The sequence below is a fragment of the Orrella sp. 11846 genome, assembly GCF_048820935.1.
Classification (GTDB): domain Bacteria; phylum Pseudomonadota; class Gammaproteobacteria; order Burkholderiales; family Burkholderiaceae_B; genus Algicoccus.
The window spans coordinates 1-40887 of record NZ_JBMERD010000020.1 but is presented as its reverse complement, the minus strand read 5'-3'; the positions used below and the strand labels follow the sequence as shown (position 1 = coordinate 40887).

Genomic DNA, 40887 nt, shown 5'->3' with positions numbered 1-40887 from the left:
CTAGCCATCTCTAAGTTCGCCCATTCCACGTGCTCACGACTATAAGTGTCAGTTTTCCAGCCAATAGATATTACCGATTCACCTGAGTAAAGACATTCAGCGTGGAATCAATTCCTTTTCTTCTCATTTGGCGATCCCTCTTTGCGGTCTATGCCTAGCTTCCATGGATTTTCCAATGTGATCTAAATCGGGATTCGCCAAATCAAATAATTGTCGCTCAAAGCCATAGATGACCATCGCCTCGACAAAGAGCCCTAGAGATACGGTAGGCAGGCCCTGCTCTAGCCTGCGCCATGTGTGTCTAGAAACGCCTACTCTTTGTGCGACAGCTTCTTCTGTGTCACGCCTGCGCAGTCTTGCTGTTCTGATATTATTTCCAATTGCAACCAACGCACGCTCTCCTTGAAAGGAAGTTAAGCCATGCCTTGAGGACGTGATTAGAGGATTGCCATCTGGATTAGTTAGCGGATTGTTAACCAAAGTTTTGCAATTGTCATTCATTATAATTGTCCTATACAGATGACATAACTGCAAATGATGTATCACATACAGGACAAACTGAGCAAAACATCATGATATTTAAATTGTATCCATAACAACGCTAAGCACAACAACCACAAAGCTTGCATCTCTGCCGCACCACTCTGTATGCAGACTCTCTACACCAATAGTCGTTCGATCATACTGGGCACAAAAAAATAAGGCCACAGTCATTGTGGCCTTAGGAAATACAGATAAACTTAATCACTAACTAGTCATAGCTGATTGGCTTGTCGCCAAGCTTCAAAATCCTTCAGCGTTTGTTCATCGGTGGGTGGATACAAACCGAGAATCGACTGACCTTTGGCAACCCGCTCCATCACAAAGTCTTCAAAGATGGTCATTTCAATGGCTTCTTCAGCGACCTCATCTGCGATATGGGCTGGAATCACAATCACACCATCAGCATCACCCACCAAAATGTCGCCTGGGAATACCGGGGCATCACCACAACCCACAGGCACATTGATATCAATCGCTTCGTGCAAGGTTAGATTGGTCGGTGCCGACGGACGTTGCTGATAAGCACCAATCCCAATATTGGCAATCTCAGCGCTGTCTCGAAATCCCCCATCAGTGACGACACCTACCACACCCCGTTGAAACAAGCGGCTAATCAGAATGCCACCAGCCGAGGCGGCTCGAGCGTCCTTACGGCTGTCAATCACCATCACAGCACCCGGCGGGCACATTTCAATGGCTTTGCGTTGTGGGTGCTCTCGATCCCGAAACACCTCCAAACCATTGCGATCTTCACGTGCTGGCATATAACGCAAGGTAAAGGCAGGCCCCACCATATTCTCATCATGTTTTGATAAGCGAGTCACGCCTTGGATGAATTGATTTCGTAAACCACGTCGATATAACAGCGTGGCAAGCGTTGCGGTACTCACCCGCATCAGACGGGCTTTTGTTTCTGCATTCATGGTTGTCATCACAAGGACTCCTCAGAAAATATCGGGTTCATCGACTGGACGGCCAAAGCTAGTCTGCAAGAAGTCGAAATCACAGCCTTCATTGGCTTGCTGAATATGTTTGGAGAACATCCAGCCGTAGCCACGCTCATAGCGCTTTTCTGCAGGTTTCCACTGCGCCTGACGCGCTGCGAGCTCTTCATCACTGAGTTCAACTCGTATCGATCGGTTAGGGACATCGACCGTAATCAGATCCCCTGTTTGAATGAGTGCTAGAGGCCCGCCCACATAGGATTCAGGTGAAATGTGCAACACACAGGCTCCATAGCTGGTGCCGCTCATGCGCGCATCGGACAATCTCAACATATCCCGCACACCCTGTTTTAGCAGCTTTTTGGGCATCGGCAACATCCCCCACTCCGGCATGCCTGGGCCACCCAAAGGACCTGCATTTCGCAACACTAGAATATGGTCCGGCGTCACATCAAGATCATCGCTGTCGATCACAGCTTTCATCGACGGATAGTCATCAAACACCAAGGCGGGACCCGTGTGTTGATGCAGGTGCTCTGGACAGGCACTAGGTTTAATCACACAGCCATCGGGTGCGAGGTTACCCCGCAAAACGGCGAGCGCACCTTCAGCATAAATCGGATTATCAAACGGACGAATCACATCATCATCAAAAACCTCAGCGTGCTCAATGTTCTGCCCCAATGACTGGCCATTGACCGTGATGGCATCTAGATGCAAATGATCCTTCAAACGACTCATCAAGCCAGGTAGGCCACCGGCATAGTAAAAGTCCTCCATGAGGTATTTTTCACCGCTAGGTCGCACATTGGCCAACACAGGAATGGTGCGGCTATACCGATCGAAATCATCCAGAGAAATGTCACGTCCTGCACGACGTGCTTGCGCAATCAAATGGATGATGGCATTGGTGGAACAACCCATTGCCATGGCCACCATAATGGCGTTTTCAAAAGCATCGTGTGTTTGGATCTGAGACGGTGTTAAATCTTCCCAAACCATGTCCACAATGCGACGACCAGTCGCAGAGGCCAAACGCAAATGACCGGAATCTGCTGCAGGAATGGATGAGGCTCCTGGCAGTGTCATCCCCAATGTTTCAGCGATCGCAGTCATTGTCGACGCTGTCCCCATCGTCATACAGGTTCCGTAACTGCGAGCAATACCGCCTTCAATCTCTAACCATTGCTGGTCATTAATGAGGCCTGCACGTCGGTCGTCCCAGTATTTCCAGGCATCTGAACCCGATCCAAGCACTTGGCCACGCCAGTTTCCACGCAGCATGGGACCTGCCGGAAAGAAAATCGTGGGTAAGTTCACACTCGTGGCACCCAATAGCAATGCAGGCGTGGTTTTATCACAACCACCCATCAACACCACACCATCGACTGGATGACAGCGAATGAGTTCTTCTGCATCCATGGCGAGCATGTTTCGATACAGCATCGTGGTTGGCTTTACAAACTGTTCTGCAAGCGACAAAGCTGGCAACTCAATCGGCATCCCACCGGCCTGAAGAATGCCACGTTTAATATCCTCGACTCGGTGCTTAAAGTGCGCATGGCAGGGATTGATATCTGACCAGGTGTTGAGAATCCCGATCACGGGTCTACCTTGCCAGTCCTCAGGGGCATAGCCCATCTGCATCGCACGTGAGCGGTGTCCGAAAGAGCGCAAATCATCTGGCTCAAACCAGCGTGCACTGCGTAGTGTTTTTGGGTCCTTTTTCTGATTCAAAGTTGTCTCCTTTTATTTTCCAGTGGATATCATGAGCACCATTGTGTCCGAAAGTCTTCCTCAACGGGTAATTTCCAGAACAATTGACCATTACGCTTTTTAGCAATCGGCTCCAAGTTTGCCAACCACTCACGTCCATTGACCTCGTGAGGCTCACCGGTCAACCAATAGGTTCGATCTCCGCTCTGGCAAAGCAACGGCAGCAATTGTGCAGGCTCAATCAAGGTGCCGCCACCTAGCATCGGTGAGAACTCAGCCGCCTCATGTAATTCATTACGCCAGGTATCACCTGCAGGCAAATGGGACCATGGGAAGATGACCCAAGCAGGATTAGGGTGGCCGGTATAAAACGCCAAATCAAACGGATAAACATCCAAATAAACGAACTGATCCTCAGCTTGAATCTGTGATTTAAAAACAGCCACAGGCTCTTTACTGCTGTGATTGTTGGCAAACATGAACGCGATCAGTGCGATCAAACACATCGCAAATCCAGCCATCGCCGTGATCGCAAACGCTCTGAGATCCCGCTGCGTTCTGCTGCCATGCAAACATGCCACAATCGCTTCTGCAATCAACACGGACAAAGCCGGCACGACTGGCACAGCATAGCCAATTAGCTTAGACGCGGGTAAAGAGAAAAACAGCACAATGATCACAATCCAGATGAGCATCAATCCATGCCAAGCACGATCAAATTGCATCGGTCCACGCTGCCAGATATAACGAATCAGCCAAAGCGTCCAGGGCATACACAAACCGAGAATGACTGGGAAATAAAACCAAAATGGCTGTTGCTGGTTAAACCCTGTTGTCAGATAACGCTCAAAGTGCTGGTAAATAAAGAAATAATGCAAAAAGCCAGGCACTTCAATGGCCATGACGATGAACCAAGGTAACACAACGATCAAAAACGCCACCCAAACCGGCCAATTCAAGAGCACCCGAAAACCCTGATAACGTCGTGTCCACAGCAACCAAAAGAACAAGATTGCACCCGGGAGCACCACACCGATGAGCCCTTTTGCTAAGACCCCAAGAGCTGCCAGTACTCCTGTCAGAATCGCAAAACCCAGCGCACCTTTTTCTTGTTGCGTCTGACGTGAAACCGCCTCTGCACCTGCCAGAATGGTGAGCGTAATCATCGCAGCGACCAACATATCGAGGTTGGCGTACTCGGCTGCTCCAAAGTAATAAAGCGTACTGCTCATCACGATTAACGTGACCAAGCCCGTCTCGGCACCTCGGTGACGGCGCACAAATAAAAACATGGCCATGGCGGTGAGCCATGCGGACAATAACGACGGGAATCGCGCCGCCCATTCATGCGCACCAAACAGATGAAAGCTCAGGTCAGTTAGCCAGTAAAAAAGTGGCGGCTTATGGAAATAAGGCAATCCATTGAGTAACGGTATCCAAGGACTCTCAAAGCGCATCATGTCCCAAGCCACACCGACATAACGACCTTCATCCGGGATATGTAAAGGCCTCATCCAAGCCAGCGCAGCCAACCAGATAAACAACAAAACGCCAATGGCGTAGACAGACCTCGGCCTCAAAGCCCATTGCCATACACCACACATTCTCGAAACCATTCGATCCATCGCTGTCATCTTGTCTTTAACCTTTCCAACACTGAACGATCACGCACTTTGAACGGTTTGTTCTCTTTGCGTTCTCGTCGATCTCAGTCAATTTGTCTGAAATGCTTCTAATTTACAAATCCTGCTTTTGAATGACCTGCTCGATCGCCCAGCCCGCAGCGGCCAGTCCCATCGCTGCGGTCACCGTCACGAGTGAACCATACCCCGCACATGCCAATGGTGCTCCACCCTGCATACCTTGCGCAGGCGTTAAAGAAGGTTGTGATAACCACAACACAGGCACCCCCATCGGTTTGGGCTTAGATGTTCTCTGTCGAGCACTTGGTTTGTGTGAAACTGAAACGGCAGGCGCATAGCCATGATGTTTTCTGAGCTGCTGTCGTAGTCTAGCGAGTAACTTATCATGTGTCGTAATGTTCAGATCCGACACCTGCAAAGTCGTGGTATCTGTTTTACCACCAGCAGCCCCACAAACTAGCAAAGCTTGTGATCGTTCACGCGCCAAACAAACCATAGCCACTTTAGCCGCCATTTGATCAGTGCAATCCAAAACCACATCGGCATGCGCTGGAATCACTGTAGACACGTTTTCAGGGGTCACAAAATCATCGATCAAATCAACCTGACAATGCGGATTAATCTGAGCAATACGATCTGCCATGGCTTGCACTTTGGCCAGCCCCAGCGTGCCATCTAGTGCATGTACTTGTCGATTGATATTTGATTCTGCCACATGGTCTAGATCAATCAATGTCAAATGACCCACCGCACTTCTGGCTAATGCTTCAGCGGCCCAAGAACCCACCCCACCGATACCAGCCACGACTACATGTGAATTTTCCAGACGCGCGAGCGCCAAGTCACCGAGTGCGCGTGCCAAAGATCCAAACCGTCGCTGCGATTGTGATGCATCAATGGAATCAGAAACCTCGGAAGAAGGCATGATGGACAAATCAGACATTTCAAACGGTACTTTTTAGAAAAAATGAGAATAAAGAGGATTTTGACACGACTGTCACTATTTGACTGCACACGACTCGACAAAGTGTCATCTAATAAGCACAATAGCGCAAGAAACACTGAAACTTATGCGTCGTCTCCCACATTTCTCATTGAAGCCTCGTATTCCTGAGGCCGCGCAGCTTTGCGTACTCATGATGATGGTACACATGTGCCTGACGGGTTCGCGTGTCTCGCTGACGCTGAGCGCCATCAAACAACTCCAGATGAATACGCTGGAGGTAGGGATACTGATCGCCTTTTTTGCGCTACTGCCAATGATGCTATCGGTCAAGGCGGGTCGTCTAATTGACGTCATCGGACCGTATAAACCCATGCGCACAGCCGCATTAAGCGCTGGAATCGGCGCGCTTTTGCCTGTGTTTTGGTTGCATTGGAGCACTTTAGGGTTGGCTGCCATCTGTATCGGCGTGGGTCATATGGCGTTTCAAATCTCCACTCAAGGGCAACTCGGGGCGGGCAATGCAAAACAACGCTTGCGCAACTTCTCTTGGTTATCACTCACACTGGCAGTTTCTGGATTTAGTGGCCCACTCATTGCAGGACTGGCCATCGACAATATTGGGTACACCTGGGCATTTGGGCTGCTGGCCTTGTTTCCGCTCACGTCGGCGATGTTCGTAATTCGTATTCGCCAGCGTTTACTCGATGCGCATATTCCCAAGCCAACTACGCAGCAAAAACACAAGGTTGCCGATCTTTTACGAATCATTCCACTACGAAATGCATTAATGGCCAACCTCATGTTGGCAGGCGCTTGGGATACACACCAGTTTCTGATTCCAATTTATGGTGCACAACGTGCTTTAACGGCGACAACCATCGGCACCATTCTCGCCGCCTTTGCTTTAGCCACATTTTTGATTCGAACGGCCTTGCCTTTGATTCAGAAACATTTCCAGCCTTGGACACTGATTCACTTTGCCATGATTACGGCGGGGTTGAACTTCTTTTTGTACCCACTCTTTACGGATGTCTGGGTGCTTGCTTCCATGTCTTTCGTTCTGGGCTTATCATTGGGCTGTACTCAGCCTAGCATTCTGTCCTTATTGCAACAACACGCACCAGAAGGCAGAAAATCAGAAGTCTTTGGTGTACGCATGGCATTAATTAACGGCAGTCAAGTGTCTTTACCACTGGCGTTTGGTGCGTTAGGCTCTTTATTGGGCGTCACACCACTCTTCTGGGCCACCGCTGTGATGGTCACGAGTGGTGCTTGGTTCACGCGACACGCCGGTCGCCATGAAACCAGTCCACCTCAAAGTGAAGTGATCATGGAAAGTAGCACGCCCGATCTGAAATCTACACCAACCAGCCAAACGGTGGCTCCTGAGAACAAAGCGAAGTCATAAAACGCGCCTTGATCCAATTTAAATGAAATCCTCCAACACGATTGAACACTGTGAAACTGACACAAAACTCACCGCTCAACGCACACACTGACTTACTATCGACTGCGCCTAAAGCACAAGATATCCGTTACTTAAGTGACGCAGAAAAGCAGCAATCGATGCTTACAGCCCTGCAACACCGTCAAGCCCATGAAGACATCTGGATTTATGGCTACGGATCGCTCATTTGGAATCCGGAATTCGAATTTGAGGAGCAACGTTTGGGGACATTACGGGGCTATCACCGTTCTTTGTGTTTATGGTCCCGTGTCAATCGTGGCACGCCAGAGCGCCCCGGTCTGGTCTTTGGTTTAGACCGAGGCGGTTCGTGTAAAGGTATGGCATTTAGAGTCGCCGCTCAAAATGTCCCCGAAATGTTTCCTGCCCTTTGGAAACGCGAAATGTCAACGGGCGCGTATCTGCCACGCTGGTTACGTTGTGACACCGATCAGGGCACCATTCAGGCGCTCGCATTTGTGATTGATCGAAGCAACATTGGCTATTTACGCCAACCCGCTGATGAACAGGCTGTTTCAATTATTGAAGGGGCAGCCGGTCGTTATGGCCACTGCGTCGACTATGTCGTACAAACCTATCAGGCCTTACAAAACGCCGGAATACACGATGCCCGTTTACACAGCTTGACGCGACTTCTTCTTAAGAATGACAAAAACTCTTGATAGACATGGGTGGATCGATCTCATTGGCGCAACACGCACTCTTTGTCAGGCAATGGTCTGCCAAAGCGTTATGATCTGAGGGTTGCGTCACATTTTTCTCACGATCACAGCCGTAGACGTCATCAAATCTAGTTCTCAATTTATTTTTCACATTCAAAATCTGATCACTATGTCCGTTGCCAACATTCGACAGAGCTATGAAAAAGGTGAATTGCTCGAAGCACAAGCAAGCACCAATCCATTGGAACAATTCAATCTCTGGCTCAATGAAGCGCTCGAGCAGTCTGTGCCCGAACCCACCGCCATGACGTTATCAACAGTCGGCGCCGATCACCGACCCTCATCACGCACCGTGCTCCTGAAAGGCGTCGAAGAAGATGGTTTTGTGTTTTTTACGAACTATGCATCTCACAAGGGCCAGGAACTCGCTGTCAATCCATGGGCATGTTTACTGTTTTTCTGGCAACCCTTGGAGCGTCAAATTCGGATTGAAGGACAAGTCACCAAAGTCGCTCCAGCCGTGTCCGATGCGTATTACCAGAGCCGTCCTTTAGGTTCACGCTTGGGTGCTTGGGCTTCGAATCAGAGTCAACCCACGGAACTCGACGCTTTACAAGCCCGCCTCAAAGACGTCACCGAGCAATATGGAGACAATCCACCCCGCCCAGAGCACTGGGGTGGCTATCGTCTTGAGCCTACATTGTTTGAGTTCTGGCAAGGCCGTCCCTCACGTTTGCACGATCGCCTGCAGTACACAAAAAATGAGACTGGCATCTGGACAAGGCAGCGTCTGGCACCATGATGAAGACTCAACCTCAAAACTTGCAGACCCTAATCACTTCACACGGAGTCACCGAACAAGCATTTCGCAAAGCGCTCGGTCGGTTTCCCACAGGGGTCACCATCGTGACGGCCCAGACACCCGGGCAACCTCCAGTGGGTCTGACCGTCAGCTCATTTAACTCCGTGTCGCTTGAGCCTCCTCTCATTCTATGGAGTCTGTCGTGTCGATCCTCAAGTAGTTGCGTTTTTACTGAAAGCGAACATTACGTCATTCATGTCTTGTCGTCCGAACAGTTTGATCTAGCCAAACGCTTTTCTCAAGGCACTCAAAGTAGCCGCTTTGAAGGTTTGCCTGTAACGCAAACACCCTCCGGTGTATTGCGTCTGGATTTGGAGTTTGCCGCTTGGTTCGAATGTCGTAACGTCCAACACTTACAACAAGGCGATCATTTGCTGTTCCTTGGTGAGGTTCAACATTGCGCGCATTCCGACGAGCTGCCTCTGATTTATCATGCAGGCGGCTACGACCTCACACCCGCTGGACAAACCTTTGATTGCGAATAGCTGAGAGGTAGGCGTGTTTTCTCAGCTTTTTTGCTCGAACGGTATGACATCTGAAATGGAATCCTAAAAAATGAACACAGACGTTGATTGCATTGTCATTGGCGCGGGCGTAGTCGGTTTAGCCGTTGCTCGGGCCATTGCCCAAACAGGCTTAGAAGTACTCGTTGCTGAACAAGGTGAAGACATCGGTGTTGGTACGAGCTCACGCAACTCTGAAGTCATTCATGCGGGACTTTATTACCCCACCAATAGCCTGAAATCACGCTTGTGTGTTCAAGGTAAAGAACTTTTATACGAATACTGTCAGACTCGCGGCATTCCTCATCAACGGTTAGGCAAGCTGTTGGTCGCCACAGATCAAGAAGAGCTCGCTCTACTCGAAGGTATTCAAGCACAAGCTGCACGCAACGGCGTGCATGATCTGCAACGTTTAAGCCAATCCGAAACCAATGCCTTAGAACCCGCCCTACACTGCACAGGCGCTTTGCTGTCACCTTCAACAGGGATTGTGGACAGTCATGCCCTGATGCTAGCTTATCAAGGTGATGCTGAACAATCGGGTGCACAGTTCGTGTTTCATTGCCCGTACGAGCAAGCCAAGGTGATGACAACGGACCAAGGAGAGACATTCTTTGAAGTGAGCTTTGGCGGCGAAGAACCCATCACACTGACCAGCCGCTGGTTGATTAATGCAGCAGGACTATCCGCGGTGGCCGTGGCCAATGCGATTGAAGGCCTCAATCAAGTCCATGTGCCCAAAGCCTATTTATGTAAAGGCAACTACTACACACTGACTGGTCGTGCACCCTTTAAACATTTGATTTATCCCATTCCCCGTCAAAGCGCGGGCTTGGGTGTGCACCTAACGCTTGACCTCGGTGGTCAGGCCAAATTCGGTCCGGATACAGAATGGATTACCGAAGAGAACTATGACGTGGACTTCGACCGTTGCCAGAGTTTCTATGCCGCGGTACGCCGCTACTGGCCAGGCCTGCAAGACGACACTTTACAGCCCGGTTATGCCGGCATTCGCCCAAAAATTAGCGGCCCCGATGAGCCGGCAGCTGATTTTGTGATTAGCACGCCCAAAGATCACGCCACGCCAGGGCTGATCAATCTGTTTGGGATTGAATCTCCAGGACTGACCGCCTCACTAGCCATCGCACGTGAAGTCGATCAGGTCGTACGAGCCCATCTCTGACCATCGACTTACCCAATTGACTGAACACATTCAAACCATGACGCATAAAGATTTTATTCTGACTCTATCCTGCCCTGATCGTAAAGGGATTGTTCACGATGTGACTGGCACTTTGCTAGCTCACGATGGCAACATTGTCGATGCTCAACAATTTGGCGATGAACAAACAGGTCGTTTTTTTCTGCGTGTCCATTTTCGGACAGCAGAAAATCAAGATCGCAAAGCACTCGAGCACGACTTTACACAATTGGGTCAAAAATTCCAGATGCACTGGCAATTACACGACGCGGCCAAACCGGCTCGATTGCTTATCATGGTAAGTCGCCAAGGTCATTGTTTAAACGATCTTCTGTTTCGCATCAGTAGCGGACAGCTCAACGCCAAAGCAGTTGCGATCGTCTCCAACCACCGTGATTTTGAGAACCTAGCGCATGCGTATGACATCCCGTTTCATTACCTGCCCGTCACACCCGAGACCAAAGCTACACAAGAAGAAGCTTTGCTGTCATTAGTTCAATCACTGGACATTGATCTGGTTGTACTGGCTCGTTATATGCAAATCCTATCCGCACCCTTATGCGAAGCATTGCAAGGTCGTGCCATCAACATTCACCACAGTTTTTTACCCAGCTTTAAAGGAGCTCGCCCCTACTATCAAGCCCATGCGCGCGGCGTGAAGCTTATTGGTGCCACAGCCCATTACGTCACGGCAGATCTAGACGAAGGTCCCATCATCGAGCAAGACATTGAACGGGTCGATCACGCCATGAGTGCACAGGACCTGACACAAGTTGGAAGTGACATCGAATCACTGGTTTTATCGCGTGCGGTCAGAGCGCACATTGAACATCGTGTTTTACTGAATGACTCGAGAACCGTTGTTTTTCGTTGAAATTGGTTTATTCTGAAACTATCCATTCGAAACGATAGAAGAACATGTCGGAATCCAGCAAACTACCCTATGAAACATGGAGCGAGGCGCTGACGCAAGCACGCGTAGAACAGTCGCTAAGCATTGAGGATCTGTCTCGAGAGCTGTTGCTTTCAATTGCACAGCTTCGTGGGATTGAAGCCGGCAATGGCAACGCGTTTCATGGTGATTATTATTATCTGCGAGGTGTTGCCAAATATGCCGATCGACTCAGCGTTGAGCTTGAGCCGTCGGTGCAATCATTTTTAGATGCCAAAGAAGATCGAATCGGACCCAATACCAGCATGACCCAAATGGCACATGTTGCCAGTGGCTCGTTAAGTGCAGCCACCTCGAATTCACTGGGCGTGGCCAGATCCTCTGGTTTTGCCAAGCTTGGGATTCTCATCCTTTTACTTTTAATTATCTTAGGTGTGGTGTATATCGTTTCAGACAAAGACTGGTTCTCTTCAGAGACTGTCTCCGAACTGGTTCAGGATGCACAAGAACTAACTGATTTTTCACCTGAAGCCCCCTCACCTTCCCCATCACTGTCTGAAGAACAATCTCAAACGCTTGTGACAGACGCTGAACCTTTCGATAATTCGGTCATTGAACCTGTGGATCCCGAGTCCATCGTCTCAAATCCCCGAGAAACTGACCAATCTCTGATAAATCTCAATACGCAACGTGATACTCTGGTATTAACTTTTACGGGTGAGTGTTGGGCTGAGGTTCGTCGTCAAAATGGTGATACCACCCAAAAGATCTATCAGAACGGTGATTCTTTGTCCTTGAAAGTTGATGAAATTGGACAAATTGTTTTAGGGAATCTTACCCATGTTCAAGCTAAACTGGATGACAAACCGCTTGACCTCTCCAAGTACACCAGCGGATCCGGTGGCGTTGCACGTTTATCTGGTCAGGCATTATCTGAACAAATCCGTTAACGCGTCCGACCCTGCATCACAACGCTGCAGCACAGCATGACAACGATTACTGGCGTGATCGCATGCGCGATCGCGCCACATTCTCATTAAACAAGAAGGAGTCGCCAACATGGATATCAAAGACCTCGACATCGCATCCTTGCACCCAGTGCCCGATGCGCATGGCATTAACCTATATGAAGCCGATGCCAGCCGCGATGTACTCTCAGCCTACTTGCCCGAGGCGCTCTATCAGCACTTGCAACCTCATCTAAGTCATTTAGGTCAGATGGCCGGTGGTTATCTCGATGATTTAGCTAGTGTTGCCGATAAAAATCCGCCCACCTTGTCCATCCGCACACGAGCCGGTATCGATGAAAACCGCATCAACAAACACCCTGATTACGTGGAACTTGAGCGCTGGGCTTACAGTAAGCTTGGACTTGCCGCCATGTCTCATCGTGGTGGTGTTCTGGGCTGGCCAGAACCCATGCCACCTGCCGCCAAGTACGCCCTAACTTATTTGTTTGTGCAGGCCGAATTTGGTTTGTGCTGCCCAGTCAGCATGACCGACTCTTTGGCTCGCACATTGAGAAAGTTTGGTGACCCCGCTCTGGTCGAAAAAGTACTCCCCATGGTGACCACGCAAGATTTTGATGAACTGCATCAAGGTGCCATGTTTATGACCGAACAAGGCGCAGGCTCTGATGTGAGCGCCACCGATACAACGGCACAATTGCACCCCGACGGCCACTGGATTTTGCATGGTGATAAGTGGTTCTGCTCAAACCCTGACGCAGGTTTTGCCATGGTCTTGGCACGTTCTGAAGAAACACCCGGACTCAAAGGCATTTCTCTATTCTTGTTGCCGCGCACGCTCGATGATGGTTCGCACAACCACTATCGCATTTTGCGTCTCAAAGACAAACTAGGCACACGTTCCATGGCCAGTGGTGAGATTCGTCTGGAAGGCGCGCAAGCTTGGTTGGTCGGCGAACGTGGCCAAGGCTTCAAACACATGTCAGACATGATCAATAACTCACGTTTGTCTAATGGTGTGCGTGCCGCAGGCTTGATGCGTCGTGCATTAACCGAAGCCCTATACGTCTCTAAAAACCGACTCGCTTTCAATCGACGTTTGATTGATCTACCACTGATGCAGCGTCAATTACTCAAACTAGCTGTTTGGACTGAACAGGCTCGTACAATGGTCTTTCAGACTGCCAGAGCATTGGAAGCCTTTGATCGCGATGAAGCTGGCCGTCCATTAGCCCGCATCATGACCCCTTTAATCAAGTTCCGTGCTTGTCGTGATGCACGTAAGGTCACTGGCGACGCCATGGAAGTCCGAGGCGGTTGTGGTTATATCGAAGAGTGGTCGGATCCAAGAATCTTGCGTGATGCGCACTTGGGCTCTATCTGGGAAGGCACTAGTAATATTGTGGCGCTCGACGTGATTCGTGCCATCCGACGCGAAAAATCCCTACCCGCTCTGCGTCAGTTGGTCGATGATTTATTGCGCGAAGGCACGCCTGTGCGTGCTGAACTGGCTGAACTGCAACAGTCGCGTATTGATGCTGCGTTTGCTGTGGCTGAAAAAGCCGGTGAAGAGAACGATGACATCATGGCTCGCCAAGTCGGTACTGCACTTTACAACGTGGTCACTATGGCCGGTATGCGTTGGGAAGCGGCTAAAACGCAATCTGAAATGCGCACACGTTTGGCAGACTACGTCTTACTGCATCGCTTAAGTGCCCGTGATCCACTCACTGCCCAAGATCAGGCGGATGCAGAACTGTTGAACTGGTTGGCACAAGGCGTATAAATTCAGCCTGAGAAGACCTGAAAACTCAGGTCTTTCTCTGCTGCGTTTTAACGGTTTCAATTAACCAAGCTTCAAACGCCCGCAGTGAATCAGACGGTTCACTGTGGGCCGGATACCCAAAGTAGTAACTCTCTGGCACGGGTAAAGTCACATCAGACGTTAAGACCAACTCCCCCCGATCAAGTGCGTCCTGCGCTAAAAATCGCGGCACTAAGCCAACACCCAAGCCTGCCTTGGCGCCCGCCAAAACCATCGTGAAGACTTCATAACGAGGGCCTGCTTCCACTTGCGGCTGATACTCAAGGCCTGCTTGCGCATACCAATCGCGCCAGGCACTTTGTCTGGAATTCAAATGCAAATGGGTAAGCTTGGCTGGCATCTGTTCTGCCGGCTTTAAAAAAGGCGCGCAGACTGGTAACAGCGCCTCCTCATCAAATAAACAGACCCCGACTGTGCCAGGCCAGAAAGCCCGGCTGTGGTAAATCGCCGCATCAAAAGGATGGTCCCCAAACTGAAAAGGCAAAGTTCTGAGTGACAAACTCACCGAGACTGAGGAATGGTGGCGCTGAAAGTCTGGCAAACGTGGAATTAACCAATGAGCGGCCAGTGTCGGTAAGACAGCCAGATGTAAGCGACTCCCTAGTTCTGCTTCACTCATCAAACTGAACGTGTCTTTACTAATTTGCTCCAGATGCTGGCGAATCCGGGTGGCATATTGTTCGCCTTGCTCAGTCAATGTGATGCGTCGTCTGACTCGGACAAAGAGCGCAACACCTAAGCGCTGCTCTAACGAACTCACTTGTCGGTGCACTGCACTGTGCGTCAACGACAACTCATCGGCAGCACGAGAAAAGCTGCCTAAGCGAGCCGTCGCCTCAAAAGCCTGTAATGCACCAAGATTGGGGATGCCTTTTCTCAATGATCGTCCTTAAAATGACAGCTTGAACCAATATTTTTGAATTATCTTGAATTCATAGCACAACATTGTGCAATTTTATCAATTGCAATGTGCGGTACATGAACATATCCTATGATGTGTCCTATCCACCAAAACAATAGTGAGACAAAAACTATGAATTCAGCAACTACGCAGGCCCGCACTGGCGGACAACTCATCGTTGATCAGCTGGTCGCGCAAGGCGTCGATCATGTGTTCTGTGTACCCGGTGAAAGCTATCTTGCCGTACTTGATGCGCTCGTTGATGTCAATGTTGAAGTAACCGTGTGTCGTCAAGAAGGTGGTGCCGCCATGATGGCAGATGCCTACGGCAAACTCACATCACGCCCAGGCATTTGTATGGTGACTCGCGGCCCAGGTGCTTCAAACGCACTCGCCGGTGTGCACATTGCTCAACAAGATTCCACTCCCATGATTTTGTTGGTCGGTCAAATCGATCGCAGCATGCGTGAGCGTGAAGCGTTCCAAGAAATGGACTACCGTGCAGTGTTTGGTTCTGCCGCGAAATGGGCCACAGAAATCGATGATGTCGCACGCATCCCTGAGATCATGTCGCGTGCATTTTATGTCGCCACATCTGGTCGCCCTGGTCCCGTCGTGATCGCATTGCCTGAAGACATGCTGACTCAGACCGCAGAGGTTATGGATGCACCACGCGTCAACCCCGTTGACACCGCGCCCGCCGTGGGTCAAATGGAAGATCTCGCCAGACGTCTGGCCGATGCTAAATCGCCGATTGCCATACTAGGCGGAACACGCTGGAGCGAGCAGGCTTGCCAGCAATTCGCTGATTTTGCGCAGCGCTTTCAATTGCCAGTAACCGTTGCATTCCGCAATCAGATGCTGTTCCCACACGATCATCCGTGCTACATCGGTGATCTGGGTATCGGTGGCAATCCCGATTTACTCAAAGCGATCGACGATTCCGATCTGATCTTGTTGGTTGGTGATCGCCTGTCTGAAATTCCAAGTCAGTCATACACACTCATTGACATCCCTGTGCCCAAACAAGCGCTGGTGCATGTACATCCAGATTCAAACGAACTCGGTCGTGTCTATGTGCCTTCTCTAGCCATCAACACCTCACCCAGTGCATTTGCAGCTCAACTCAGTTCGCTGGCTGCCCCTTCAAAAATGCCTTGGGCACAAAACACAGAACGTTTGCACGACAGTTATCTGGCTTGGCGCGACACTAGCCGCATCAACCCACCCGGTGCTTTGCAAATGAATCACGTCATGGCGTATTTGAATGACAATCTGGCACCTGAAACCGTGATCACCAATGGTGCGGGTAACTACGCAACGTGGATTCACCGCTTCTACCGATTTAACCGTTACGGCACACAGCTCGCACCCACTTCAGGCTCCATGGGTTATGGCTTGCCTGCGGCTGTCGGTGCCAAGCGCGCATTCCCAGACCGCCCTGTCGTGTGTTTGGCCGGTGACGGTTGCTTCATGATGCATGGCCAGGAATTTGCCACAGCGGTTCAGTACAACCTGCCACTCATTGTGTTAGTGGTCGATAATGGTATGTACGGCACCATTCGTATGCACCAAGAGAAATTCTATCCAGGACGTGTCTCGGCCACGGATCTACAAAACCCCGATTTTGCGGCATATGCGCAAGCATTCGGTGGTTACGGTGAACGCGTCGAACGCACGGAAGACTTTGCGGGTGCTTTTGAGCGTGCACAAGCCAGCGGCAAGCCAGCTATTTTGCATCTCATTGTCGATCCACAGGCTATTACCCCAACTGCGACCATCGAACAACTTCGTGCTGCAGCCCAAAAATCATAAATATCCACCAAGTTTTTACACATTGAAAGAGGAGTTTTAAATATCATGACTCGCGTATCATTCAACTGGGAAGATCCCTTTCTCTTAGAGGCTCAACTGACGGAAGAAGAGCGCATGGTTGCCGATGCGGCACGTGCTTATTGCCAAGAAAAATTGATGCCTCGTGTGCTCGAAGCATTTCGCCACGAAAAAATGGACACTTCAATTTTTCGGGAAATGGGTGAGCTTGGTCTGCTTGGCCCCACTATCTCAACCGAATACGGTGGTTCTGGCCTGAACTCCGTTTGCTATGGTTTGATTGCCCGTGAAGTTGAACGTGTAGACTCTGGTTACCGCTCCATGATGAGTGTGCAATCTTCATTGGTTATGGTTCCTATCGAAGAGTTTGGTAGCGACGCTCAAAAAGAGAAATACCTGCCCAAGCTCGCTAGTGGCGAATGGATTGGTTGTTTTGGTTTGACAGAGCCCAACCATGGTTCTGATCCTGGCGGCATGGAAACTCGTGCCACTAAAACCGCATCTGGCTACACCTTGACCGGTAACAAAATGTGGATTACCAACTCCCCCGTTGCCGACGTCTTTGTCGTGTGGGCCAAATGTGTGGGCGGTGATCACGACGGTGAGATTCGCGGTTTCATCCTAGATAAAGGCATGAAAGGTTTGTCCGCACCTGAAATTCACGGCAAGGTCGGTCTTCGTACATCCGTCACGGGTGAAATCGTCATGGACGAGGTTGAAGTCAGCGACGAACAAATGTTGCCTGGTGTGTCCGGTCTGCGTGGCCCATTCACTTGCTTGAACTCCGCACGTTTTGGGATTGCTTGGGGTGCTTTAGGTGCTGCTGAATTCTGCTGGCACACAGCGCGTCAGTACACACTCGATCGCAAACAGTTTGGTCGCCCATTGGCTGCGAACCAGCTGATCCAGAAAAAACTGGCAGACATGCAAACAGAAATCGCCTTAGGTCTGCAAGGTTGTCTGCGTCTGGGCCGCATGAAAGACGAAGGCATCGCCGCCGTCGAAATCACCTCCATCCTCAAGCGCAACTCTTGCGGTAAATCACTGGACATCGCCCGTTTGGCTCGTGACATGCTGGGTGGTAACGGGATTTCTGATGAGTTCGGTATCGCCCGTCACTTGGTGAACCTTGAAGTCGTCAACACCTATGAAGGCACACACGACGTTCACGCATTGATCTTGGGTCGTGCTCAGACTGGCATTCAGGCTTTCTTCTAAACCTGATTCACTGATTGACCATATCGACCGCAGCACTTCAACATGCTGCGGTCGATTTCTTTTTGTGCACCATACACACCTACAATCTTCTTTATCCAATCCGGATAACAGCCATATCCCCACCTTCTAACTAAATTAAATTTACTGTTTGATTCGTTCTAGTCTCTAAACAATCTTCAAACAAGTAAAGTGTCTGTAGTATCTGGTCATGTGCTGATTTCATTGACAGCCATTTGTATTGCACTCTTCACCACCGCGTCTTCCATCATTCAGCAGATCATTGGCTCATTTAATCGATTTCTGATGTTCTTCTGGCCTGCACTCGGTTATCTGGCAGCAATTGTGACCGTATTCTGGGGTTTTGATCTTCTGAGTGCTTCTAACACGGCCGATCATTTCGTAGCAGGCCATGTGGTCCTTGGCGTAGGCATATGATTTGCTATAGCATCTCATCCAAAGTGTGGCTCTTGGCCATGATCTGGCGCAGGACCTGTACGCTGTCCGATCGCATCCCACTCATTCCAGTTTTCACCTGCTTGTTCTGCCTGTTTACAGCTGGTTTCCTGATGGATATGCTGCTTGAGGATCCGGTCTATTTCATTCCATCCAGAGTGCTGATCGGTTTGGGTGCGGTGTGTTTTACGCTGTTTTCAATTGTATCGATTCTCGAAGCCGGTGCCGCCAAAAGCTAAATACACCAAATAGTGGTCGTGAACAACTCACGGCCACTTAAACTTTAATTCAGATGGTTTAGACTTGATTTGATAACTCAGATTGATTGCTCTGTCTCGAATGCTGCGCCTGCACGTTGCAAACGATCCCGAATCGCCAACCAATCTTCAGTCGCCGGGACATTCGCCCAGTAAATTGTCGTCATCTGTAATGCATCCAGAGCCCGTAATTGCGCATACAACACCTGTGCATAGGCTTGAGGATGGTTAGGCATGGCAAAGCACTGAACTCGGGATTGAGATCCCAGCACAGCCTGTAAATGCTCACACTCGACGGCACTAGCAACCACAGCCAATTGACCGGCACCATATTGTTTTAACCAATCCTCTATCGCTTGGGGCAATGCTTGTGCATCCCACAATCGCATGGGTGTGCGCGGTGCGTAATGCGCTTTAACTGAGCCTGGCACACGGGGGGCCTGCGCATCCTGACCTAAGACAGGTTGACCCAACACTTCTTCAATGACTGCTCTACCTAGACTACCTGGGCGCAACAAAGCGGGTGACCCACCCTGATCCATACGTGACAAATCTACAATCGTCGATTCAATCCCAAACTCAGAATCACCGCCCGCTAAGATGGGCATACCTGCAGCAACCAACTCGGCAAACTCTTGCTCTACATGAGCAGCTTGAGTCGGTGAGACTTGCCCATAGCGGTTCGCAGACGGGGCAGCAATCCCTACTGCACGCACGTTCTCAGCACCTCGCACTTGAATAAGTTGCTCAGAAAATTCAGTCAGTAACGCTTGCGCCACTGGATGAGAGGGACAACGCACACCGATGGTCGACTGCCCACCACTGACTTGCGAAGGGACCCAATCCGCTTTAGGTAAAATTAAGGTCAGGGGGCCTGGCCAAAAAGCGTCCATTAACACCTGTGCGGACTCAGAGACTTCACTGACCCAAACGCTGGCAGCCTGCGCATCGGCGACATGCACAATCACGGGATGATCGCTGGGCCGACCCTTGGCAGCAAAGATCTTGGCGACCGCCTCTGGATTGCTGGCATCTGCGCCCAGTCCGTACACGGTCTCTGTAGCAAACGCCACCAATTCACCACGAACCAAGGTTTCAGCGGCTGATTGAATCTGTGCAGGAGTCGCCCACGTGGTCATACAAACACAGCCTTTTCTGGAAGCGACAAGGTTTCGACAACCACATTGGCAATGCGTACCGCCTCTTTAAAGTCTGGGGCTGTGATGTTGATATGACCCATTTTACGACCCACCCGGGCCTCGGTTTTTCCATACAGATGGAGTGCGACCCCAGGTAGCGCCAAAATCTTCGACCAATCTGGCTCTTGATTCTGATCACCAGATTCGCCAACCCAGACCTCACCCAACAAATTCAGCATCACGGCCGCAGCCAATAATCTAGGATCACCTAAGGGCAATCCAGCCATCACACGTGCCTGTTGTTCAAACTGGCTCGTGACACACGCATTCTGTGTGAAGTGACCACTGTTATGAGGTCTAGGGGCAATTTCATTCACCACCATGCTGCCGTCTTGCAGCACAAAAAACTCGACACAAAGCACGCCGTGGTAATTCATCTGCTGTGCAATCTGACAAGCCCAATCACGAGCTTGATGTGTCTGTTCATTTTGTTGACCATCAACATGCGTGACCGCCAAAATACCATCATGATGCACATTGCGCGCGGCGTCAAAAACAGCAATCTGACTGTCTAAACCACGTGCCAACACAATCGAAATCTCGTGATCCAATGGCAAGCGGCTTTCTAAAACACAGGGGCGCTCTCCCATTTCAGAAAAAGCTTGGCGCGCTTGTGCCAGATCCTGAATACGGTGCTGACCTTTACCGTCATAACCCATTCGACTTAACTTGAGAATGCCGTCAGCCAAGAGCTCGGGTGCCGCCTTCGACAAATCATCCAGTGACTCAATCACTGCATAAGGTGCCACTGGAATGCCCAGTGAGCGAATATAGGCTTTTTCTGTGGCCCGATCCTGTACGGTGTCTAAAGCATTGGCGGCCGGTGCCACGCGTGTGTGACGCGCCAAACGTTCAAAGCTTTGTGCCGAAACGTTTTCAAATTCGGTTGTGACAGCCACGCACCGTTGTGCCATGGCATCCAGTGCATCGGCATTGTCATACGGCTGATTGATCACATCATCAGCTAACTGGCATGCTGGCGCATGCACATCAGGCTCCAAAACCAATACCTTAAAGCCCATGGCCTGAGCAGACTGACAAAACATGCGGCCTAGTTGTCCACCACCGACCACACCTAACCACTGATCAAAACCGATCCTTGAGTTTTTGTTTTTCATGATAGTTGTGCACTCAAGATAAAGTCATTGCGCGAGCAGCTGCAGTCTGACGCTCACGAAATGCCGTGAGCTTTTCTTTTAGCGCTGCATCAGTTGTTGCTAAGGTTGCCACAACATGTAACGCCGCATTCACAGCCCCAGCCTCACCAATCGCAAATGTTGCGACCGGTACACCTTTAGGCATCTGTAAAATTGAATAAAGCGAATCTTGACCCTGCAAATGACGAGTCGGAATGGGCACACCAAACACCGGAACGGGTGTCAATGAGGCCACCATACCGGGCAAATGGGCAGCACCCCCTGCACCGGCAATAATGCCTCGTAGCCCGCGTGCATCGGCCTGACTGGCGTAGTCCACCATGTCATTGGGCATGCGATGCGCAGAAACCACTTGTGCTTCAAACGGCACACCGAATTCAGTCAGAATTTCGGCGGCTAATTTCATCACCGGCCAATCGCTTGAAGAGCCCATGATAATGCCAACTACCGGTTGACTGGCTGATTGCTGCTGAAGATCAGAAGACATGTCTGTATAAATCCTGACTTGAAGTTTGTTGGAGGTGCGTAGATGTTTAAAGCGGACAAAAGGCTGACCATCGGGTCAGCCCATCCACACTTGTAGAGCACAAAAGCATTTAACGGCAAAGGCGCGTCAATGCCTCGCGGTATTTGCTGGCCGTATTTTCAATGACAGCGAGCGGCAATTTAGGTGCAGGTGCTGTTTTATCCCAACGTTGCTCCATGAGCCAGTCACGAACAAATTGTTTGTCATAAGACGGTGGGCTAATCCCTGGTTGCCAGCTGTCTGCAGGCCAGAATCTCGAAGAGTCCGGAGTGAGCACTTCATCCATCAAATGCAAAACACCTTTATCGTCTAAGCCAAACTCAAACTTGGTATCTGCAATCAGAATGCCTCGCCCAGCAGCGAAGTGTGACGCTTGATCATAAAGCTCGAGTGTAATTCGACGGATGTCGGCAGCGATTTCCTTACCCACCAGATTTTCAACATAATCAAAATCGACGTTTTCATCATGCTCACCCACTGCCGCTTTGGCAGCCGGTGTAAAGATGGGGTCTGGCAAACGATCTGCCAAACGCAAACCGACCGGCAATGTCATTCCACACACAACGCCAGTCGTCAGGTAATCTGCCCAACCTGAACCAATCAAATAACCGCGTGCAACGGCTTCCACCATAATCGGATTCAGGCGTTTAACCACCATCGCCCGCCCTTTCACCTGATCCCGCTCCTCAGGACGAACCACATCCTGAGGATCCACACCAGTGCGGTGATCCGGCACAATGCCGGCGAGTTTATCCAGCCAGAAAAGCGTCAATTGCGTCAACACTTCACCCTTGCCAGGAATCGGATCATCCAGGATCACGTCGTAAGCTGAAATCCTGTCTGTAGCCACGATCAGCAATTGATCATCGCCCACGGCATACATGTCGCGAACCTTACCACGCCCCAAGAGGGGTAATGACTCAATGTTGGATTGATGCAAAACGCTCATCATATTGTCCGGTTTAGTTGATTTTTTGTACGAGCTGACCTGCGGCATATTCTGCAGCCATGGTTGTGAGCGGAATTGGTTTGATTTTGTCAGCGTTGCCAGCTGTACCGAACTGTTCATAGCGTGCGATACAAATTGCTTTGGCCGCTTCACGGGCGGGCTTCAGGTATTCACGTGGATCGAACTTGCTTGGGTTCTCCACAAAGAAGCGACGGATCGCAGCGGTCATGGCCAAACGAATGTCCGTGTCAATGTTGACTTTACGCACACCAAACTTAATGGCTTCCTGAATTTCCTCAACAGGCACGCCATAGGTTTCTTTCATGTCGCCGCCAAACTGACGAATGTCAGCCAACAGTTCCTGAGGCACGCTGGAGCTGCCGTGCATCACCAAGTGGGTGTTGGGCAAGCGTGCGTGAATTTCTTTAATGCGGTCAATCGACAAAATATCGCCTGTAGGCTTACGTGTAAATTTGTAAGCACCGTGACTGGTACCAATCGCAATGGCCAGCGCATCGACTTGCGTGCGGCGGACAAAATCAGCGGCCTGCTCAGGATCTGTCAACAACTGGTCTCGGGTCATTTTGCCTTCTGCACCATGACCATCTTCTTTGTCACCCATCATGGTTTCGAGCGAACCCAGACAGCCCAGCTCACCTTCCACACTCACACCCAGCTTGTGCGCCATGTCTACCACTTTTTTGGTCACATCAACGTTGTACTCGTACTCTGAGATGGTTTTACCATCATCCATCAATGAACCATCCATCATTACACTGGTAAAGCCTAGGTCAATTGCACCCTGACAAATTGCTGGGGACTGACCATGGTCTTGGTGCATCACCACCGGAATATGAGGATAGGCTTCAACAGCCGCTTGAATCAGATATTTCAAAAACGTTTCGCCAGCATATTTACGAGCACCAGCTGAAGCCTGCATGATCACGGGACTATTGGTCTCGTGTGCGGCTTCCATGATGGCTTGCACTTGCTCTAAGTTATTGACGTTAAACGCTGGAATGCCATAGCCGTGTTCAGCGGCATGATCCAGAAGCTGGCGCATGGAAACGAGAGACATAGTCAGTAATCCTTATTCAATAAAAATTCAGAAATCCGCGACCTACCCTTTATATCGGTCATAGTTTGCGGTCAGCGTCCCACCATTTGCACAGCTCATACAGCGAAGCAGCCTGGGACAATGGAAGGCATTTTAACAGCTTCACCGTAGACCCTCGCCTCTTCGACGGGGTATGCCAGACGTCAGCAACGACTGAGGCACTTAATCGTTGCTATATAGATCTATTATCAGGTGAGACACTACCTCATAAACACATGGAAGCATGCTGCACCAAGTCTCTACATTTTAAGTTTTGGGTTTGTTTTTTTGACCGGGACGAAACGCCACGACAACATCGGGATTCGTTTCAATTCGTGGTCCACCAATCAATTCGATGCAAAAAGGAATGGCACCGAATAAGCCCGCGACGAGTTGCTCACCCTGCTCGCCACGCAAACCCTCTAAAGTTTGCGCAATGGCTTTCGGTTGTCCTGGTAAATTCACAATCAGCGCTGCATGCCCTTCAATCTCACGCAACACCCCAACCTGGCGTGACAAAATCGCAGTCGGCACGAAATTCAAGCTGATCTGGCGCATCAGCTCACCAAACCCAGGCATTTCACGGGTCGCAACATCAAGTGTCGCTTCTGGTGTCACATCTCGTCTGGACGGCCCAGTTCCACCTGTCGTAATGACCAGATCGCAACGCACATCATCCACCAACGAAATCAATGTCTGAGAAATCGTTAGACGATCATCTGCAATCAACCGCTCATGCGTTTCATAAGGACTCACCAATGCACGGGCAAACCATTCTTTCAAAGAAGGCACGCCCTGATCGGCATACACGCCTTCTGAGGCACGATCTGAAATAGACACCAACCCTATTTTGAGTCCAGCCACCTGCGTCGGTACCGAAACTTCTGTCATCCATGCCACCTTTAAATAAATCAAATCAATTCTGTTGTAAACACGAGTCTGTGCACAAAACAATACAAGCAATCGATCCGTTCTGCAAAAAATTGCCTTGCATATCACCAAAACAAATGCATGAAATATGTTTTGAAATATTTTTGTGCGATGCAATAAATTATGTTCAATCAATCAAGTAGCGCGTTAAAATGGCTTCATTATCCACAAACCCTGTTACAAGGAGAACCTAGGTGGACAAAGAGAAAACGAACGACAAACCATCTTTTGGGCTGATGCCGCCCGTGTTAGAAGCAGCCATAGAGTACATGACTGACGCGTGGCAACGCGGAATCCTGTACACCGATGTCATGCGCCAGCGCGGCAATCAGTACCAACGTCACATGTCGAAACAGGCACCCAACGTGTTGAGTATGCGCGCTGAACTGATTATGGACGGTCGCACACTCGATAAGCCTGTCAATTACATGCTGACTCGCATAGTGCCCCCGAAATCAAAACCGATCGACCCCTTCAAACGACCTTTTGTCGTCGTTGATCCTCGTGCAGGTCACGGCCCCGGGATTGCTGGCTTTAAGCCAGAAAGTGAAATTGGTGTCGCCGTCGATGCCGGACACCCCTGTTACTTTATTGGTTTCTTACCTAAACCCGAACCTGATCAGACCGTTGAAGACGTTGTGCATGCAGAAAACGTCTTTATGGAAAAGGTCATTGATCTTCACCCTCAGTCCGAAGGTAAGCCCGTGGTCATCGGTAACTGTCAAGCTGGCTGGCAGATCATGATGGCTGCAGCCACACGGCCTGATCTTTTTGGCCCCATCATTGTTGCTGGCGCACCGCTCTCGTACTGGGCTGGCTGGCGCAACAAATACCCCATGCGTTACACCGGCGGTATGACAGGTGGCTCTTGGATGACACAGATGACCAGTGATCTGGGGGGTGGTGTCTTTGATGGTGCAAACCTCGTTCAAAACTTTGAGAATCTGAATCCCGCCAATACATACTGGACCAAACAATACAACCTGTACGCCAACATTGACACGGAAGCACCTCGTTATCTGGGCTTTGAACGTTGGTGGGGTGGTCACGTTTTTCTAAACGGTAAAGAAATTCAATACATCGTTGACAACCTTTTCATCGGCAACCGCCTGTCCACCGCTCGTATGGTGACACAAAGTGGCTTGCGCCTGGATCTTCGCAATATCCGCTCACCCATCATCGTCTTTTGTTCCAAAGGGGATGACATCACGCCACCCCCTCAGGCGCTTGGCTGGATCACGGATCTTTATCAAAGCGATCGTGAAGTACTGGCACAAGGCCAGACCATTGTCTATGCGATCCACGAAAGCATTGGGCACTTGGGTATTTTTGTGTCTGGCGCCGTTGCTCGGAAAGAACACCGTGAATTTACAGGCAACATCGATTTGATCGACATGCTGCCACCGGGTATTTATGAAGCAGTCATCACAGAAAAAACTGAAGACACCGTCAATGCGGATATGGTCATCGGTGACTATGTTCTAAAGTTTGAACGTCGTCATTTGGCTGATATTCAAAAAATCGTGGAATACCGCGAAGACGATGCACGTCGTTTTGCGACAGTCTCTAGAGTCTCGCAGATTAATACCGGATTTTATAAATCCTATGTACAACCCATGGTTCAAATGATGGCAACGCCACGCATGACCATGCGTCTGCAACAATGGCATCCCTTGCGTTTGCCCTACGAAACACTGTCTGACAAAAATCCAGCGATTGCCGCCATTGCGCCTCTGTCCGTTGAAGTTAAAAACAATCGTCGTCCTGCCAAACCAGACAACCCATTCATGCAATTCGAAAAGCAAATGGCCAAGTCCATTGAATCGGGTCTGGAATTGTGGGGCAAATGGCGCGATACACTCATAGAACAAACGTTTATGACCGTGTATGGATCACCGTTCCTACAAAACCTGTCAGGTATGGGTGCTAAAGAAGGACCGCCCCGTATTCATCCAGGGGTTTCTCCGGAACACATTCGCTTTGTAAAACGCCGTGTGGCCGAGCTACTCAAACTGAGTCATGAAGGTGGCCTCATGGAAGCTTGCATTCGCGTGATGATTTATATTTCACAAACGCAAGGCGGTATTGATGAGCGAAGTTTTGGGTTAATTCGCAATCTACGTAAAGGTCATGAGCACGCACTGACGCTGGCCGCATTTAAACGTATTGTGCGACAGCAAGCGCTGGTGATGGTGGTCAACCCAGAAGGCGCGATCGAAGCGCTGCCGAATTTACTGACTTCTTACACCGCTGAGCAAATCCGAACTTCAGCCAAATTCGTAGAACAAGTTGCTCACGCTAGTGGTGAGCTCAACGAAGAAGGCGAACGCCGCCTGACTGAGGTGCTCGATTTGTATGAACTAGCCGCAGGTAATGCCGATCATCCAGATAAGGCTCATGACATGCTGGTTGCACATGCGAATATTTTGGGTGAAAAAGCCAAACGCAGTGCCATGGCAGCAGATCTGGTGAATTCACAAAGCGGTTTGTTCAATGCACAAGATGATTTCCAAGAAATCATGGGCATGGTCAATGTCGCAGCCGCAACACCCGACGCACCTGTACCCAGCGTTTTTACGGCTGGCAAAGATGAATTGACAGAAGAAACTCGTCAGATTCTGATGCAATCCACAAAGGATGTGGTGGAGCTCAGTGAGCAAGCCAAAGCTAAAACCAAGGTACAAGCTACCACGGCACCCGCTGCTCAGCAGGCTGTGACACCGAAAAAAACAGCAACTAAAAAATCTGCTGCCAAGAAAACTGCGATTAAAAAGACCACTGTCAAAAAAACTGTCGCAACAAAAACCTCTTCTAAGAAACTTTCAGCTAAAAAAGCAGTCCAACCAACGGTAGCCGTTAAAAAAACGAGTTCCAATACGAAGCCGAAAGCTTAAGTTGTAAAAGTTCGGGTGCACATCATTGTGCACCCCATTGATTATTCCAATATCAAGGAGTTCAGGTGAATTCGGTCATTGCCGCTCAAAATGAGCATAGCCGTGAGACGTTTGACCGTCTTATTAAAGCTGCAAAAGAAGTTCCCTCTCAAGTCTGTGCCGTTGCGCACCCTTGCGATGCCACCTCGTTGTGTGCCGCTGTTGAAGCCCACAACATGGGATTGATCAAAGCCATTCTTGTCGGTCCTCGCGATCGCATTCTCGAAGCATCAGAAAAAGCCAAAGTTAGTATCGAAGGCATCGAAATCATTGATGCGGAACACAGTCACGCCTCTGCTGCAATCGCCGTATCGCTTGTCCGTGAAGGTCGCGCTTCGTTGCTCATGAAAGGTAGTTTGCACACGGATGAATTGCTGCATGAAATTGTGCACAAAGAAACGGGTCTGCGAACCAGCCGTCGTTTAAGTCACGTCTTTATTATGGATGTGCCAACCTATCCTTACCCGCTTTTCATTACAGACGCGGCGATCAACATTGCGCCCAATTTCAAATGCAAAGTCGATATCGTACAAAACGCCATTGATTTGCACTTGGCACTTGGACTCGGAACGCCCCGCGTGGCAATCTTGTCTGCGGTTGAACAGATCAATGACAAAATGCCCACCACCATGGAAGCAGCAGCCTTATGCAAAATGGCTGACCGAGGTCAGATCACCGGTGGCATTCTGGATGGCCCACTGGCTATGGACAACGCCATCAGCCCAGAAGCCGCTGAGATGAAGGGATTAAAATCTCCCGTTGCGGGTCAAGCCCAGATCCTGATCGTGCCCGATCTGGAAGCTGGAAACATGCTAGCCAAAAACTTGTCCTTCCTAGCGGGTGCTCTGGCAGCCGGCATTGTGATTGGTGCACGTGTACCCATCATCCTGACAAGCCGTGCGGACACCCGCCAAGCTCGCCTAGCTTCTTGCGCAGTAGCGACCATGTACGCACATGAGCTGGTGAAAGAAGCTGGCACAGCCGTCGCTTAAAGCAGTTTAATTGCTACATTCGTCGCCTAATGCCTCTGATCGTTTATAAAAAACGATCAAGCAAGCGGCGACTTTTTTTATCCAATTGGGTGACATCTCGAATCAGAAACTGAATGCCATGACTGTCTGAGATCAGTAGATGATGACTATCCATTCCGTGAATGCGACGGATATCCAGCAGCCATTGCAACTCCCGTAATTCGATCTGATGAGTGGCATCAAATTGTTCACCTTTAGGCCATGCAAACCGATCGAGTTCCAGACGCTTTTGCCATAAACAGAACCCGTTCTTGTCCCAATATAGAATCTTGATGTTTGAGCGATTCCGGTTAATGAATACGTACAGAGATTGCTCAAATGGGTTGAGCAGCATGTCACCTTCAACAATCTCAGCCAATCCATTAATTTGCTTTCTGAAGTCGACCGGATCGCGGTGCAAATACACTGATATGGGCGAGTAACCAGGATGCATAATTGTTACCCCACCCGTTGAAGATCAAGTGATAGTTCCGCGAGCCATCGGGCACTGGGCAAAGCTTCCATATCTAAGCGCAGACCACCAGGCAGCGTGAGTTGGCAGTGGCCACGGTTTGCCTGGGCATTCGAGCTCGTTTCCATCGATGACACCGTGACGGAAAGAAACTTGGAGTTAGTTACCGCAACCTGTTGATGGCCTTGAGTTCGTTCTGACTTAAAGAAATTACGCCATTTATACAGTGCTTGTGCGGACAGGCCTTCGCGGTCGGCATAGGCCTTAGTAGGAATTTTTTCTTTCTCGATGCGTGCGAGGTGATTCTTCCACCAGTCACGATTGGGTTTGGTGATCGACATGGGTCGTCCTCCTGATGATGACAATGGTGTCAATCATCGGGCAGACGAAATCAATCAACAATCATGTACTAGATGGCGCGCTTACCTTTCTTTTGGGTCTGCCGCACAAGCCTTTCATAAAATTGAAATAAGTATTGCACCAATTGGTCGCACTATTTCGAATGATTTGGCTAGGGCAGTCATAGAGCCAAGGCGTGAGCTCTTTCGACTTGAAGTGAGCTGCCTTTTTATCAATCGGGGCGTAAGTCCCTATTGGATAATACTTGTTCGCAAAAATGCGATGGTAGCGTTCCTCATCCACTTTTGCATTCCAGATCAAACGCGCGCAACCCATCCATTGGCTAAGCACTTTCTTTTGCGCAGGCGTTGGATGGGCGTGAAGTTTGATACCAACAAGCATGATCCTCTTTCTCTAGCTGATTCAGCCGCATGATTTTACTAAAATATTACACACCATTCAATCAATTCTTAGACGAAAACGTGTAACTAATAAACAGTCAAATCAATCACTTATAAGAATTAAATGCATCTAGTCTTGACCGCGAAATACAGACAAAAGATTTTCATAAAAAAAATGCTAGAGTATCTTCCAGCTATATTCATTTCATGAAAACTTGTGAGCAAAACGTCCTTCCTAGCGAAAAATCATTGGGAACGGCTAAAGCCGCTAACGAGTCATAAATTAATGAGCTTGCTTGACGCGCACATGAATGAACGAGGTTGCGCAAGCAATTCACTCAATCGCCCTCACCATCCGACAAAACCGAATATCGCATTAGTGTGCGCAACCTAGCACTGGCATGATCAACAACCGGCAACGGATAATCGATTCCAAGACGCAAGCCACAAGCACTTAACATGTCTGGCTTCATAAGCGCCGGGAAATGAATGTGCGCATCTGGCACATCTGCCAACTCAGGTAAATACCGTCGAATAAATCGACCTTCCGGATCAAATCGTTTTGACTGTGTGACTGGATTAAAAATACGAAAATACGGTTGCGCATCACAGCCTGTCGATGCGGCCCATTGCCAGCCTCCATTATTCGCTGCCAAATCGTAATCATTCAGATGTTGTGCAAAATATCGCTCTCCCCGGCGCCAATCAATGCCTAGATCCTTGGTTAAAAAACTCGCCACAATCATGCGCAAGCGATTATGCATATAGCCTGTCTGGTGCAATTGACGCATGGCTGCATCGACAATCGGATAACCGGTACGTCCTTCACACCAAGCCTGCCACAGTTCTGGTGCCTCATCCCATTGAATCTGATCATATTTAAGCTTAAAGGCCTGTTGAACCACTTGCGGGTAATGCCACAAAATCATGAAGTAAAAATCGCGCCAAGCCAGTTCCGACAGCCAAGTTTGCGCCCCTAAACAACCCGACGCAGTACGTTCCACAGCCAACGCGGCGATCTGACGAATCGAGACGGTTCCAAATCGCAAATGAACAGAAAGATAAGAAACACCTTTGCGGCTCGGATAATCGCGCGCCTCATGATAGTTGGTCATACGAGCCACAAAATCCTCTAACAAGGTTTGAGCACCTTGCATCCCCGTGGGTAAAGCCAACTCAGACAAATTGGTTCGCGCAAAGCCCAAATCTGACAAAGTCGGCAGCAATCCCTCACCTGCAGGCAACGATGCCAGATGTCGTGCGTAACGTTCAACGGGATAAGCTTTCAGCTGAAACTCGTCAAGCTGCTTTAACCAAGCTCGTTTATAGGCGGTAAACACACTGTAGGGCTGTCCCTTTTGAGTGAGCACCTCGCTACAATCCAGCAGTACCTGATCTTTGTAATCACTAAAAGCGATACCCAAGGTACGTAAGTTGTCAGCAACTTGTTGATCACGGGCAATCGTATCAGGCTCATAATCACGGTTAGCCAGCACTTCATCCACACCCAACTTTTGGGCAAGCTCGGTAATGCATTGCACTGCAGATCCAATTCGGATGATTAATCCACCACTTGGAACGCCTTGAGTCTTGGCGAGCTGCGCTAAGCCCACCTGTAGTTGCGCCACACTGGCATGAATAAACTCAACCCGCCGATCAGTTCGATTGGGCAAGGCCTCTAAGATGTCAGTATCAAAAACAAAGACACAATGCACTACTCTAAAACGACGCAACGCATGATAAAGCGCCGCATGATCTTGGCAACGTAGATCACGCCGGAACCAAACTAAGGCTTTAGTTTTTTGATCAGACATCAAATATCCATCTGAGGCATCTAAAGTTGTCATTGTCAGAGCCTCAGGCTCATCCCAAAATCAGCTGCGGTTTCAGTCGATCACAAAATGATTGAGCGGACTCTTTATTGCAGTGAGTTTGATTGTTCAAAGAACGCAGTGTAACGTACTGAACATAGATGTTTTTTGTCTTGTGAAACATGTGGTCAATTTGCTGAATGGTCAGCTTTAAAGATCAGCATCCCCACTTCAAAAGGACAATGCGATGCGTATTTTACTGACGGGCGGGACAGGCTTGATCGGCCAGGCATTGTGCAAACACTGGGCAGCACAACGTCATGAGCTTTGGGTCTGGAGTCGCACTCCCGAACAAGTGGCTGCACTCTGTAGTGGCGCAAAAGGCATCTCACAACTCGATGAGATTGATCCAAGCATCCAACTGGATGCAGTGATTAATCTGGCCGGCGCACCGATTGCCGATCGCCCCTGGACAGCATCTCGACGTCAACAGCTATGGACTAGTCGAGTGGATTTAACGCGTGACCTCGTCAATTGGATGCGTCAAAGTGCGACGCCACCACGGGTTTTACTGTCAGGATCTGCGATCGGCATTTACGGTGATTGCGGCGAAGACCTTCTGACCGAGAACAGCACACCGTCAAAGACAGATTTTGGGAGTCAACTGTGCGTAGCTTGGGAAGAAGAAGCCCAAGCCGCAAAGCAGTTGGGAGTGCGCGTGATCTTACTGCGTACCGCACCAGTCCTTACTGCACAAGGCGGCATGCTAAAGAAACTCCTCTTTCCCTACCGCCTGGGTTTGGGCGGCCGTCTCGGTAACGGTCAACAATGGATGCCGTGGATTCATTTAGATGATCAAGTGTCGTTGATTGATCATCTACTTCACAACGATCAGGCACATGGTCCGTTTAACGCCTGTGCACCACAACCTGTGCGCAACATCGACTTTGTCAAAACGCTCGGAAAAACTCTGCATCGTCCTACATTTTTTGCCACACCCGCGCTCCTGTTACGTTTGATCTTGGGTGAGATGTCTGTGCTTTTACTCGGGAGTCAACGACTCATCCCAAAACGCACTGAGGAGGCTGGATTTGTCTGGCAACACCCAAACTTGGACGAAGCACTGAAACATCTGTTACGAAAAGCATAGAATTGCCGATGTGAATGAGATCGGAAAACACTTTGACATTGCACATCGGAAAAAAGCAGACACCGAGTGTTGAAACTAAGTGTTGAAACCGAGCAAAATCAGAATGACTCGCGATGTCTGCGCTGACAGCGTATATTTGAATTGTTATTTGATCAGATTTTCTTTACAAACTCTGACTTTAGGCTCATCTGGCCGATTCCATCAATCTTGCAATCGATATCATGATCACGATCCACTAGGCGAATATTTTTAACCTTAGTGCCCATTTTCACAACGCCGCCCGCTCCTTTAAATTTCAGATCTTTAATGACAGTCACCGTGTCGCCATCTTGCAAGACATTGCCAGCGGCATCGCGGTAAACGCGTTCATCTGACTCAGTGTTTTCTTGAGCCTGAGCCGACCACTCATGACCACACTCGGGGCAAATGATATGCCCACTCCCATCTTCGTATGTAAAACCAGATTGACATTCTGGGCAGGGAGGTAAAGTACTCATATTTAAAAATTCCTAAAAAACCAGCTTTGTGATGCTTCGAAGTTCACCGAGTACCATACCACTAAAGGCGTTTTATCAAAAATTGACACGAACTTGCAAAATAGACAAGTTCGTGTCAATTTCATTAAATTTCAATCACCGTCATCTCCACAACAGTATCAACAATGCGAAAACTTCCATTTAAGGCTTGACGATCAAATCGTTGTGCACCCGTTTAACGCCTTTGACTGAACCTGCAATTTCACCTGCTCGGGCTTTCTCGTAATCGGATCTTGCAAAACCGGACAATTGAACCTCGCCTGCATCAATCGTCTTAACATTAATGTTTAAAGCGGAAGTATCGCGGTTATCTGCCAATTTAGCTTTAACGGCCACTGTGGTTGTTGAGCCGTCAATGTATTCACCCACCGTTTCTTGGTTGCGAGCCACTGTGCAGCCAGTCGCTAATAAAGTGAGAGGTGTGATAACAACCGCAATGTGAATTAAACGTTTAAGTTTCATTGAAGTTCTCCTTGAATGTTTTATAAAAAGCTGAACGCAGCTCAGTGAAATAACAGTGACGCCCCAATCATTGAGCCTTTACTTTTTTAATTTCCGCACATAAAACTAAACTCTAGGTGATCGCCCTCTCAGCAGAGACAGTACAAACAAAACAATAAATATAAAAAACAGTATCTTGGCGATAAATGCTGCAGTACCTGCGATTCCAAAAAAACCGAAGAATCCCGCAATCAGGGCGATGATAAAAAAGACAGCTGCGTAATAAAGCATGATTTCTCCTAAGCGTTAATTGTGTCCTGAGTCAATCCCGATCAATGGACGGCGGGATCAACGCCAACAGATCAATCACAATGAATCCAAAAACTTACCGACTTCTTTTTGAGCTTCTTCCTTAGCCAAGCCATAACGCTCTTGTAGTTTTCCGGCTAAGTACTCAGCATTCCCCTCCACCGTCTGGACATCATCATCTGTCAGCTTTCCCCAATGGGCTTTAAGCTTGCCGCTCAGTTGTTTCCATTGTCCTTTGATGCGATCTTCATTCATGTCTTTCTCCAATCTATGGTGAGTCGTTCATTACCGTCCTTCAACAACCAGGCCATCGGCATTGACCTCTTTCACGCCTTTAATCGCGCGTGCTGTGGCGATGGCCTTGTCAACCTCCAACTGGCTCGCAAGCGCACCGGTCAAAGTGACTGTGCCGTCTTTTGTGTCGACTTTAATATCGCGACTAGGCACACCTTGGGTGGCCGCTAAATCGGCTTTTAGCTTCGTCGTGATCCAAGCATCATCGATGACTTCGCCAACAGAACGATCACTGCTGGTTTTGGTACTTTGATTGCCTAAATCTGCAGCCACACCCACTTTCAAACCTGCACTATCGACTTCTTTGACACCATTCACACCACGGACCAAAGCGATGGCTTTATCAACCTCGGCTTGGTTGGGCAAAACGCCAACTAAAGCCACGACGCCATCAACCGTGGTGACCGATACGTCTGTACCAGATACTTTGTCTGTAGTGACTAATTCAGCTTTCACCTTGGTCGTAATCCAAGTATCACTAACTGCTTCCGCAACACTTGACGATTGGTCGGCTGCAAAAACCGCACTAGGCGTGGCATATGTTGTACAGACAAGCAAAGCAGTTGCACTGAGTGTTTTTAGTTTGTTCATTTGTGTTACCTTTTCATTGATTTGTATAGGTTGCATGTGAGGTCACACACCCTTTGGAAATACCGAATACAGTTTGCATTCAATGTATTGCCAGACGATTTCTATGCTATGTCTGTTTGAAGCGTTCCAGCCAGAGTCGCTTGTACTAGTACGACTAGTACAAACAAATTAATTTGACGAGTAAAAGTCAAAAAAGTGGTTTTTTTGCCGAATTTTCATTTCGGTGTTTTGACGATGGAAGAAAAAAATCGTGATTCAAGATCAGATGCAACCATTAAAAAGATCTCAAATACAAGATATCTTGGCCTATTTGGACCAAGGCGTGATCCTGCTCAATGAAGATACCAAAATCATCTGGGCCAATTACAAAGGTCTACAGCTGCATGGTTGTGAACAGCTGGGCGACTTAGGTGAAACGGCGGCAGACTATGTCAAACGATTTAACTTTTATGATGATGCACAGCACCCCCTCAGCCCAGATCAACATCCGTTAATGCGATTAGCAAATGCTGAGAGTTTTGCGGATGTTGAAATTGAAATCGAAGATGAACAAAATGCAACACGCCGAGTCATGCGCTGTCGTGGCATGGTGCTGCAATCAGGTCAAGGCCAGCAGGGTTTATCAATCCTTTTTTTAAGCGATATCACCGGCACAATTGAATTAGACGAGTTATTTGATCGTTTTTTTCAGGCCAAACCCATGCCCGCCGTGATTCTCAACCTAAACAGCTACCGTTACATCCGTGCTAACTACAGTTTTTGCACTATGAGTGGCTACACCGAAACCGAAATACTTGCGCAGTCGTTTTATCAGATCAATGTGTTACATCATGCTGAAAACGCATCAGATGCGCTACAAGCACTCGAAGACAACCAGACAATCCCGACACAGGAGTCATCCCTTCAGACCCGTGAGGGTGATTTGCGAGCCATATTGGTCTCAGGTCAACCCATTGTTGTTCGTAACGAACCCTGCATGCTGTTTACCTTTATTGATCTAGAGGGACGCAAGCGAGCTGAAGAAGCATTGCGCCAAAGCGAACAGCGTTTTGCAACGACCTTTCGTTTAGCCCCCGTGCCTATGGTGGTTTACCTGCGCTCCAATCAGTGTGTCATTGAAGCCAATCAAGCGTATGCCACCGCTTGTGGTCGATCACGCAAAGAGATCATCGGCTATCCGTTAATGACCACTGGCTTACAGTTAACCCGTAATGCACAAAAGATAATCCGACAAACGCTGGACAAAGGCCTTCCTGCACGTGATATAGAAGTCCGTCTGTGCACACCCGATGGTGATTTAACCGATGGACTGCTGGCGGCCGAAGGCATGATGATTCAAGAAGAAGACTGTGCACTCTATGTGATTCAGGACATCACTTTGCGTAAACGGACTGAAACCGAACTCATGGAAGCCATCGAAGCCGTCATGCAAGATGCCAAGTGGTTTAGCCGAACCGTGATGGAGAAATTGGCCCTAGTGCGCCGTCCCCAAAATGAATCAATCGAGATTGGCAACCTGACGTCACGAGAACATCAGGTGTTGGAGTTGATCTGCAATGGCAAAACAAACAACGAAATGGCTGAACTATTGTCACTTTCGGCAAATACAGTGCGCAATCATGTAGCCACGCTTTACAGCAAAATCGGCGTGAATAATCGCAGCGCGGCCGTGATATGGGGTCGTGAACGCGGCTGCGGGTTAGAGGATCAAAATAATGAGAACAAGGATTAAGGTAAACACGTCTGCACCGTAATGCAATGGCATTATGCGCACTGACAGGCAGAAAGCACAACAACACCTCACGCTGCAAAACGGATCAAAAATTGAACACTGAAAAATTAATCGACATTAACAGTATCAAAGGTCGACTAGCTTTTCTCCAAGAAACGGAGAAACTAAAAAGCGTGCTGCGCAGTGCTCACACATCGACCGGAAGAACAGAAAGCACCGCCGAGCATACATGGCGTTTATGTTTAATGGCGATATTCCCGCCATTGAAAAAGATCTGCATCCCGACAAGAGCGCACAAGAAAAAACTGATCTACTGTACCTGGCGCACACACTGGATAAATCTCATAGAGCCCGCATTTTGGCGCTTTGGCAAGAATACGAAGACACAATCACTCCCGAAGCGAAAGTAGTTAAAGCATTGGATAAGCTAGAAACAATTCTTCAGCACAACCAACGACAAAATCCGCCTGACTTCGACTACAAATTCAACTTGTCCTACGGGCAAAAGCACACGAGCGTGGCTCCATTGTTTGCGTTAATACGCAGCATCCTAGATGAATGCACGTGTGAAAGAATCAGTCAAAGTAATACAAATACACCGACCGAACATTGTCTGCAATGCACGTGTGATCATCCGTCGCAAAAGGTCATTGAGGTATTCACATCATCTCATCAAAACAAATCCAATATATTGTTATTTGTTTTAAGTAAATTGACTTAAACCACAAAAAAATGGAGTAAAATTAGTGCAATAATTTACAAATAATTCTTGATTGTAGTGAATTAAATATTTAAAAGCAATATAAAACACATTATGTTGGATTTATCTTTTAGTAAACCAGATGAAATCGCCAGACGCCTGTGTGAACGCCTACGCATAGAGCGTTTAGCTCAGAAAATGACCCAAGCAGAGGTGGCCGGGCGTGCGGGCATCGGTACCAACACCGTCTCTAATTTGGAGGCCGGACGCAATGTCACCCTAGAAAACCTCGTGCGCATCGCCATGGTACTTGGGCGAGCCAAAGAATTTGAGACACTTTTTCTGCCTAAGCTAGAGACCCTGGACGATATTCGTCGCTATGAAGAGAGTGCCACCCGTCAGCGCATCAAGAGGAAATCTAACCATGCCTGAACAAGTGAAGGTGTACTACGAAGGCTGGGGAGAGCGCTGGTTATGGGGGACGCTCATGTCGACCACCAGCCTAATCGGTCGACCTCAAATTCTATTTGAATACAGCGAAGAGGCAAGGATTCGCAACTTGGAACTCTCGTCATTTCAGTTGCCATTACAAGGTCCACCTTTACGCCGTGATTTTCCATCTCACCAGTTTGGCTTACCTGGACCTGTCTACGATGCATTACCCGACGGTTGGGGAATGCTTTTAATGGATCGACTATTCAGGCGTCGAGGGCTCATAACTGCACGGATCGGCCCACTAGAAAGACTGACCTATATTGGTCGCAATGCCATGGGCGCCATGTCATTCGAGCCCGTCGCACCCGAGGGCGAAACTTCCCAGCACCACATACCTCTTGACCAATTAGCTGCTGAAGTACAGGAGGTATTACAGGGTGAAGATGGCGAGTTTTTACAAAGATTACTGCAAGTGGGGGGGTCGCCTCAAGGTGCTAGACCTAAGGCATTAATTTATCGCAATCCACAAACTACAACTCTGACTACAGTCGCCACCCCGGGCTTTGAAGCCTGGCTCATTAAATTTCCTGCTAAAGATGAGCACCCTGAGGTCTGTGCGATCGAAATGGTCTACGCCGAATGTTTACGTTTATGCCACATCCCAACGCCAGACACAGAGTATTTCGCGCTACCTAACGGACAGGCGGCTTTTGCAAGTAAACGTTTTGATCGTCAGGGTGATTTACGTATCCCTATGCAAAGTCTTGCAGCATTTACCGGTGCCAACTATCAAACTCCAGGTGCGCTTGATTACGTTAATTTCTTGCGTGCAACTCGATTCTGCACCAATGACGTACGGGAGATGGCTTTCGCTTTCAACCGAATTGTCTTCAATGTGGTATTTAACAACCGAGATGACCATCCCAAGAATTTCGCTTACCTGATGTCTTCAACGGGTCAATGGACACTAGCACCAGCCTACGATGTCACTTTTTGTGAAGGTCCTGATGGTTATCATCAGATGGATGTAATGGGTGAAGCGCTGGCCATCGACCGCACCGCATTATTACGACTTGCTGAGGAAGCAGAAGTCTCAGCTCAAAGTGCGAACCACACCATTGACGCTTTCATCGAAGTCGCCAGTCAATTTACCGACATTGCCCACGAACTTTTACCGCAAACAATCCGAGAAACGACACTTCGCACGCTTCAAAAGCGGATCAATCAAAATCTAAACTTGTTGCGTTAATCGGTAGTCGTTTGCCAAATGTCGGCAACATATCGATTAAGAACCATATACGATCTGTATAACTGCGATCCCAATGCTTAAGTAAGATGTTCATCAAGGTCTTTAGACAAAGTTCTCTGGTAAGTGGATTGTGGCGCAAGACAATTTAAGCATCTGACCTGCGTTTAACGCCGTCAAATAATGACGTTTCTACTCCAGCGTCAACATTCTTTTAACTTTTGGACTAAAAATAAACATGACAACAATTTCATGGAATGACTTCACAAAAGTCGAGCTTCGGGTGGGGTGCATCGTCAAAGCCGAGTTATTTCCTGAAGCTCGCAAGCCTGCCTACAAACTATTGGTCGATTTTGGATCAGAAATTGGGCAACGCAAATCCAGCGCACAAGTGACTGACCTCTACTCAACAGAGGAATTGATCGGCAAACAAGTGGTCGCCGTGATCAATTTCCCGCCCAAACAGATTGGTCCATTCATGTCCGAATGTCTCATCACTGGCTTTCATGATGAGCAAGGTCGCGTGGCTTTATGCGTACCAGACAAAGCTGTGCCGTTAGGAATCAAACTTTGTTAATTTAAGAATCAATATACATTCAGGATACCGAACGCTAATTACCAATGAAATTAGTCTTGGCGTTTACCAGCTTGGTTTCATCTATCACATATTGATTGATTTAATCCAAGCCACCAAATGAAACATTGAGCAATCAAATTTCTACGTCTATTTGAATCAATAGAGCAAGGCTTCCAGTGTCTTAGTTGTCACGCGCGACAAAACCGCAGCGCCTTTGCATTTTTTGTTCACTTCGGTGTGTGTCGTGCAATCCTGCACGAAGTTACTGCTTTACTCTAGACTTTCCCAAGGATTGATGACTTTCACGCCAGCTGCCATAAAGGGGCTTACGTCCCTCGTCGCCACGTTGAAACCGCTATTTAGGGCAATTGCCGCTATGACGGCATCAGCCGCCTCAATGCCGCTGCCTGCCTTACGGGCGGCTGCCAGTACATCGGCATGAACGCGCGTACACGCCATATCAAACGGCAACACCCGACCTACGAATACCGGCAACACTTGGTGTTCGATGCTATCAATAAGCATTGTGCGGCGTTTACCAGCGTGCATCAGGGCAACACCAGCCCGCAACTCGGCCACGGTCATGGATGCCAGATAAAGCGTTTCCAACGGCTGACGATTCAACCAGTCAATCACTGTTTTATCGGGTACGACTCGAAACTGCTCCGAAATAACGTTCGTATCCAGCAAAATCATTCAACGCTCGCTGCTCGGGCGGGTGAATGATCACGTTCAAAAATCGCCATTTCTTCGTCGGTCAATTTCACCTTGCGCCCGATGTCTGCCAGCAGATCGCCCAGCTTTACCCGACCTTCGGGTTTCACAGCGGTAATCAAAATTTCGCACATCTCGGCTTGCAAGGTACGGCCGTTCTGCGCTGCCCTAACCCGGATGGCACGATGCACCTCTTCTGGCACATTTCTGATCGTTACTGCTCTCATGTCTGCAACCTCCTATTGATTGCAGTGAAATCAATTATAAGATCTGCATTCCAATACATCAAGCACTAACGGCTCCTCCCTTTGTGCTGGTTCATCTTTTCTTTTTTTGACGTCCAACTCGGTTTGTAGTCTGGCTTTACAACGCACCAGCTCGCTCGGTAGAGGCGTTGAAGTAGGTGTTAGCCACTGGAGGCTGCGCCTTGCCGACACCTAGCTGCTTTCAGGCTTCGAGCAGCGTGATGCCACCAACGCCATAACGGCCAAAGGTGATGGTCTCCCG

At 48.9% G+C, this 40887-nt stretch carries 42 protein-coding genes and 1 pseudogene; 20 read left to right on the top strand and 23 right to left on the bottom strand.

Features of this window, described 5'->3' with window-relative positions; all coding sequences use genetic code 11:
- Nucleotides 1-123 precede the first annotated feature (123 nt).
- From ACOI06_RS13345 to ACOI06_RS13325, 5 genes are all read right to left on the bottom strand, one after another.
- Nucleotides 124-501, bottom strand: coding sequence for a helix-turn-helix transcriptional regulator (locus ACOI06_RS13345; RefSeq protein WP_420663087.1), 378 nt, complete (start codon nt 499-501; stop codon nt 124-126).
- 254 nt (nt 502-755) lie between these two features.
- Nucleotides 756-1466, bottom strand: coding sequence for a ribonuclease activity regulator RraA (locus ACOI06_RS13340; RefSeq protein WP_420663091.1), 711 nt, complete (start codon nt 1464-1466; stop codon nt 756-758).
- A gap of 21 nt (nt 1467-1487) precedes the next feature.
- Complete coding sequence (gene araD, locus ACOI06_RS13335; protein ID WP_420663086.1) at nt 1488-3224, bottom strand: L-arabinonate dehydratase; 1737 nt, start codon at nt 3222-3224, stop codon at nt 1488-1490.
- 29 nt (nt 3225-3253) lie between these two features.
- Nucleotides 3254-4828, bottom strand: coding sequence for an ArnT family glycosyltransferase (locus tag ACOI06_RS13330; protein ID WP_420663085.1), 1575 nt, complete (start codon nt 4826-4828; stop codon nt 3254-3256).
- A 112-nt stretch (nt 4829-4940) separates the two neighbouring features.
- Complete coding sequence (locus ACOI06_RS13325; protein ID WP_420663084.1) at nt 4941-5789, bottom strand: tRNA threonylcarbamoyladenosine dehydratase; 849 nt, start codon at nt 5787-5789, stop codon at nt 4941-4943.
- Nucleotides 5790-5916: 127 nt separating this feature from the next.
- On the opposite strand from ACOI06_RS13325, the gene ACOI06_RS13320 reads away from it, so the two are divergent.
- From ACOI06_RS13320 to ACOI06_RS13285, 8 genes are all read left to right on the top strand, one after another.
- The gene (locus tag ACOI06_RS13320) at nt 5917-7200 is read left to right on the top strand and encodes an MFS transporter (RefSeq protein WP_420663083.1); all 1284 of its coding nucleotides are present in this window, start codon (nt 5917-5919) and stop codon (nt 7198-7200) included.
- A 158-nt stretch (nt 7201-7358) separates the two neighbouring features.
- Nucleotides 7359-7919 (top strand): gamma-glutamylcyclotransferase, encoded by a 561-nt coding sequence (locus ACOI06_RS13315; protein ID WP_420663090.1) that lies wholly within the window; start codon nt 7359-7361, stop codon nt 7917-7919.
- A gap of 169 nt (nt 7920-8088) precedes the next feature.
- Nucleotides 8089-8721: a pyridoxamine 5'-phosphate oxidase gene (pdxH, locus tag ACOI06_RS13310; RefSeq protein ID WP_420663082.1), complete on the top strand. Its 633-nt coding sequence runs from the start codon at nt 8089-8091 to the stop codon at nt 8719-8721.
- Nucleotides 8718-9266, top strand: a complete 549-nt coding sequence (locus tag ACOI06_RS13305) for a flavin reductase family protein (protein WP_420663081.1) — start codon at nt 8718-8720, stop codon at nt 9264-9266. Before pdxH ends, ACOI06_RS13305 begins: the two co-directional genes overlap by 4 nt.
- A gap of 70 nt (nt 9267-9336) precedes the next feature.
- The gene (locus ACOI06_RS13300) at nt 9337-10467 is read left to right on the top strand and encodes an NAD(P)/FAD-dependent oxidoreductase (RefSeq protein WP_420663080.1); all 1131 of its coding nucleotides are present in this window, start codon (nt 9337-9339) and stop codon (nt 10465-10467) included.
- A gap of 37 nt (nt 10468-10504) precedes the next feature.
- Entirely contained in the window at nt 10505-11359 is an 855-nt protein-coding gene (purU, locus tag ACOI06_RS13295) for a formyltetrahydrofolate deformylase (protein ID WP_420663079.1), read from the top strand.
- A 44-nt stretch (nt 11360-11403) separates the two neighbouring features.
- Entirely contained in the window at nt 11404-12327 is a 924-nt protein-coding gene (locus tag ACOI06_RS13290) for a helix-turn-helix domain-containing protein (protein ID WP_420663078.1), read from the top strand.
- Between the two features lie 109 nt (nt 12328-12436).
- Complete coding sequence (locus ACOI06_RS13285; RefSeq protein WP_420663077.1) at nt 12437-14131, top strand: acyl-CoA dehydrogenase family protein; 1695 nt, start codon at nt 12437-12439, stop codon at nt 14129-14131.
- Between the two features lie 25 nt (nt 14132-14156).
- Here the strand turns inward: ACOI06_RS13285 and ACOI06_RS13280 are convergent, their stop codons facing one another.
- The gene (locus ACOI06_RS13280; protein ID WP_420663076.1) at nt 14157-15050 is read right to left on the bottom strand and encodes a LysR substrate-binding domain-containing protein; all 894 of its coding nucleotides are present in this window, start codon (nt 15048-15050) and stop codon (nt 14157-14159) included.
- 153 nt (nt 15051-15203) lie between these two features.
- Between ACOI06_RS13280 and ACOI06_RS13275 the strand changes: the two genes are divergently transcribed.
- The 4 genes from ACOI06_RS13275 (at nt 15204) to ACOI06_RS13260 (ending at nt 18814) form a co-directional block, all read left to right on the top strand.
- Complete coding sequence (locus ACOI06_RS13275) at nt 15204-16886, top strand: thiamine pyrophosphate-binding protein (RefSeq protein ID WP_420663075.1); 1683 nt, start codon at nt 15204-15206, stop codon at nt 16884-16886.
- A gap of 45 nt (nt 16887-16931) precedes the next feature.
- Nucleotides 16932-18122, top strand: a complete 1191-nt coding sequence (locus tag ACOI06_RS13270) for an acyl-CoA dehydrogenase (RefSeq protein ID WP_420663074.1) — start codon at nt 16932-16934, stop codon at nt 18120-18122.
- 189 nt (nt 18123-18311) lie between these two features.
- Complete coding sequence (locus ACOI06_RS13265; protein WP_420663073.1) at nt 18312-18557, top strand: DUF2776 family protein; 246 nt, start codon at nt 18312-18314, stop codon at nt 18555-18557.
- Nucleotides 18554-18814 carry a DUF2776 family protein gene (locus ACOI06_RS13260; RefSeq protein WP_420663072.1) on the top strand — a complete coding sequence of 87 codons (261 nt, stop codon included), beginning with the start codon at nt 18554-18556 and terminating at the stop codon, nt 18812-18814. Before ACOI06_RS13265 ends, ACOI06_RS13260 begins: the two co-directional genes overlap by 4 nt.
- Before the next feature lie 77 nt (nt 18815-18891).
- Here the strand turns inward: ACOI06_RS13260 and ACOI06_RS13255 are convergent, their stop codons facing one another.
- From ACOI06_RS13255 to mog, 6 genes are all read right to left on the bottom strand, one after another.
- Nucleotides 18892-19971 carry an L-threonylcarbamoyladenylate synthase gene (locus ACOI06_RS13255; RefSeq protein ID WP_420663071.1) on the bottom strand — a complete coding sequence of 360 codons (1080 nt, stop codon included), beginning with the start codon at nt 19969-19971 and terminating at the stop codon, nt 18892-18894.
- On the bottom strand, nt 19968-21149 hold the full coding sequence (locus ACOI06_RS13250; protein WP_420663070.1) for a 5-(carboxyamino)imidazole ribonucleotide synthase: 1182 nt from the start codon (nt 21147-21149) through the stop codon (nt 19968-19970). Before ACOI06_RS13250 ends, ACOI06_RS13255 begins: the two co-directional genes overlap by 4 nt.
- 13 nt (nt 21150-21162) lie before the next feature.
- Nucleotides 21163-21675 (bottom strand): 5-(carboxyamino)imidazole ribonucleotide mutase, encoded by a 513-nt coding sequence (gene purE / locus ACOI06_RS13245; protein WP_420663069.1) that lies wholly within the window; start codon nt 21673-21675, stop codon nt 21163-21165.
- Between the two features lie 109 nt (nt 21676-21784).
- Entirely contained in the window at nt 21785-22666 is an 882-nt protein-coding gene (locus tag ACOI06_RS13240) for a phosphoribosylaminoimidazolesuccinocarboxamide synthase (RefSeq protein WP_420663068.1), read from the bottom strand.
- A 10-nt stretch (nt 22667-22676) separates the two neighbouring features.
- Nucleotides 22677-23741: a class II fructose-bisphosphate aldolase gene (fba, locus tag ACOI06_RS13235; protein ID WP_420663067.1), complete on the bottom strand. Its 1065-nt coding sequence runs from the start codon at nt 23739-23741 to the stop codon at nt 22677-22679.
- 285 nt (nt 23742-24026) lie between these two features.
- Complete coding sequence (gene mog / locus ACOI06_RS13230; RefSeq protein WP_420663066.1) at nt 24027-24650, bottom strand: molybdopterin adenylyltransferase; 624 nt, start codon at nt 24648-24650, stop codon at nt 24027-24029.
- 275 nt (nt 24651-24925) lie between these two features.
- Here mog and ACOI06_RS13225 point away from each other — a divergent pair, with 275 nt between their 5' ends.
- Nucleotides 24926-27583 (top strand): DUF3141 domain-containing protein, encoded by a 2658-nt coding sequence (locus tag ACOI06_RS13225; RefSeq protein WP_420663089.1) that lies wholly within the window; start codon nt 24926-24928, stop codon nt 27581-27583.
- A gap of 65 nt (nt 27584-27648) precedes the next feature.
- Nucleotides 27649-28614, top strand: coding sequence for a phosphate acetyltransferase (locus ACOI06_RS13220; protein WP_420663065.1), 966 nt, complete (start codon nt 27649-27651; stop codon nt 28612-28614).
- Between the two features lie 43 nt (nt 28615-28657).
- Here ACOI06_RS13220 and tnpB read toward each other — a convergent pair whose 3' ends face one another.
- From tnpB to ACOI06_RS13200, 4 genes are all read right to left on the bottom strand, one after another.
- The gene (gene tnpB, locus ACOI06_RS13215) at nt 28658-29086 is read right to left on the bottom strand and encodes an IS66 family insertion sequence element accessory protein TnpB (RefSeq protein WP_420663064.1); all 429 of its coding nucleotides are present in this window, start codon (nt 29084-29086) and stop codon (nt 28658-28660) included.
- Nucleotides 29087-29091: 5 nt separating this feature from the next.
- Entirely contained in the window at nt 29092-29445 is a 354-nt protein-coding gene (gene tnpA, locus ACOI06_RS13210) for an IS66 family insertion sequence element accessory protein TnpA (protein ID WP_420663063.1), read from the bottom strand.
- Nucleotides 29446-29506: 61 nt separating this feature from the next.
- Nucleotides 29507-29845, bottom strand: a complete 339-nt coding sequence (locus ACOI06_RS13205; RefSeq protein WP_420663062.1) for a helix-turn-helix domain-containing protein — start codon at nt 29843-29845, stop codon at nt 29507-29509.
- A 337-nt stretch (nt 29846-30182) separates the two neighbouring features.
- Nucleotides 30183-31658, bottom strand: coding sequence for a cryptochrome/photolyase family protein (locus tag ACOI06_RS13200; protein ID WP_420663061.1), 1476 nt, complete (start codon nt 31656-31658; stop codon nt 30183-30185).
- Between the two features lie 244 nt (nt 31659-31902).
- Here ACOI06_RS13200 and ACOI06_RS13195 point away from each other — a divergent pair, with 244 nt between their 5' ends.
- Nucleotides 31903-32805 carry a TIGR01777 family oxidoreductase gene (locus ACOI06_RS13195; RefSeq protein WP_420663060.1) on the top strand — a complete coding sequence of 301 codons (903 nt, stop codon included), beginning with the start codon at nt 31903-31905 and terminating at the stop codon, nt 32803-32805.
- A 152-nt stretch (nt 32806-32957) separates the two neighbouring features.
- Here the strand turns inward: ACOI06_RS13195 and ACOI06_RS13190 are convergent, their stop codons facing one another.
- From ACOI06_RS13190 to ACOI06_RS13170, 5 genes are all read right to left on the bottom strand, one after another.
- Nucleotides 32958-33302, bottom strand: a complete 345-nt coding sequence (locus ACOI06_RS13190; RefSeq protein ID WP_420663059.1) for a zinc ribbon domain-containing protein YjdM — start codon at nt 33300-33302, stop codon at nt 32958-32960.
- Between the two features lie 180 nt (nt 33303-33482).
- Nucleotides 33483-33803 (bottom strand): BON domain-containing protein, encoded by a 321-nt coding sequence (locus ACOI06_RS13185; protein WP_420663058.1) that lies wholly within the window; start codon nt 33801-33803, stop codon nt 33483-33485.
- A 105-nt stretch (nt 33804-33908) separates the two neighbouring features.
- Nucleotides 33909-34073: a DUF1328 domain-containing protein gene (locus tag ACOI06_RS13180; protein WP_420663057.1), complete on the bottom strand. Its 165-nt coding sequence runs from the start codon at nt 34071-34073 to the stop codon at nt 33909-33911.
- A gap of 75 nt (nt 34074-34148) precedes the next feature.
- Nucleotides 34149-34346 carry a CsbD family protein gene (locus ACOI06_RS13175; RefSeq protein ID WP_420663056.1) on the bottom strand — a complete coding sequence of 66 codons (198 nt, stop codon included), beginning with the start codon at nt 34344-34346 and terminating at the stop codon, nt 34149-34151.
- 30 nt (nt 34347-34376) lie between these two features.
- A complete protein-coding gene (locus ACOI06_RS13170) occupies nt 34377-34976 on the bottom strand; it encodes a BON domain-containing protein (protein ID WP_420663055.1) in 600 nt (199 codons plus the stop codon).
- 250 nt (nt 34977-35226) lie between these two features.
- Between ACOI06_RS13170 and ACOI06_RS13165 the strand changes: the two genes are divergently transcribed.
- The 5 genes and pseudogenes from ACOI06_RS13165 (at nt 35227) to ACOI06_RS13145 (ending at nt 39666) form a co-directional block, all read left to right on the top strand.
- The gene (locus ACOI06_RS13165) at nt 35227-36708 is read left to right on the top strand and encodes a PAS domain S-box protein (RefSeq protein ID WP_420663054.1); all 1482 of its coding nucleotides are present in this window, start codon (nt 35227-35229) and stop codon (nt 36706-36708) included.
- Nucleotides 36709-36734: 26 nt separating this feature from the next.
- A pseudogene (locus tag ACOI06_RS13160) lies at nt 36735-37429 on the top strand (HD domain-containing protein).
- A 96-nt stretch (nt 37430-37525) separates the two neighbouring features.
- The gene (locus ACOI06_RS13155) at nt 37526-37840 is read left to right on the top strand and encodes a helix-turn-helix domain-containing protein (RefSeq protein WP_420663088.1); all 315 of its coding nucleotides are present in this window, start codon (nt 37526-37528) and stop codon (nt 37838-37840) included.
- Nucleotides 37833-39092: a type II toxin-antitoxin system HipA family toxin gene (locus ACOI06_RS13150; protein WP_420663053.1), complete on the top strand. Its 1260-nt coding sequence runs from the start codon at nt 37833-37835 to the stop codon at nt 39090-39092. Before ACOI06_RS13155 ends, ACOI06_RS13150 begins: the two co-directional genes overlap by 8 nt.
- Nucleotides 39093-39327: 235 nt before the next feature.
- The gene (locus tag ACOI06_RS13145; protein ID WP_420663052.1) at nt 39328-39666 is read left to right on the top strand and encodes a tRNA-binding protein; all 339 of its coding nucleotides are present in this window, start codon (nt 39328-39330) and stop codon (nt 39664-39666) included.
- A 270-nt stretch (nt 39667-39936) separates the two neighbouring features.
- Here the strand turns inward: ACOI06_RS13145 and ACOI06_RS13140 are convergent, their stop codons facing one another.
- On the bottom strand, nt 39937-40362 hold the full coding sequence (locus ACOI06_RS13140; RefSeq protein WP_420663051.1) for a PIN domain-containing protein: 426 nt from the start codon (nt 40360-40362) through the stop codon (nt 39937-39939).
- Complete coding sequence (locus ACOI06_RS13135) at nt 40359-40607, bottom strand: FitA-like ribbon-helix-helix domain-containing protein (protein WP_420663050.1); 249 nt, start codon at nt 40605-40607, stop codon at nt 40359-40361. Before ACOI06_RS13135 ends, ACOI06_RS13140 begins: the two co-directional genes overlap by 4 nt.
- Nucleotides 40608-40887: the final 280 nt, after the last annotated feature.

Coding starts and splice junctions, on each gene's coding strand:
- purU (WP_420663079.1), top strand. CDS start 10,505: ATGACGCATAAAGATTTTATTCTGACTCTATCCTGCCCTGATCGTAAA.
- ACOI06_RS13325 (WP_420663084.1), bottom strand. CDS start 5,789: ATGTCTGATTTGTCCATCATGCCTTCTTCCGAGGTTTCTGATTCCATT.
- ACOI06_RS13305 (WP_420663081.1), top strand. CDS start 8,718: ATGATGAAGACTCAACCTCAAAACTTGCAGACCCTAATCACTTCACAC.
- ACOI06_RS13330 (WP_420663085.1), bottom strand. CDS start 4,828: ATGGATCGAATGGTTTCGAGAATGTGTGGTGTATGGCAATGGGCTTTG.
- purE (WP_420663069.1), bottom strand. CDS start 21,675: ATGTCTTCTGATCTTCAGCAGCAATCAGCCAGTCAACCGGTAGTTGGC.
- ACOI06_RS13345 (WP_420663087.1), bottom strand. CDS start 501: ATGAATGACAATTGCAAAACTTTGGTTAACAATCCGCTAACTAATCCA.
- ACOI06_RS13225 (WP_420663089.1), top strand. CDS start 24,926: ATGCCGCCCGTGTTAGAAGCAGCCATAGAGTACATGACTGACGCGTGG.
- mog (WP_420663066.1), bottom strand. CDS start 24,650: ATGACAGAAGTTTCGGTACCGACGCAGGTGGCTGGACTCAAAATAGGG.
- ACOI06_RS13135 (WP_420663050.1), bottom strand. CDS start 40,607: ATGAGAGCAGTAACGATCAGAAATGTGCCAGAAGAGGTGCATCGTGCC.
- ACOI06_RS13315 (WP_420663090.1), top strand. CDS start 7,359: ATGCTTACAGCCCTGCAACACCGTCAAGCCCATGAAGACATCTGGATT.
- ACOI06_RS13180 (WP_420663057.1), bottom strand. CDS start 34,073: ATGCTTTATTACGCAGCTGTCTTTTTTATCATCGCCCTGATTGCGGGA.
- ACOI06_RS13240 (WP_420663068.1), bottom strand. CDS start 22,666: ATGATGAGCGTTTTGCATCAATCCAACATTGAGTCATTACCCCTCTTG.
- ACOI06_RS13320 (WP_420663083.1), top strand. CDS start 5,917: ATGCGTCGTCTCCCACATTTCTCATTGAAGCCTCGTATTCCTGAGGCC.
- ACOI06_RS13195 (WP_420663060.1), top strand. CDS start 31,903: ATGCGTATTTTACTGACGGGCGGGACAGGCTTGATCGGCCAGGCATTG.
- ACOI06_RS13340 (WP_420663091.1), bottom strand. CDS start 1,466: ATGAATGCAGAAACAAAAGCCCGTCTGATGCGGGTGAGTACCGCAACG.
- ACOI06_RS13270 (WP_420663074.1), top strand. CDS start 16,932: ATGACTCGCGTATCATTCAACTGGGAAGATCCCTTTCTCTTAGAGGCT.
- ACOI06_RS13145 (WP_420663052.1), top strand. CDS start 39,328: ATGACAACAATTTCATGGAATGACTTCACAAAAGTCGAGCTTCGGGTG.
- ACOI06_RS13250 (WP_420663070.1), bottom strand. CDS start 21,149: ATGAAAAACAAAAACTCAAGGATCGGTTTTGATCAGTGGTTAGGTGTG.
- ACOI06_RS13200 (WP_420663061.1), bottom strand. CDS start 31,658: ATGTCTGATCAAAAAACTAAAGCCTTAGTTTGGTTCCGGCGTGATCTA.
- ACOI06_RS13150 (WP_420663053.1), top strand. CDS start 37,833: ATGCCTGAACAAGTGAAGGTGTACTACGAAGGCTGGGGAGAGCGCTGG.
- ACOI06_RS13175 (WP_420663056.1), bottom strand. CDS start 34,346: ATGAATGAAGATCGCATCAAAGGACAATGGAAACAACTGAGCGGCAAG.
- ACOI06_RS13285 (WP_420663077.1), top strand. CDS start 12,437: ATGGATATCAAAGACCTCGACATCGCATCCTTGCACCCAGTGCCCGAT.
- ACOI06_RS13300 (WP_420663080.1), top strand. CDS start 9,337: ATGAACACAGACGTTGATTGCATTGTCATTGGCGCGGGCGTAGTCGGT.
- ACOI06_RS13170 (WP_420663055.1), bottom strand. CDS start 34,976: ATGAACAAACTAAAAACACTCAGTGCAACTGCTTTGCTTGTCTGTACA.
- ACOI06_RS13260 (WP_420663072.1), top strand. CDS start 18,554: ATGATTTGCTATAGCATCTCATCCAAAGTGTGGCTCTTGGCCATGATC.
- tnpA (WP_420663063.1), bottom strand. CDS start 29,445: ATGTCGATCACCAAACCCAATCGTGACTGGTGGAAGAATCACCTCGCA.
- fba (WP_420663067.1), bottom strand. CDS start 23,741: ATGTCTCTCGTTTCCATGCGCCAGCTTCTGGATCATGCCGCTGAACAC.
- ACOI06_RS13290 (WP_420663078.1), top strand. CDS start 11,404: ATGTCGGAATCCAGCAAACTACCCTATGAAACATGGAGCGAGGCGCTG.
- ACOI06_RS13185 (WP_420663058.1), bottom strand. CDS start 33,803: ATGAAACTTAAACGTTTAATTCACATTGCGGTTGTTATCACACCTCTC.
- pdxH (WP_420663082.1), top strand. CDS start 8,089: ATGTCCGTTGCCAACATTCGACAGAGCTATGAAAAAGGTGAATTGCTC.
- ACOI06_RS13190 (WP_420663059.1), bottom strand. CDS start 33,302: ATGAGTACTTTACCTCCCTGCCCAGAATGTCAATCTGGTTTTACATAC.
- ACOI06_RS13255 (WP_420663071.1), bottom strand. CDS start 19,971: ATGACCACGTGGGCGACTCCTGCACAGATTCAATCAGCCGCTGAAACC.
- ACOI06_RS13205 (WP_420663062.1), bottom strand. CDS start 29,845: ATGCTTGTTGGTATCAAACTTCACGCCCATCCAACGCCTGCGCAAAAG.
- ACOI06_RS13140 (WP_420663051.1), bottom strand. CDS start 40,362: ATGATTTTGCTGGATACGAACGTTATTTCGGAGCAGTTTCGAGTCGTA.
- tnpB (WP_420663064.1), bottom strand. CDS start 29,086: ATGCATCCTGGTTACTCGCCCATATCAGTGTATTTGCACCGCGATCCG.
- ACOI06_RS13275 (WP_420663075.1), top strand. CDS start 15,204: ATGAATTCAGCAACTACGCAGGCCCGCACTGGCGGACAACTCATCGTT.